This is a genomic window from Streptomyces flaveolus, from assembly GCF_014648815.1.
GTDB classification, from domain to species: domain Bacteria; phylum Actinomycetota; class Actinomycetes; order Streptomycetales; family Streptomycetaceae; genus Streptomyces; species Streptomyces flaveolus.
In genome coordinates this window covers 218,111-273,309 of record NZ_BMRV01000012.1, presented here as the reverse complement: position 1 = coordinate 273,309, position 55,199 = coordinate 218,111, and the positions used below count along the sequence as shown (strand labels likewise).

The 55,199-nt window shown below is 73.6% G+C and carries 57 protein-coding genes (2 of these 57 running past the window's edge); 40 read left to right on the top strand and 17 right to left on the bottom strand.

The features are described 5' to 3' along the window. A protein-coding gene (locus tag IEZ05_RS26465; protein ID WP_189232761.1) for an NADPH-dependent F420 reductase crosses the window boundary here: on the top strand, window positions 1-385 show its 3' portion. 308 nt of this gene lie to the left of the window's left edge; 385 of the gene's 693 nt are visible here — the last part of the coding sequence; the start codon falls outside the window, past its left edge; its stop codon occupies window positions 383-385. A gap of 19 nt (window positions 386-404) precedes the next feature. On the opposite strand, the gene IEZ05_RS26460 is transcribed toward IEZ05_RS26465, so the two are convergent. Together IEZ05_RS26460 and IEZ05_RS26455 are read right to left on the bottom strand one after the other, a co-directional pair. Beyond that, on the bottom strand, window positions 405-689 hold the full coding sequence (locus IEZ05_RS26460; protein ID WP_189232760.1) for a hypothetical protein: 285 nt from the start codon (window positions 687-689) through the stop codon (window positions 405-407). 109 nt (window positions 690-798) lie between these two features. Continuing rightward, on the bottom strand, window positions 799-1,689 hold the full coding sequence (locus tag IEZ05_RS26455; protein WP_189232759.1) for an MBL fold metallo-hydrolase: 891 nt from the start codon (window positions 1,687-1,689) through the stop codon (window positions 799-801). A gap of 109 nt (window positions 1,690-1,798) precedes the next feature. Between IEZ05_RS26455 and IEZ05_RS26450 the strand changes: the two genes are divergently transcribed. From IEZ05_RS26450 to IEZ05_RS26435, 4 genes are all read left to right on the top strand, one after another. Next, entirely contained in the window at window positions 1,799-1,975 is a 177-nt protein-coding gene (locus IEZ05_RS26450; protein WP_189232758.1) for a hypothetical protein, read from the top strand. Continuing rightward, on the top strand, window positions 1,962-3,332 hold the full coding sequence (locus tag IEZ05_RS26445) for an amidase (RefSeq protein WP_189232757.1): 1,371 nt from the start codon (window positions 1,962-1,964) through the stop codon (window positions 3,330-3,332). Before IEZ05_RS26450 ends, IEZ05_RS26445 begins: the two co-directional genes overlap by 14 nt. Window positions 3,333-3,375: 43 nt before the next feature. Continuing rightward, entirely contained in the window at window positions 3,376-3,924 is a 549-nt protein-coding gene (locus IEZ05_RS26440) for a TetR/AcrR family transcriptional regulator (RefSeq protein WP_189232790.1), read from the top strand. A 120-nt stretch (window positions 3,925-4,044) separates the two neighbouring features. Beyond that, window positions 4,045-4,500, top strand: a complete 456-nt coding sequence (locus IEZ05_RS26435) for a hypothetical protein (RefSeq protein ID WP_189232756.1) — start codon at window positions 4,045-4,047, stop codon at window positions 4,498-4,500. Between the two features lie 9 nt (window positions 4,501-4,509). Here IEZ05_RS26435 and IEZ05_RS26430 read toward each other — a convergent pair whose 3' ends face one another. The 3 genes from IEZ05_RS26430 to IEZ05_RS26420 all read right to left on the bottom strand — a co-directional run bounded on the left by IEZ05_RS26430 (window position 4,510) and on the right by IEZ05_RS26420 (window position 10,158). After that, window positions 4,510-6,885, bottom strand: coding sequence for a glycoside hydrolase family 65 protein (locus tag IEZ05_RS26430; RefSeq protein WP_189232755.1), 2,376 nt, complete (start codon window positions 6,883-6,885; stop codon window positions 4,510-4,512). Window positions 6,886-6,918: 33 nt separating this feature from the next. Then, window positions 6,919-9,303, bottom strand: coding sequence for a phosphoketolase family protein (locus tag IEZ05_RS26425; protein WP_189232754.1), 2,385 nt, complete (start codon window positions 9,301-9,303; stop codon window positions 6,919-6,921). 576 nt (window positions 9,304-9,879) lie between these two features. Further along, window positions 9,880-10,158, bottom strand: a complete 279-nt coding sequence (locus tag IEZ05_RS26420) for a metal-sensitive transcriptional regulator (RefSeq protein ID WP_189232753.1) — start codon at window positions 10,156-10,158, stop codon at window positions 9,880-9,882. A gap of 75 nt (window positions 10,159-10,233) precedes the next feature. Here IEZ05_RS26420 and IEZ05_RS26415 point away from each other — a divergent pair, with 75 nt between their 5' ends. From IEZ05_RS26415 to IEZ05_RS26400, 4 genes are all read left to right on the top strand, one after another. Beyond that, on the top strand, window positions 10,234-10,881 hold the full coding sequence (locus IEZ05_RS26415; RefSeq protein WP_189232752.1) for a TetR/AcrR family transcriptional regulator: 648 nt from the start codon (window positions 10,234-10,236) through the stop codon (window positions 10,879-10,881). A gap of 54 nt (window positions 10,882-10,935) precedes the next feature. Next, window positions 10,936-12,552 (top strand): MDR family MFS transporter, encoded by a 1,617-nt coding sequence (locus tag IEZ05_RS26410; protein WP_189232751.1) that lies wholly within the window; start codon window positions 10,936-10,938, stop codon window positions 12,550-12,552. Window positions 12,553-13,033: 481 nt separating this feature from the next. Then, window positions 13,034-14,668 (top strand): ribosomal protection-like ABC-F family protein, encoded by a 1,635-nt coding sequence (gene abc-f, locus IEZ05_RS26405; protein WP_189232750.1) that lies wholly within the window; start codon window positions 13,034-13,036, stop codon window positions 14,666-14,668. A gap of 55 nt (window positions 14,669-14,723) precedes the next feature. After that, on the top strand, window positions 14,724-15,176 hold the full coding sequence (locus tag IEZ05_RS26400; RefSeq protein WP_189232749.1) for a flavodoxin family protein: 453 nt from the start codon (window positions 14,724-14,726) through the stop codon (window positions 15,174-15,176). Window positions 15,177-15,392: 216 nt separating this feature from the next. Here the strand turns inward: IEZ05_RS26400 and IEZ05_RS26395 are convergent, their stop codons facing one another. Both IEZ05_RS26395 and IEZ05_RS26390 read right to left on the bottom strand, forming a co-directional pair. Further along, window positions 15,393-15,590, bottom strand: a complete 198-nt coding sequence (locus IEZ05_RS26395; RefSeq protein WP_189232791.1) for a hypothetical protein — start codon at window positions 15,588-15,590, stop codon at window positions 15,393-15,395. A gap of 6 nt (window positions 15,591-15,596) precedes the next feature. Further along, a complete protein-coding gene (locus IEZ05_RS26390; protein WP_189232748.1) occupies window positions 15,597-15,983 on the bottom strand; it encodes a BlaI/MecI/CopY family transcriptional regulator in 387 nt (128 codons plus the stop codon). 227 nt (window positions 15,984-16,210) lie between these two features. Here IEZ05_RS26390 and IEZ05_RS26385 point away from each other — a divergent pair, with 227 nt between their 5' ends. Further along, window positions 16,211-17,509 carry a phytase gene (locus tag IEZ05_RS26385; RefSeq protein WP_189232747.1) on the top strand — a complete coding sequence of 433 codons (1,299 nt, stop codon included), beginning with the start codon at window positions 16,211-16,213 and terminating at the stop codon, window positions 17,507-17,509. 53 nt (window positions 17,510-17,562) lie between these two features. Here IEZ05_RS26385 and IEZ05_RS26380 read toward each other — a convergent pair whose 3' ends face one another. Together IEZ05_RS26380 and IEZ05_RS26375 are read right to left on the bottom strand one after the other, a co-directional pair. Then, complete coding sequence (locus IEZ05_RS26380; protein WP_189232746.1) at window positions 17,563-19,650, bottom strand: DUF1996 domain-containing protein; 2,088 nt, start codon at window positions 19,648-19,650, stop codon at window positions 17,563-17,565. 116 nt (window positions 19,651-19,766) lie between these two features. Next, complete coding sequence (locus IEZ05_RS26375) at window positions 19,767-20,780, bottom strand: zinc-binding dehydrogenase (RefSeq protein WP_189232745.1); 1,014 nt, start codon at window positions 20,778-20,780, stop codon at window positions 19,767-19,769. A gap of 113 nt (window positions 20,781-20,893) precedes the next feature. Here IEZ05_RS26375 and IEZ05_RS26370 point away from each other — a divergent pair, with 113 nt between their 5' ends. The 21 genes from IEZ05_RS26370 to IEZ05_RS26270 all read left to right on the top strand — a co-directional run bounded on the left by IEZ05_RS26370 (window position 20,894) and on the right by IEZ05_RS26270 (window position 39,080). After that, entirely contained in the window at window positions 20,894-21,484 is a 591-nt protein-coding gene (locus IEZ05_RS26370) for a TetR/AcrR family transcriptional regulator (RefSeq protein ID WP_189232744.1), read from the top strand. Window positions 21,485-21,596: 112 nt separating this feature from the next. Then, complete coding sequence (locus tag IEZ05_RS26365) at window positions 21,597-22,049, top strand: hypothetical protein (RefSeq protein ID WP_189232743.1); 453 nt, start codon at window positions 21,597-21,599, stop codon at window positions 22,047-22,049. Between the two features lie 11 nt (window positions 22,050-22,060). Then, complete coding sequence (locus IEZ05_RS26360) at window positions 22,061-22,882, top strand: SDR family NAD(P)-dependent oxidoreductase (RefSeq protein WP_229869862.1); 822 nt, start codon at window positions 22,061-22,063, stop codon at window positions 22,880-22,882. A 37-nt stretch (window positions 22,883-22,919) separates the two neighbouring features. After that, complete coding sequence (locus IEZ05_RS26355; protein ID WP_189232742.1) at window positions 22,920-23,618, top strand: class I SAM-dependent methyltransferase; 699 nt, start codon at window positions 22,920-22,922, stop codon at window positions 23,616-23,618. A gap of 128 nt (window positions 23,619-23,746) precedes the next feature. After that, window positions 23,747-24,064, top strand: a complete 318-nt coding sequence (gene gvpO, locus IEZ05_RS26350) for a gas vesicle protein GvpO (RefSeq protein ID WP_189232741.1) — start codon at window positions 23,747-23,749, stop codon at window positions 24,062-24,064. A 34-nt stretch (window positions 24,065-24,098) separates the two neighbouring features. Further along, window positions 24,099-24,632, top strand: a complete 534-nt coding sequence (gene gvpJ / locus IEZ05_RS26345; protein WP_189232740.1) for a gas vesicle protein GvpJ — start codon at window positions 24,099-24,101, stop codon at window positions 24,630-24,632. A 2-nt stretch (window positions 24,633-24,634) separates the two neighbouring features. Further along, a complete protein-coding gene (locus tag IEZ05_RS26340) occupies window positions 24,635-25,411 on the top strand; it encodes a GvpL/GvpF family gas vesicle protein (protein WP_229869860.1) in 777 nt (258 codons plus the stop codon). 4 nt (window positions 25,412-25,415) lie between these two features. Continuing rightward, window positions 25,416-25,694, top strand: coding sequence for a gas vesicle protein GvpG (locus IEZ05_RS26335; protein ID WP_189232738.1), 279 nt, complete (start codon window positions 25,416-25,418; stop codon window positions 25,692-25,694). Then, window positions 25,691-26,281 (top strand): hypothetical protein, encoded by a 591-nt coding sequence (locus IEZ05_RS26330; protein WP_189232737.1) that lies wholly within the window; start codon window positions 25,691-25,693, stop codon window positions 26,279-26,281. The genes IEZ05_RS26335 and IEZ05_RS26330 overlap by 4 nt, the downstream gene beginning before the upstream one ends. Then, window positions 26,278-27,180, top strand: a complete 903-nt coding sequence (locus tag IEZ05_RS26325; protein WP_189232736.1) for an SRPBCC family protein — start codon at window positions 26,278-26,280, stop codon at window positions 27,178-27,180. The genes IEZ05_RS26330 and IEZ05_RS26325 overlap by 4 nt, the downstream gene beginning before the upstream one ends. Window positions 27,181-27,198: 18 nt before the next feature. After that, window positions 27,199-27,543, top strand: a complete 345-nt coding sequence (locus IEZ05_RS26320) for a gas vesicle protein (protein WP_189232735.1) — start codon at window positions 27,199-27,201, stop codon at window positions 27,541-27,543. After that, complete coding sequence (locus IEZ05_RS26315; protein WP_189232734.1) at window positions 27,540-28,388, top strand: GvpL/GvpF family gas vesicle protein; 849 nt, start codon at window positions 27,540-27,542, stop codon at window positions 28,386-28,388. Before IEZ05_RS26320 ends, IEZ05_RS26315 begins: the two co-directional genes overlap by 4 nt. Window positions 28,389-28,423: 35 nt before the next feature. Further along, complete coding sequence (locus IEZ05_RS26310; RefSeq protein WP_055421623.1) at window positions 28,424-28,633, top strand: gas vesicle protein; 210 nt, start codon at window positions 28,424-28,426, stop codon at window positions 28,631-28,633. Then, the gene (locus IEZ05_RS26305) at window positions 28,630-28,923 is read left to right on the top strand and encodes a gas vesicle protein K (protein ID WP_189232733.1); all 294 of its coding nucleotides are present in this window, start codon (window positions 28,630-28,632) and stop codon (window positions 28,921-28,923) included. The genes IEZ05_RS26310 and IEZ05_RS26305 overlap by 4 nt, the downstream gene beginning before the upstream one ends. Window positions 28,924-29,014: 91 nt before the next feature. Beyond that, window positions 29,015-30,118, top strand: a complete 1,104-nt coding sequence (locus IEZ05_RS26300) for a substrate-binding domain-containing protein (protein ID WP_189232732.1) — start codon at window positions 29,015-29,017, stop codon at window positions 30,116-30,118. Window positions 30,119-30,243: 125 nt separating this feature from the next. Next, window positions 30,244-31,575, top strand: a complete 1,332-nt coding sequence (locus IEZ05_RS26295) for an ABC transporter substrate-binding protein (RefSeq protein WP_189232731.1) — start codon at window positions 30,244-30,246, stop codon at window positions 31,573-31,575. Between the two features lie 26 nt (window positions 31,576-31,601). Beyond that, window positions 31,602-32,591 (top strand): carbohydrate ABC transporter permease, encoded by a 990-nt coding sequence (locus IEZ05_RS26290; RefSeq protein ID WP_189232730.1) that lies wholly within the window; start codon window positions 31,602-31,604, stop codon window positions 32,589-32,591. Continuing rightward, window positions 32,588-33,451, top strand: coding sequence for a carbohydrate ABC transporter permease (locus IEZ05_RS26285; protein WP_189232729.1), 864 nt, complete (start codon window positions 32,588-32,590; stop codon window positions 33,449-33,451). The genes IEZ05_RS26290 and IEZ05_RS26285 overlap by 4 nt, the downstream gene beginning before the upstream one ends. 56 nt (window positions 33,452-33,507) lie before the next feature. Further along, window positions 33,508-34,488: a hydroxyacid dehydrogenase gene (locus IEZ05_RS26280; RefSeq protein ID WP_189232788.1), complete on the top strand. Its 981-nt coding sequence runs from the start codon at window positions 33,508-33,510 to the stop codon at window positions 34,486-34,488. Continuing rightward, a complete protein-coding gene (locus IEZ05_RS26275; RefSeq protein WP_189232728.1) occupies window positions 34,485-36,374 on the top strand; it encodes a DUF2264 domain-containing protein in 1,890 nt (629 codons plus the stop codon). The genes IEZ05_RS26280 and IEZ05_RS26275 overlap by 4 nt, the downstream gene beginning before the upstream one ends. 426 nt (window positions 36,375-36,800) lie before the next feature. After that, a complete protein-coding gene (locus IEZ05_RS26270) occupies window positions 36,801-39,080 on the top strand; it encodes a catalase (RefSeq protein WP_189232727.1) in 2,280 nt (759 codons plus the stop codon). Between the two features lie 54 nt (window positions 39,081-39,134). Here IEZ05_RS26270 and IEZ05_RS26265 read toward each other — a convergent pair whose 3' ends face one another. Together IEZ05_RS26265 and IEZ05_RS26260 are read right to left on the bottom strand one after the other, a co-directional pair. Beyond that, the gene (locus tag IEZ05_RS26265; RefSeq protein ID WP_189232726.1) at window positions 39,135-40,016 is read right to left on the bottom strand and encodes a YegS/Rv2252/BmrU family lipid kinase; all 882 of its coding nucleotides are present in this window, start codon (window positions 40,014-40,016) and stop codon (window positions 39,135-39,137) included. A gap of 112 nt (window positions 40,017-40,128) precedes the next feature. Further along, complete coding sequence (locus IEZ05_RS26260; RefSeq protein WP_189232725.1) at window positions 40,129-41,724, bottom strand: FAD-binding oxidoreductase; 1,596 nt, start codon at window positions 41,722-41,724, stop codon at window positions 40,129-40,131. A 71-nt stretch (window positions 41,725-41,795) separates the two neighbouring features. Between IEZ05_RS26260 and IEZ05_RS26255 the strand changes: the two genes are divergently transcribed. Next, on the top strand, window positions 41,796-42,413 hold the full coding sequence (locus IEZ05_RS26255) for a TetR/AcrR family transcriptional regulator (protein WP_189232724.1): 618 nt from the start codon (window positions 41,796-41,798) through the stop codon (window positions 42,411-42,413). Further along, complete coding sequence (locus tag IEZ05_RS26250; RefSeq protein ID WP_189232723.1) at window positions 42,410-43,993, top strand: glycerol-3-phosphate dehydrogenase/oxidase; 1,584 nt, start codon at window positions 42,410-42,412, stop codon at window positions 43,991-43,993. Before IEZ05_RS26255 ends, IEZ05_RS26250 begins: the two co-directional genes overlap by 4 nt. Before the next feature lie 259 nt (window positions 43,994-44,252). Here the strand turns inward: IEZ05_RS26250 and IEZ05_RS26245 are convergent, their stop codons facing one another. Further along, window positions 44,253-44,531, bottom strand: a complete 279-nt coding sequence (locus IEZ05_RS26245) for a hypothetical protein (RefSeq protein ID WP_189232787.1) — start codon at window positions 44,529-44,531, stop codon at window positions 44,253-44,255. A gap of 162 nt (window positions 44,532-44,693) precedes the next feature. Between IEZ05_RS26245 and IEZ05_RS26240 the strand changes: the two genes are divergently transcribed. Then, window positions 44,694-45,059 (top strand): STAS domain-containing protein, encoded by a 366-nt coding sequence (locus IEZ05_RS26240; protein WP_189232722.1) that lies wholly within the window; start codon window positions 44,694-44,696, stop codon window positions 45,057-45,059. Between the two features lie 33 nt (window positions 45,060-45,092). Here the strand turns inward: IEZ05_RS26240 and IEZ05_RS26235 are convergent, their stop codons facing one another. Further along, entirely contained in the window at window positions 45,093-45,479 is a 387-nt protein-coding gene (locus IEZ05_RS26235; RefSeq protein WP_229869859.1) for an ATP-binding protein, read from the bottom strand. Between the two features lie 403 nt (window positions 45,480-45,882). Here IEZ05_RS26235 and IEZ05_RS26230 point away from each other — a divergent pair, with 403 nt between their 5' ends. From IEZ05_RS26230 to IEZ05_RS26215, 4 genes are read left to right on the top strand one after another with little or no spacing between them, the layout of a single operon-like run. Next, window positions 45,883-46,311, top strand: a complete 429-nt coding sequence (locus IEZ05_RS26230; RefSeq protein ID WP_189232720.1) for a VOC family protein — start codon at window positions 45,883-45,885, stop codon at window positions 46,309-46,311. 32 nt (window positions 46,312-46,343) lie between these two features. Beyond that, the gene (locus IEZ05_RS26225) at window positions 46,344-46,958 is read left to right on the top strand and encodes a SpoIIE family protein phosphatase (protein WP_373298854.1); all 615 of its coding nucleotides are present in this window, start codon (window positions 46,344-46,346) and stop codon (window positions 46,956-46,958) included. Between the two features lie 10 nt (window positions 46,959-46,968). Beyond that, complete coding sequence (locus IEZ05_RS26220; protein WP_189232719.1) at window positions 46,969-49,719, top strand: SpoIIE family protein phosphatase; 2,751 nt, start codon at window positions 46,969-46,971, stop codon at window positions 49,717-49,719. A gap of 43 nt (window positions 49,720-49,762) precedes the next feature. After that, window positions 49,763-50,602, top strand: a complete 840-nt coding sequence (locus IEZ05_RS26215) for a chitosanase (protein ID WP_189232718.1) — start codon at window positions 49,763-49,765, stop codon at window positions 50,600-50,602. Window positions 50,603-50,687: 85 nt separating this feature from the next. Here the strand turns inward: IEZ05_RS26215 and IEZ05_RS26210 are convergent, their stop codons facing one another. Next, window positions 50,688-50,861, bottom strand: coding sequence for a CsbD family protein (locus tag IEZ05_RS26210; RefSeq protein ID WP_189232717.1), 174 nt, complete (start codon window positions 50,859-50,861; stop codon window positions 50,688-50,690). A gap of 155 nt (window positions 50,862-51,016) precedes the next feature. On the opposite strand from IEZ05_RS26210, the gene IEZ05_RS26205 reads away from it, so the two are divergent. Further along, window positions 51,017-51,163: a hypothetical protein gene (locus IEZ05_RS26205; RefSeq protein ID WP_189232716.1), complete on the top strand. Its 147-nt coding sequence runs from the start codon at window positions 51,017-51,019 to the stop codon at window positions 51,161-51,163. Between the two features lie 33 nt (window positions 51,164-51,196). On the opposite strand, the gene IEZ05_RS26200 is transcribed toward IEZ05_RS26205, so the two are convergent. Then, a complete protein-coding gene (locus IEZ05_RS26200; protein WP_189232715.1) occupies window positions 51,197-52,663 on the bottom strand; it encodes an MFS transporter in 1,467 nt (488 codons plus the stop codon). Window positions 52,664-52,882: 219 nt separating this feature from the next. On the opposite strand from IEZ05_RS26200, the gene IEZ05_RS26195 reads away from it, so the two are divergent. Beyond that, complete coding sequence (locus IEZ05_RS26195; protein WP_189232714.1) at window positions 52,883-54,247, top strand: FAD-dependent oxidoreductase; 1,365 nt, start codon at window positions 52,883-52,885, stop codon at window positions 54,245-54,247. A gap of 86 nt (window positions 54,248-54,333) precedes the next feature. On the opposite strand, the gene IEZ05_RS26190 is transcribed toward IEZ05_RS26195, so the two are convergent. Further along, the gene (locus tag IEZ05_RS26190; protein WP_189232713.1) at window positions 54,334-54,708 is read right to left on the bottom strand and encodes a roadblock/LC7 domain-containing protein; all 375 of its coding nucleotides are present in this window, start codon (window positions 54,706-54,708) and stop codon (window positions 54,334-54,336) included. 46 nt (window positions 54,709-54,754) lie between these two features. Further along, on the bottom strand, window positions 54,755-55,199 hold the 3' portion of the coding sequence (locus tag IEZ05_RS26185) for a roadblock/LC7 domain-containing protein (RefSeq protein ID WP_189232712.1). 92 nt of this gene lie beyond the right edge of the window; only the last 445 of its 537 coding nucleotides appear in the window; its start codon lies off the right edge, out of view — the gene reads right to left on this strand; its stop codon occupies window positions 54,755-54,757.

Here is a 55,199-nt window from a genome sequence, read left to right as displayed (position 1 = left end):
AGGAGGCCCCTCGGCCGCGCAGCGGCTTGCCGCGGCGGCACCGGGAGCCCACGTGGTCAAGGCTTTCAACCTCTGCCACGAGGACGTGTGGCGCATGCGGCCGCCCGTGTTCGACGGACGGCCGCTGGCCGTGCCGGTCTGCGGGGACGACGAGGCCGCCCTCGCACGTGTACGCGAGCTGGTGCAGGACGTGGGCTGCCGGCCCGTGGCCGGCGGCGGTCTCGAACGTGCCGGACTCCTGGAAGCGACCGCCGCGCTGTTCATCGCCCTGTGGGTCGGCGAGGAAGCGGACGCACAGGCGATCGCGCCTCCGCTGGCGTACGCGACCGGACCGAGCCGGCGGGAGACACAGGACGGCACGGCGGCTTCCCGTCAGGCGTGCTGAGAGGGAGTCCGTCCGCGGCTCACCGGCAGAACCCGTACGCCTGTTCCAGCCAGCGGTGCAGTGCGATGTGCACGCTGCCGGGGAGTTCGCTGAGCTGTTCGATGGCCGCACGGTCCCCGGCGGAAGGCGCGATGCCCGCCGCGGTCAGGAGGGCGAGCAGGTCCAGTCGGCGCAGGTCGACGGGGTCGATGCGGCAGGGGACGCGTTCGGCGGGGTTGGGCGGCTGGAGCAGGAAGTCGCCCTCGGTCTCGCGGGTGCGCGAGCTCGTCGGGTCGGCGGCAGTCGGGGCAGTCATCGTGTGCATACCGCGGTCCTCCACTTGGTGGTCGCCGTTCTCGATGGCATGAGACACCCGGGCGGCGGCGTCGGTTGCGGACCGCCGCGACGACCACACGGTGGATGCAATCGGCGCCTTATCGCACGAACCGGCCCGGCACGGGCGCCAGCCGGTACGCGTCTCCGTGGGGGACGACACGGCCCGCGGTGGGCGGCGGGAAGTGGGTGCCCAGGACCAGCGTGTCCGTGCCGGCCAGCGAGGCGAGCAGGGCACGCCGGGTCGACTCGGCCCCCGCCGGGTCGATGTCGACGCAACTGCCCATCGCGGGGTGGGCGAACTGCACGGGATGGTGGACGCAGTCCCCGGTGATCAGCGCGCCCGCCTCCGCCCCGCCCACCTGTACGGCCACGTGGCCCGGGGTGTGTCCCGGCGTCGGCAGGAGGCGCAGGCCGGGCGCGATGCCGGCGCCGTCGGCGGGGACGTGGACGGCGTCGAGCAGTCCGGCGTCCTCGACCGGGCAGACCGAGTCGCGGAACATCTGGCGCCTCGGCCCGTCCATGGCGTACCCGGCCCAGAAGTCGCGCTCGGCGCGGGAGACGACGTAGCGGGCGTGAGGGAAGGTGGGGACCCAGGCGCCGTCGACGGGCCTCGTGTTCCAGCCGACATGGTCGGTGTGCAGGTGGGTGAGGATCACCAGGTCCACCTCGTCCGGGGGGAAGCCCGCCGCGGTCAACCGCTCCAGGTAGTCGGTGCGCAGGTCGTGCCAGGCCGGGTTCGCCCGCGTCTTGCCGTTGCCGATGCCGGTGTCGACGAGGACGCGCAGCCCTCCCGCGGTCAGGGCGAAGCTGTGGCTGCCCAGGCGCAGCACCCCGTCGCGGTCCGCGAAATCGGGGTACAGCCAGTCCTCGCGCGTCACCACGTCGGGAGTGGCCCGGGGCAGCAGCCAGGGTCCGGTAGCGGGCGGCAGGAGGGTCTCGTCGATGCGGTGGACGGTGGTGTCGCCCACGGTCCAGAAGGGGGTGCTCATGTCGGTGCCGTCTTTCCCTGGGACGCTAAAAGCTATGGGTTTGCGTTTAGCCACCGTAGAACCTAGAGTCCCTTAACGCAAACGGTTAGCTTTTATCGAGGAGAGACCCATGCCGACCTCTGAAGAGGAACGCCGAGCCGAGGTGGCGGCCACCGCGGACCACATCCGCACCGTGGTCTCGGTGCTGCGGGAGCTGGACTTCGGTGACACCCCGCCCGCCGCCGCCTTCCACCCGGGCCACGGGAGCGGCCGTCCGGGAGAGGAGGCGCGGGATGCCGCCGTATGAGCTGACCCTCACCGCCGCCGCGGAGGCGATCCGCACCCGACGGCTCTCCCCGGTCGAGCTGGTGGACTCGGTACTGGACCGTGCCCGGGAGGTGCAGCCGCTGTTCGGCGCCTATGTGACGCTGACGGCGGACCGGGCGCGCCGGTCGGCCCGCGAGGCGGAGAGGGAGGCGGCGGCCGGCCGCCTCCGCGGTCCGCTGCACGGCGTTCCGATGGGCCTCAAGGACCTGATCGACGTCGCCGGTACGGCGACCACGGCGAGTTCCCGGGTCCGTGCCGGGCACCGCGCCCGGCAGGACAGCACGGTCGCCGCGCGCCTGGCGGCGGCGGGCGCGGTCCTGGCCGGCAAGACCCACACCCACGAGTTCGCCTACGGACTGACCACGCCGCAGACGCGCAACGCACGGAACCGGGGCCGGGTCGCGGGCGGTTCCAGCGGCGGCTCCGCCGTCGCCGTCGCGGCGGGGGCGGCGACCTTCGCCCTCGGCACCGACACCGGCGGTTCGATCCGGGTGCCCGCCGCGCTCAACGGCGTCGTCGGTCTCAAGCCGACGTACGGCCTGGTGCCCCGGCACGGGGTGACGTCGCTGTCCTGGTCGCTGGACCACGTGGGCCCGCTCACGCGCACCGTGGAGGACGCGGCACTGGTCCTGGCCGTCCTGGCCGGTCACGACCCGCGCGACCCCGCCTCCCTGCCCGTTCCGGTGGCGGACCACCGGCCCGGCACCGGGGCGACCGACCTGACCGGGCTGCGCGTCGGTGTGCCGCGCACCTACTACTTCGACCGTGTCGACCCGGAGGTCGAGGCAGCGGTCCGGCAGGCGGTGCGGCGGCTGGCGGACCTCGGCGCACGGCTCGTCGACGTGGACATCCCGATGGCCCGCTACGTCCAGGCGACGCAGTGGGGCCTGATGGTGCCCGAGGCCACCGCCTACCACGAGCAGACCCTGCGCTCCTCGCCCGACCTGTACGAGGACGACGTCCGCGTCCTGCTGGAGGCGGGGGAGCTGATGCCGGCCGGGGACCACCTGCGGGCACAGCGGGCACGGACCCTGATGCGGCAGGAGTGGGCCGGGCTGCTCCGGCAGGTCGACGTGGTCGCCGCCCCGACCGTTCCGGTCACGGCCGTACCCGCCGGGCAGGAGCACGTGACCTGGCCCGACGGCACGGTGGAGAGCGTCTCCGACGCCTACGTCCGGCTCTCCGCGCCGGCCAACATCACCGGCGTCCCCGCGCTGACCGTCCCGGTGGGCCTCGACCGGGACGGGCTGCCGATCGGCATGCAGCTGCTCGGGCGCCCGCTCGACGAGGCCACCGTGCTGCGGGTCGGCCACGCGTACGAACGGAGCCATGCTTGACGCAAGAACGTTGCTTTAAGGTGTGGGCATGAGTCCCAGACCGATGGCCCGCCCGGGCGGGCGCAGCGCCCGGGTCCAGGAGTCGGTGCACGCCGCCGTGCGCGAACTCACCGCCGAAGTGGGCCGCGACGCCCTGACGGTGCCGATGATCGCCGCGCGCGCCGGAGTCACCCCGTCGACGGTCTACCGGCGCTGGGGTGACCTTCACGAGCTGCTGTCGGACGTGGCCGTCGAGCGCCTGCGCCCGGACACCGCGCCCGGGGACCACGGCGGGCTGCGTGCCGACCTGACGGCCTGGGCCGAGCAGTTCCTCGACGAGATGGCCTCTCCCCCGGGCCGTGCCTACATCCGCGACGCCCTGCTGGGCGATCCGGACGGCACCAACGCGGGCCAGTGCTCCGCCTACGCCGCCGAGCAGATCGACGTCGTCCTCGCCCGCGCGGCCGACCGCGGCGAGACGGCGCCCGACACCGAGACGGTCGTCGACCGCGTCGTCGCACCCATCATGTACCGCATCCTGTTCCGCCCCGGCCGGCTCGACGCCGCCTACGCGCGCCACCTCGTGGCCGGGCTGCTCGACACGCCCGCGTAGCGGCCGCCCGGGCCCGGCCCCGGGGCGTTGCTCCGTACGAGTGGTGCGTTCGTGGACACGGTCGTACGGTCGGTACGGGGAAAAGCGGAGACAGCGACCCCGAGACGGCCGGGAGCAGACATGGGCAGGAACCCGATGAGGGCAGCGGTCACGCTCTGTGCCGCCGCCGCGCTCGCAGTACCCCTGGGCGCCGCTTCGGCCGCCCCGCAGGCGCAGCAGGCCGTGAAGCAGCAGGTCCAGGACCCGGTGCTGGTCGACTGCTCGATGCGGGGCGAGGTACGGCCGGCGGCGTTCGTGCTGGCCTGCGGGGACGGCAACAGCCGCCTGACCTCGATGCACTGGGTGCGCTGGGACGCGACCGCGGCGGTCGGGCGGGGGTACAACGCGGTCAACGACTGCAAGCCCTACTGCGCGGCCGGCACGTTCCGCTCGTACCCCGTGACCGTGCGGCTCGACCAGCCGCAGGCACGGGAACAGGATCCGGGAGAGCAGCACTACACCCGGATGACGCTGACCTACACCGACGGCCGGCCGGACGGGTTCCCGCGCGTGGTGACCTACCCCCTGGCGGGCTGACGGAAGGAATCAGTCCGGGAGTACGAGCCGACAGGTGTCGCCCGGCTGGAGCCGAACGGCGCGCTCCGGCAGCCGGACGTCGATCGGCAGCAGGTCGGAGGCCGGCACGGCGATCTCCAGGCGGCCGTGCTCCAGCCGGAACCGTACGCCCCAGTGCCCCTGGTAGCGGATGGAGAACCCGTACGACGACAGCTCCGGCAGGGGCACCGGGTCCAGCCAGAGTGCGCCGGCGCGGGTCTCCAGTCCGGTCAGGCAGCGCTGGACCAGGTCGAGGGTGCCCGCCATGGCGCCGAGGTGGATGCCCTCGCCGGTGGTGCCGCCCTGCAGGTCGGCGACATCGCCCTTGAGCGCCTCCTGGCAGAAGGTCCACGCCTCGGCGCGGCGGGCCCTGGCCAGGATCCAGCCGTGGACGAGTCCGCTGAGGGTGGAGCCGTGACTGGTGCGGGCCAGGTAGTGGTCGACGGTGCGCCGCCAGGTGTCGTCGTCGAGGCCGTAGCCCAGCCGGGCGAAGAACCCGCTCAGTTCGGCCGGGGAGAACAGGTAGCCGAGCATCAGGACGTCGGCCTGTTTGGACGCCCGGTAGTTGTTGACGCTGTCGTCCTCGGCCTCCAGGATGCGGTCCAGCCGCCGGATGTCGTCGTAGCGCTCGCGGTAGCCCGCCCAGTCGAGTTCGGCGAGGTCGCCGTATCCCTCGAACTGGCTGACGACTCCGTCGTGGAAGGGCACGTGAAGGGTGCGGGAGATGTCCTCCCACTGTTCGAGTTCGCTCCCGTCCAGGCCGGTGCGCTCCACGAGTTCACGTCGGCGGGGTTCGGGCAGAGAACGCACCACCTCCAGGGTGCGGGCGAGCACCCAGGAGGCGGTGACGTTGGTGTAGGCGTTGTCGTCGAGGCCCGGTTCCACGGCGCCGGGATAGGCGTCGTGGTATTCGTCGGGGCCGACGACGCCTCGGATGCGGTGCCGCCCCAGGTGGTCGTCCCAGGTGGCGGAGTCCGCCCAGAAGCGCGCGATCTGCAGCAGTGTCTCGGCACCCTTGGTGTGCAGGAACTCGGCGTCGCCGGTGGCCTCGCAGTACTGCCACACGTTGTACGCGATCGCAGAGCCCACATGGTGCTGGAGGTGCGAGTGGTCCGGCAGCCAGCGGCCCGAGTGGGGGTTGAGGTGCAGTTGCTGGGTCTCCTCGCGGCCGTCGCTGCCGCTCTGCCACGGGTAGAGGGCGCCCCGCCTGCCGATCGCTCGGGCCGCGGCGCGGGCCCGTTCCAGGCGGCGGTGACGGTAGTGCAGCAGGGCCCGGGAGACCTCGGGGAAGTGCAGGTTGAGGTAGGGCAGGACGAACAGCTCGTCCCAGAAGACGTGTCCCCGGTAGGCCTCCCCGTGCAGCCCGCGGGCCGGTACGCCCACGTCGAGGTCGGCGGTGTGCGGGGAGAGGGTCTGCAGTACGTGGAAGAGGTGCAGGCGCAGGATGGCGCCCGCCTCGCCGGGGACCTCGAGCTGGGCGCGGCGCCACAGCTGGCCCCAGGCCGTGCGGTGGCCGGCCAGCAGGTCGTCGAAGCCGGGGGCGTCGGCCACCCGGTCCACGGCGGCCTGCACGGGGTCGCTGATCGCGGGGTCGCGTGAGGTGTGCAGGGCGACGACCTTGTCGACGGTGGCGGTGCGGCCCGGCTCCAGGCGCAGGGTGGTGCGCTGGGTGACCCGCAGGTGCCCCCGGCCCGGGGTGACCGGCGCGCCGGCCGTGGTCCGGGCGGCCATGCCGATCCGGATGTCCGAGGTCCGGGTACGGCAGCGCAGCCACACGGTGCCGTCGTCGGCGCCCCCGGTGTGCACGTGGGTCAGGTGGCGGCCGTCGAGGTCCCGGTAGCGCGGGACGCCCGCGTTGGCGACGTCGCCGTCGAGAGCCGCCTCCACGTCGAGGTCCGTGGCGGCGCCCTCCACCGTGAACTCCGTGCGCAGCGCGGCGAGATGGGGGTCGGCCATGTGGACCAGGCGCAGCTGGCGCACGGTCAGCGCGCGTCCCTCCCCGAGCGCGAAGCGGGTGCGGCGCTCCAGCACCCCGGAGTCCAGGTGCACGGTCTGCCGGTGGTCCTGCACGGGCGCGGTGTCCGGCGTGAGCCAGTCCCCTCCCGCGGCCCGGAAGGACAGGGGGAGCCAGTTGGGGAGGTTGACCATGTCCTCGTTCTCCACCTCGCGTCCGGCAATGGTGGAGGTGAGCCGGTTGTAGCAGCCGGCGACGTAGGTGCCCGGGTAGTGCACGTCGTCCGCGGTGCACTCGGGCAGGGCGCCGCGGGTGGCGAAGTAGCCGTTGCCCAGCGTGCACAGGGACTCCCGCAGCCGCTCCTCGGCGGGCTCGTAGTGGACGTAGTCCCAGGTGGAGGCGGTCGCGGTCACGGGATTCCCTTCGCTGGGCGCAGGCGGGCCGGGTCAGCCGTCCCAGGACCAGTCGGCGACCTCGGGCAGGTCGACGCCGTGTTCCCGGATCCAGTCGTGGTGGCGCAGCCGGGTGTCCTCCATGCACTGCCGCACGGCCGCCGCGCGCACGGCGAGGCCCGGCACCCGGTCGATGACGTCCATGACCAGGCGGTAGCGGTCCATGTCGTTGCCGAGGACCATGTCGAACGGCGTGGTGGTGGTGCCGATCTCCTTGTAGCCGCGCACGTGCAGGTGCCCGTGGCCCGAGCGGCGGTAGGCGAGGCGGTGGATGAGCCAGGGGTAGCCGTGGTACGCGAAGATGACGGGCTTGTCGGCGGTGAACAGGCCGTCGTACTCGAAGTCGCTCATCCCGTGCGGGTGTTCCTCGCTCGGCAGCAGCCGGGCGATGTCGACGACGTTGACCACGCGCACCGCCAGGTCGGGCAGGTGGCGGCGGATGAGCTGGGCGGCGGCCAGCACCTCCTGGGTGGGCACGTCGCCCGCGCAGGCGAGCACCACGTCGGGTTCACGGGTGCCGTCCTCGGTGCCGGCCCAGTCCCAGATGCCGGCTCCGCGGGCGCAGTGGACGCGGGCCTGTTCCATGGTCAGCCAGTCGAAGCAGGGCTGTTTGCCGGCGACGATCACATTGACGTAGTCGCGGCTGCGCAGGGCGTGGTCGGCGACGGAGAGCAGGGTGTTGGCGTCCGGCGGCAGGTAGACCCGTACGGCCTCGGGGCTCTTGTTGAGGATGTGGTCGACGAAGCCGGGGTCCTGGTGGGAGAAGCCGTTGTGGTCCTGGCGCCACACGTGGGAGGTGAGCAGGTAGTTGAGGGAGGCGATGGGGGCGCGCCAGGGCAGGCGGCGGGTGACGCGCAGCCATTTGACGTGCTGGTTGACCATCGAGTCGACGATGTGGACGAAGGCCTCGTAGCAGGAGAACAGTCCGTGCCGGCCGGTGAGGAGGTAGCCCTCCAGCCAGCCCTGGCAGGTGTGTTCGGACAGGATCTCCATCACCCGGCCGTGCCGGTCGAGGTCCTCGTCGACGGGCAGGGTCCGTTCCTGCCAGGCCTTTCCGCTGGCGGTGTAGACGGCCTGGAGCCGGTTGGATGCGGTCTCGTCGGGGCCGACGAGGCGGAAGTCGCGGCGGTCGGCGGTGGCGGCCATGACGTCCGCCAGCAGGTCGCCGAGGACCCGGGTCGGCTCGTGCATGCTCGCGCCGGGTTTGTCGACGGCGACGGCGTACGTCTCCAGGGGTGGCAGGGGCAGGTCGCGCAGCAGCAGGCCGCCGTTGGCGAAGGGGGTGGCGCCCAGCCTGCGCGGGCCGTCGGGCACGGCGGCCAGGACGGCGGGGCGCGGGGCTCCGGCGTCGTCGAACAGCTCCTCGGGCCGGTAGGAGCGCAGCCACTGCTCCAACTGGTGCAGGTGCTCCGGGTTCGTGCGCACGGCGGCCAGCGGGACCTGGTGGGCGCGCCAGGTGTTCTCCACGGGCAGGCCGTCGACCTCGGCGGGGCCGGTCCAGCCCTTCGGGGTGCGCAGGACGATCATCGGCCAGCGGGGGCGGTCGCCGCCGCCGTTCTCGCGGGCGGCGCGCTGGATGGCGGCGATGCGGTCGAGGCAGGTGTCCATGGCGTGGGCCATCGCCCGGTGGACGGCGGCGGGGTCGTCGCCGGTGACGTGGACGGGATCATGGCCGTAGCCGCGCAGGAGGTCGTCGAGTTCGGCCTCGGGGAGGCGGGCCAGTACCGTCGGGTTGGCGATCTTGTAGCCGTTGAGGTGGAGGATCGGCAGGACGGCGCCGTCGTTCACCGGGTCGAGGAATTTGTTGGAGTGCCAGGACGTCGCCAGCGGGCCCGTCTCGGCCTCGCCGTCGCCGATCACGCAGGCGACCACCAGGCCGGGGTGGTCGAAGGCGGCGCCGTAGGCGTGCGAGAGCGAGTAGCCGAGCTCGCCGCCCTCGTGGATGGAGCCCGGGGTCTCGGGGGCGACGTGGCTCGGCACGCCGCCGGGGAACGAGAACTGCCTGAAGAGCCGGGCCATGCCCTCCGCGTCCCGGGTGACGTCCGGATAGGTCTCGGTGTACGAGCCCTCCAGCCAGGAGTTGGCGAGGACGGCGGGTCCGCCGTGGCCGGGCCCCCAGATGCACAGCGCGTCCAGGTCGCGGGCCTTGATCACCCGGTTGAGATGGGTGTGGACGAGGTTGAGGCCCGGCGAGGTGCCCCAGTGCCCGAGGAGGCGCGGCTTGACGTGTTCCGGGCGCAGCGGCTCGGTCAGCAACGGGTTCGCCATCAGGTAGATCTGGCCGACGGAGAGGTAGTTCGCGGCGCGCCAGTGGGCGTCCAGGGTGGCGAGCTCCTCGTCCGGGAGCCCGGGGGGCGCCTGCTGCGTGTCGACGGACATCGGGGGTCCTTTCCGTGTCGGGACAGCGGTCGGGCCGGGGCGGGTGCGCTTCCTGGGGCGCGGGTGATGCCCTGCACATCCCAACCCCGTGCGGAGCGGGCGGGTACCCGACAGGGCCGTTCGGGTCACGTCTGTTCCCGAACGGGGTCGCTCGGCATCAGGCGGCGGGGCGCGGTGGCGGCGCGGGCCCTGCCGGCGGAGGGCGCCGTTCGCGCGGTTCCCGGCGCCTTCAGGGGCGCGTCGACTGCCCGTGCTTCCGGGGGCACGGGGAACTGTCTCCAGGGGCGCGGGGAACCGCGCGACCAGCCGACGACGGTCCGCAGCCGCCGGCGACACGGACCTGGGCCTCGGGGGACGCCTCGGCGACCCGCCGGGGCACGCCACGGGGGGCGGCCGACGGCGGCGGGAGCCGCGGGTCCTGGTTCTCCGGTGCGCGAAGGACGCGGCGCGTGGCACGCGGCACGGCCGTCACCGGCGCCGGCCCCGGTGCCGACCGTACGTCCGCGGCATGTACCCCAACTTCACTGCCGTACGCCGAAGTCGGCCGACGCAACCGGGGGCCGACGGCGGGAGGGGTCAGGCCAGGGACAGGAAGAGCTTCTCCAGGCGGGCCCGCATCTGCGCGGAGTTCCGCACCTCGGGGTCGTCACTGGTCATGCACTGCTGCAGTCCCGTCGCGATGATCGAGAACCCGGCCCGGTCCAGGGCCCGGGAGACGGCGGCGAGCTGGGTGACCACGTCCTCGCAGTCGCGGCCCTCCTCGATCATCCTGATGACTCCGGCCAGCTGCCCCTGGGCACGCCGCAGCCGGTTGAGCGCCGACTTCAGCTCCTCGGCCGACATGTCGAGTTCCACGCGTCCTCCTCCGCATACCCCTGCGGGTATGGTACCGCGCGGCGGAATTTTGCAGGGCGTGCATCTTTGCATACCATGCAACTTATGTCGGAGAAGGGTGCCGCCGGTGGCGGTCTGCGGGAGCGGAAGAAGCGGGCCACGCGTGCCGCCCTCGCCGAGGCCGCGGTACGGCTCGCCGCCGAGCACGGGGCGGACAAGGTCACCGTCGAGGCGATCAGCGCCGCGGCCGGAGTGTCCGTGCGGACCTTCTTCAACTACTTCGACACACGCGAGGACGCCTTCGTCGTCATCGACGCGGACGCCGGCGCGCGGATGCGGCGCGCCGTGCTCGACGCACCGGCGGGGCTCTCGCCGCTGGAGGCCCTGCGCGAGGCCATGGCCGCGGAGCTCGCCGAGGCGGAGCAGCAGCACGAGCTGTGGCGGCTGCACGCCGAGGTACTGCACGCCTCGCCGCACCTCCTGGCGCGCGGCGTCGGGGCGCACATGGCGGCGGAGGCCGACCTGGCCGATGCCATCGCCACGCGTCTGCGCGGCGCCCCCAGCGACGGGGAACGGCCCGCGGACCCCGGCCTCTACCCGCGGCTGCTGGCCGCGGTGGCGACCGCCGCGGTGCGGACCAGTGTGGACCACTGGTCGGCCCACCAGCAGGAGGCCGCCTTCCTGGACGTGTTCCACGAGGTGTTCACCCTCCTCGCCGCCGGACTTCCGGCTCCTGGCGCGTAACCGCAGCGCAGCACGATCGCGACACCCACCCCACCATCACCCGAAAGAGATGCCGTGACCGCACCTCAGGCGCCCGACGACGCGCCTCCCACCTCCATGACCCACCGGCAGATACTCCAGGCCATGTCCGGGCTGATGGCCGGCATGTTCGTCGCGATCCTGGCCGGCACCGTGGTCTCGAACGCGCTGCCCACGATCATCGCCGACCTGGGGGCCAGCCAGTCGTCCTACACCTGGGTCGTCACGGCGGAACTGCTGGCCATGACGGCGACGGTGCCCCTGTGGGGCAAGCTGTCCGACCTCTTCAACAAGAAGCTGCTGCTCCAGCTCTCGCTGTGCATGTTCGTCGTCGGCTCGCTGCTGGCCGGCTTCTCCCACGGCGTCGGCCTGCTGATCTTCAGCCGGGTCGTGCAGGGCATCGGCGCCGGCGGTCTGACGGCCCTCGCGCAGGTCGTGATGGCCTCCGTCATCCCGCCGCGCCAGCTGGGCAAGTACGCCGGCATCTTCGGTGCCGTCTTCGCCGTGGGCACCGTGGCGGGGCCGCTGGTCGGCGGTGTGCTGGTCGACACCTCGTGGCTGGGCTGGCGCTGGTGCTTCTTCATCGGCGTGCCGTTCGCGCTGCTCGCCATCGCGCTGCTGCAGCGCACGCTGCGGCTGCCGACCACGCGCCGCGAGGTGCGGATCGACTGGCTCGGCGCCTTCCTGATCGTCGCCGGTGTCTGCGCGCTGCTCATCTGGGTGTCGCTGGCCGGCAACGAGTTCGACTGGGCCTCCTGGCAGACCGGCGCCCTCGCGGGCGGTGGCGTGCTGCTGCTGGCCGCCGCGGTCTTCGTCGAGGCCCGCACCGCCGAGCCGGTCATCCCGCTCGGCATCTTCCGCAACCGCACGGTGACGCTGACGACCGTCGCCAGCCTCCTGGTCGGTGTCGCCATGTTCGGCGGGACCGTCTTCCTCTCCCAGTACTTCCAGGTCTCCCTGGGCAAGTCGCCGACCGTCGCCGGTCTGATGAGCCTGCCCATGATCCTCGGCCTGCTGGTGTCGTCCACCGTCGCCGGCCAGGTGATCAGCCGGACCGGCAAGTGGAAGCGGTACCTGGTGGCGGGCGCGGTCATCATGGCCGTCGGCCTCGCGCTGCTGTCCACGATCGACGCCAAGACGCACTTCGGTCTGCTGAGCCTCTACATGGCGGTGCTGGGCATCGGCGTCGGCATGCTGATGCAGAACCTGGTGCTGGCCGCGCAGAACGACGTGCCCGCCGCCGATCTGGGTGCCGCGACGTCCGTGCTGTCCTTCTTCCGCAGCATGGGCGGCACCATCGGCGTCAGCGTCCTCGGCGCGATCCTCGCCAACCGGGTCACCAGCGAGATGACCAAGGGGCTCAGGGAGGCCGGCATCACCGCGTCGACCAGTGAGGGCTCGGGCGAGAGCAGTGTGCCGGACATGTCCACGCTGCCCGCCCCGATGCGGTCGATCGTCGAGCACGCCTACGCGGTCGCCACGGCGGACCTGTTCCTCATCGCCACGCCGTTCGCCCTGCTCGCGCTGGTCGCCGTCGTGTTCCTGAAGGAGAAGCCGCTGAAGACCACCAGCGGCATGGAACGTCTCGCCGAGGAGTCCGGCGAGGCCTCCGCGGCACCGGCCGGCAAGGGACCGGCGGCGCCGGTCGGCTGAGCCGCCGGCAGCCCCACGTGACGGAGCCGCTCGCCCTTGGGGCGGGCGGCTTCGCCGTGCGGCGTGACGGGCCGCGTGGCTACGGTCCGCACGGGCGGGCGGGAACCGGAGGCACCCCGCCGGAGGGGTCGCCGGTCGTCTCGCGGCGCCGGGACCGGTGTTCCTGGCCGGGGGACGGCCGAACCGCCGCAGGGCACGGTGTACTCACGCGGTGCGCCACGTCGGCCGCTGAACCCCGTGTCCTGCGCCGAGCCACGTCTCGCGGGAGGCGGCTGTTAGTCTGGTGGAGACGTTGATCGCGTATCGAGAGGTCCCGGACATGGTGGGTGACGACGACATCTGCGGGTGATACCCCGCACTGACGGTCACGGGCAGGCGCACAGGAGCGCCGCCGCAGTGGCCGATTTCGTCGTTCCCTTTTCCCTGTCTGTCCCGGGCGGGCGTGTCTCTTCCCCCGCCCCTCTCCTCAGCGAGGTCACCCATGTCCGACGCCGCCGTCATCTGCTCGAACCTCTCCTTCTCGTGGCCCGACGACACCCCTGTCTTCGAGGACCTGTCGTTCACCGTGGGCCCGGGCCGCACCGGTCTGGTGGCTCCCAACGGCTCCGGCAAGAGCACCCTGCTCAGGCTGATCGCCGGGGAACTGCGACCCGGCGCCGGTTCCGTGTCCACCACCGGCACCGTCGGCTACCTGCCGCAGACCCTCCCCCTGACCGGCGATCTCACGGTGGCGGAGGTGCTGGGGGTCGCCGCCGTCATCCGCGCCATCGACGCCGTCGAGTCCGGCGACGTGGGCGAGGAGCACTTCACGACCATCGGCGACGACTGGGACATCGAGGAACGCACCCGTGCCCAGCTCGACCGCCTCGGCCTCGGCGACGTCGCCCTGGACCGGAGCCTCGACACGCTCAGCGGCGGCCAGGTCGTCTCCCTCGGGCTCGCCGCACAACTGCTGAAGCGGCCCGAGGTGCTGCTGCTCGACGAGCCCACCAACAACCTCGACCTGGACGCCCGGCACAAGCTCTACGACGTGCTGTCGGACTACAAGGGCTGTCTGCTGCTGGTCAGTCACGACCGTGCCCTGCTCGACCGCATGGAGCGCATCGCCGAACTCGACCGCGGTGAACTGCGCTTCTACGGAGGTGACTTCACCGCGTACGAGGAAGCGGTACGGGCGGAGCAGGAGGTCGCCGAGAAGAACGTCCGCAACGCCGAGCAGGAACTGAAGCGGGAGAAGCGGGAGATGCAGCAGGCCCGGGAACGGGCCGAGCGCCGGGCGAGCAACGCCGCCCGCAACCTCAAGAACGCCGGTCTGCCGCGGATCTTCGCCGGCACCATGAAGCGGGGCGCGCAGGAGTCCGCGGGCCGGGCGGGCCAGACGCATGCGAGCCGGGTCGGCGAGGCGAAGGCCCGGCTGGACGAGGCGGGGCGTTCGCTCCGCGACGACCAGCGCATCGTCCTCGACCTGCCGGACACCGACGTGCCCGCCGGACGCACCCTCTTCCTGGGGGAGGGGCTGCGGATCCGGCTCGGCGACCGGGACGTGTTTCCCGGCCAGGGCGTCGACCTGACCGTCCGGGGACCCGAGCGCATCGCGCTGACCGGCCCCAACGGCGCCGGCAAGAGCACGCTGCTGCGCCTGCTGAACGGCGACCTGGAGCCCGGGGAGGGCACGGTCAAGCGGGCCGACGGGCGGGTCGCGTACCTCTCGCAGCGGCTCGACCTGCTCGACGGGGACCGCACGGTCGCCGAGAACTTCGCCGCGTACGCTCCCGGGCGGCCCGAGGCCGAGCGGATGAACCTGCTCGCCCGCTTCCTCTTCCGCGGCGCCCGCGCCCATCTGCCCGTCGGTGTGCTGTCCGGCGGCGAGCGGCTGCGGGCCACCCTCGCCTGCGTCCTGTGCGCGGAACCCGCCCCGCACCTGCTGCTCCTGGACGAGCCGACCAACAACCTCGACCTGGTCAGCGCGGAGCAGTTGCAGGGCGCCCTGAACTCCTACCGGGGAGCCTTCGTGGTGGTCAGCCACGACGAGCGGTTCCTGAGCGAGATCGGGGTCGACCGGTGGCTGCGGCTGGCCGACGGCACCCTGACCGAGACGGCGGCTCCGGACGTGTGAGCCGCCACGCGGCGCCTGTTGCGGCCGGAGGGTGCCGGACGGCAGGCTTCGGGGTGTGACCACTTTGCTGATCGTGCATCACACCCCGTCGCCGAACTGCCAGGCGATGCTCGAAGCCGTCGTGTCCGGAGCGACCGCACCGGAGATCGAGGGTGTCCGGGTCGTCCGGCGGGCTGCACTGGCGGCCACGGCCGTCGACGTCCTGGAGGCGGACGGGTACCTGCTGGGCACCCCGGCCAACCTGGGCTACATGTCCGGCGCCCTGAAGCACTTCTTCGACCAGGTCTACTACCCCTGCCTGGACGAGACGCGGGGCCGGCCCTTCGGCTACTACGTGCACGGCGGCAGCGACACCACCGGTGCGGTGCGCGGCATCGAGTCGGTGACGACCGGCCTCGGCTGGCAGCGCGCCGCCCCGGCCGTGACGGTGGCGGGTGAGCCCGCCAAGGCCGACCTGGAGGCCTGCTGGGAACTGGGCGCCACGCTCGCCGCCGGGCTGACGGGCTGACGGCCCCCGGCGGCACGGGATCCCGCCGAGCAGCGACGGGCCGCGGCCCGTACGCGTTCGTGCGGGTCCCGGACACCGCCCCACCGGCTCCGGCATCCCTAGCGTGGGAGCTGCGTACTCGGCGCGGCAGCACCCTGCGCGGGGCACTGCCGCGCCGAACCGTCGCGACGCGGGCCGTTGCTCCGACGCCGGTCGGTGGCGGGACGGGCGAGTCCGTCAGAGGGGCGTCGCGGAGCGCAGGACGAGGAACATCGTGACGGCGGCGCTCGCGGACGACATCGCCGACACGGCCGCCGCGGCCCAGGCCGCCAGGCCCACCGAGGTGAACACCGGGTGCAGGTGCTGTTCGGCCAGGCGCGCGATCGGCCACGCGGTCAGCGGCAGGACGAGCGGAAGGAAGACGAAGACCCCCATGAGGCGTCAGTCTTCCCCCTCGGCCCGGGCCGCGTCGCCGAGCAGGTCGCGCAGCAGCCGTTCGTCGGCCGGGTCGAGGCCGGTCACGAAACTCGCCAGCACCGCCCCGCGGTCGCTCTCCGCGTCCAGGACCCCGCGCATCCGTCGCGCGGCCAGACCCGCGGGGTCCGCGGGCGTCCAGACGAAGGAGCGGCCCGCACGCTCCCGGCTCACCGCGCCCTTGTCGAGCAGCCGGGTCAGGATGGTCACCACCGTCGTATAGGCCAGGTCCCCGCCCAGGCTCTCCTGCACCCGCCCGGCCGTCGCCGGACCCTCCGCCTCGCGCAGCACCGAGAGCACCAGCGCCTCCAGCTCGCCCTGCCCCCGCCGCCGGGGACGCCGGTGATCCGTCACGCCCGCACACCCTTCCGCCGCCACCCGTCTCCTGCGCGGACATCGTATAGACGCGACGGTCACGTCGACGCCACCGGACCGGACTCCTCACGCACACGAGGGCTGCGCGCGCCGTTCCCCCGCCGGACGCCTTCCCGTCACCGGCAGGGCCCCCGGGCGACCCAAACGACGATCAAGATCACCGAATGAAACGTGGTTGTCATGTCTTCGACTTGAGGAGTACCGGGATGACCAGGCATCACCTCGGCCGACCGGCCGTCTGCGCCCTCGCCGCGGCCGTCACCTTCCTGTCGGCGGTACCGGCCGCGGCGCACGGTGACGACGCGCTGCCGACCGTACGGCCGCGGGCCGAGACGGCTCCGCTGTACGACGACGAGGCCGGTGGGAACGCCGACGCGGACGACCCGGCCATCTGGCGCAACCCCGCCGACCCCGACCGCAGCCTCGTCGTCGCGACGGCGAAGGAGGGCGGGCTGCGTGTCTACGACCTGGACGCCCGGCTGGTGCAGTCGGTGGCCGCTCCCCCGGCCCCGGGCCCCGACGACGCGCCCGGCCGTTTCAACAACGTCGACCTGGTGGAGGGCATGCGGCTGACCACCGGCCGGGCGGACCTCGCGGTCACCACCGACCGCGGCAGCGACCGCCTGCGCGTCTACCGCATCGACGCGGCCGATCCCGGCCGTCCCTTGACGGACGTCACCGACCCGGCCGCCGCGCCGGTGTTCTCCGCCGGCCAGGCCGAGATCAACGACCAGCGCACCGTGTACGGCCTGGCCACTTGGACCGACAAGGCCACCCAGCGTTCCTACGCACTGGTCAGCCGGCGGGAGCGCACCCGGCTCGCCCTGCTGGAGCTCACCCCGACGGCGTCCGGACACGTCGGCTACCGCACGGTCCGCACCCTGGACCTGCCCGCGTCCTTCCGTCTGCCCAACGGCACCGACTGGTCGCCGTGCGCCGAGCCCGGCGAACTGCCCCAGGTGGAGGGGATGGTCGTCGACCCGGCCGACGGCACCCTGTACGCCGGGCAGGAGGACGTCGGCATCTGGCGTCTGCGCGCCGACCTCACCGGCACGCCCCGGCTGGTGGACAAGGTGAGGGAGTACGGGGTCCCGGCCACGTACGACGAGGCCGCCGACGAGTGCGTGGCCGGCTCCGACCCCGGGTACGGCGGCAGCCGGCTGGCCGCGGACGTGGAGGGGCTGACGCTCCTCCAGGAGTCCGACGGCGACGGTTATCTGCTGGCCTCCAGCCAGGGCGACGACACCTTCGCCGCGTACGACCGCGAGCAGGAGGAGCACAACGAGTACGAGGGCGGGTTCCGGGTCGGTGCCGCCTCGGCCCGGCTGGACGGCTCCGAGGAGTGCGACGGAGCGGCGGTGCTGAACCGGCCGCTGGGCAGCCGCTATCCCGACGGCCTGCTCGTCGTGCAGGACGGCCACGACGCTCCGGGCGACGGCGAACGTGCCGCCACCGGCTTCAAGTTCGTCGACCTGGGCGACGTCAAGGACGCGCTCGACGACTGACGTCCGTTCGGTCCCGGCCGGCGTCGGGACCGAACGGCGCCGTCACGGGCGTGTCACCGGGCGCGGCGCCTGGTGCGGAGCAGCAGCAGGCATCCGGCGGCGAAGAGGACGCCTCCGGCCGCCGCGGGCCACAGGCCCAGGCTCGAGCCCGTCTCGGCGAGTCCGCCCCGGGTGCCCTGCGGCTCGCTCGCGGAGCCTGCGGCCGCCGCGGCGCCGCCCCCGTCCGGCCCCCGCGTCCTGTCGGGCGCGGCCACGGGGCTGCTCACGTCGCCCGGAGTCCCGGCGGCCGTGGTGGCGGCCCTGGGCTCTGCGGTGCGGGTGGCCTCGGGCCGGTCCGGGTTCGCGGGCGGGTCCGCGGGCTCGGGCCTTTTCCCGTCCTGGCCGGCGTCCGTGGGTGCCGGCGCGGTGCCGGTCTGCCCGGCCGGGGGTGCGGCGGTCTGCCCGCCGTCGTCGCCGCCCGGCTGTTCCGGGGCCTCCTGGCCGTTCCCGTCGTCCGGCGTTGCGGAGGTCTCGGGGATTTCCGGGGTCTCCGGGGTCTCCGGGGCCGGGGTCCCGGTCGGCTGCTGCGGGGCCTCGCTCTCGCCGGGGTCCGGGGCGGGGGGCGCGCCCGGGCCGCAGGTCCGGCCGCTGTTGATGCAGTCGACCATCTCCCGCATCAGGTCCTCGTCGAAGACGTTGATGAAGTCGCTGTGGTCCGTGACCGGCTTGTGCAGTTGCTCGGGGAAGGAGTCCACGGCGAACAGGGGCGTCGTCCTGCCGCCGTCGTCGAGGCTCGGCGCGTCCACGTCGTACACGATGCGCTGCACCAGTCGCGGGACGGGCCGGAAGCCGGCCGGGCAGCTGCCGTCGGCGGCGGCGAACGCCACGTGGGTGCGGTGGTTGGCGCTGTCGGTGTTGCGGCCGTCCCAGCAGCTCTGGAAGGTGAAGGTGCGCACCACGTCGCTGCCGGCCGGGCAGAGCGGGTACTTGTCCTTCAGCTGCCGGTCCTCGTGACCGGTGCAGCTCCAGGAGGCGTTGGCGTTGGTGTTGCCGTTGACGAACGCCTTCGCGTCACCGGTGATGATGCGCAGCAGCCGCGGCATCTCCGTGACCTTGCCGCGCTCGTTGCCGCCGAACGTCAGCGTCACCTCGGCCGGCGTGACGATCTCGCCGGCGTTGCCCTCGATGCCGCCGCCGGGTGACTGTGCGTCCTGTTCCGCTGTGCCGTTCTGCAGGCGCAGCACCGGCCAGTAGTAGGAGGACCTGTCGCCCTGGTCCGCGCAGCTGGTGCCGGCGTTCGCCAGGTCGTCGTCGGAGGCGAAGGCGTTGTTGCCCTGGTTTCCGACGTAGTCGTGGAAGTGGTGCGCGCCGTTGCCCACGCCGGGAGCGGCGATCACGTTGTCGGAGTTGAACAGGCCCTCGGCGTTGACGCCGCAGCTGGTGGCGAAGGTGCCGCGGGAGGCGTCCTTGTCCTGGCGCGGCTTCACGGCGTTGGGCCGGACGGTCGTGATGTCGACGTAGTCCGCCGCGACGGGGCCGTTGCCGGCCTGGCCGCCGTTGCCCTGCTCCTGCCCCTGACCGGGCTGTTCCCCGCTGCCGGCGTCGTCGCCCGCTCCGGTGCCTTCGCCGTCGCCCGCCGCGTCGCCCGCGCCCGTCTGCTGCCCGTCCGGGCTGCCGCTCGGCGTCTCCTGTGTCGCGACCGCGGTGCGTCGCAGGGTGCACGCCGCGAGCGCCTCCAGTCCTTCGGGCCGGTCCCCCGCGCCGTCGACGGCGGTGACGATGCGTGCGATCGTCTCCGTCCGCTGCCTCTCCAACGGGTCGAGGATCGCGCCCTCGTCGACCTCGCCGTCGTCGGCGGTGCGTGCGGCGTCCTGGAGTTGACGGTAGGCGGTGGCGATCTGCTCGTCCAGGCGGGCGAGTTCGCCGTCGACGTCCGGCCTGGCCGGTTCGGGGACCGTCGTCAGCCGCTCGCTCAGGTCGGGGCAGTCGACCGTGGCGGCGACGCCGGAACTGCCCAGGGGAACAGCGGGGTTGGCCCCCGTCTCGGTCGCGGAGGCGAACACGTTGGCGGCGACCAGACCACCGCCGCCCAGTATCAGCGCGACCGCGGAGAAGGTCGCGCGCCGCGCCCCGGTGGGGCGTCTGCGCCTGTTGTGTCCCAAGGCGTGCTCCTACGTCGTGCGTCGTGGCGGTCCCGGGCATGAAATGCCCCCGGCTCCATACGGAGTCGGGGGCGCCGACGTTCAACCGCCTCGTGGATTCTCAGGAATCCCTCACCTCACGGGCGCAGGATCAGCCGGATCGGATTGCCCTCCTTCTCCTCCAGCCGGGCGACCGCCTCGGCGGCCTCGGCCAGCGGCAGCACCCCGCTGATGGACCCGGAGAAGTCCAGCCGTCCGCCCTGGATCAGCCGGAGCAGCTGGGGCAGGGCCACCGGCATGTCGGAGCCGTAGTGGCCGAGGATCCGCTGCTGGAGGTAGCTGAAGCGGGTGCCGTCCGTGACGCTGAGCGGCTTGTCGGTCAGGCCCACCAGCACCAGACGGCCCTTCGGCGCCAGGACGGAGAGCGCCTGCTCGCGCACGGCGGGCACGCCCGCGAAGTCGAAGGCGGCGGCGAGCCCCGCCCCGCCGGTCACCGCCCCGACGGCCTCGCGCAGGTCCATGTCGGCGGAGTCCAGGGCGAGGTCGGCCCCGGCGGCCAGGGCACGCTCGCGCGCCACCGGGTTGGGGTCGACGGCGACGACCGGGCAGGCTCCCACGGCGCGCAGCAGCTGCACGGCGTGCACGCCGAGCCCGCCGACGCCCCACACGCCGACCGCCTCGGCGGGGCGGACGCCGCCGGTCTCGGTGATGGCGCCCCACGGGGTGGACACGGCGTCGGGGATGATCGCGCCCTGGTCGAAGGGGATGACGTCGGGCAGCGGGGTCAGGGCGGTCGCGGCGGACAGCGCGTACTCGGCCCAGCCGCCGTCGTAGTCGACGCCCCGGGTGTAGGTGACGCCGTCGCGGACCTCACCGGCGTACAGCACGACGCGCTGTCCGGGTGCCCAGGCGGTGACGCCGTCGCCGACCTCGGCGATCGTGCCGGAGACCTCGTGGCCGAGGGTGACGGTGTCGCCCCGCAGGAGCAGCGGGGTGAGCGTGCCGTCGATGAGGTGGACGTCGGACAGGCACACCCCGGCCGCCTCGACCTTGACGAGTACCTCGCCCGGCCCGGGCTGGGGGCGGGGCACCTCCTCCAGCCGCAGGGTGCGGCTCGGGACGTGCAGGCGGGCGGCGAGCATCTGCGCCATGACAGGACCTCCTCGGTGCGAAGGCGACCCCGCACGGGCCCCACCGGTCCATCGCAGGTCGACTTGCGTTAACCGTACACCCAACGCAAGTCGACCTGCTTTAGGCTGGTGCGATGACGTCTCCGGAATCCGCCGCCCCGCCCCTGCGCCGCCGTGGGGAGCGGATGCGGCAGGCCGTGCTCGCCGCCGCGGTGGAACTGCTGTCCAGCCAGGGCCTGGCAGGGGCGACCGTGGGGGCCGTCGCCCGCGCGGCCGGAGTGCACGAGACGTCGGTCTACCGCCGCTGGGGCACCCGCGAGAACCTGATCCTGGACGCCCTGAACACGGAACTCGACTCCGCGCTGCCGGTTCCGGACACCGGGCGCGTACGGGACGACCTGCTCGCCTTCTTCTCCTCGCTGGCCGGGCTGCTCGGCACCGCCCAGGGGCACGCCCTGCTCCGGATCGGCGTCGAGCACGACGACACCCTCGACGACCGGCGCGGCCCCTACTGGAGCGACCGCCTCGACCGCGCCGTCGTGATGGTCCGGCGCGGCATCGAGCGTGGCGAGCTGGCGGCGGACACCGACCCGGGTCTGCTGATCGAGGCCGTGAGCGGTCCGCTGTTCGTCCGGGTCCTGCTCAGCGGGGCACCCCTGGACGAGGCGCTCGTGCGGGGGCTGGTGGACCTGGCGCTGGACGGGGCCCGGCCCCGTTCCGCATGAGGGCGGGCCGTGAGGTGCCCGGACCCGGGTTCTGTTAGGCGGCCACGAGAGGGGAACCCGGGGCCCGTCGTGACCGTCGTGCGCCACCGCGCCCGTCCGAGGGAGTTCCGGGATGCAGTCACTGATCAAGGGCCTGGTCGCCGGCGCGGCGGGGACCGTCGCGCTGAACCTCACCACGTACGGCGACATGCTGCTGCGCGGCCGGGGGTCCAGCGACATGCCGGCCGAGGTCGCGGACCGGGTCGCCGACCGGGTCGGGCTGGTGCTCGGCGACGAGGAGACGAAGCCCCACCGCGAACAGGCCGTCGGCGCCCTGCTCGGCTACGCCACCGGCCTCGGGGTCGGCGCGGCCTACGGCGTGCTGCGCCGCCGGCGCGGACCGCTGCCGGACTGGGTGGCCGGGCCGGTGCTCGGTGCCGCCGCCATGGTGAGCAGCGACGTGCCGGCCGCCGCGCTCGGGGTGACCGACCCGAAGCAGTGGGACCGGACGTCCTGGGTGTCGGACATCGTGCCGCACGTCGTGTACGGGTTCACCACGGCGTCGGTGTACCAGGCGCTGCACTGAAGGGACGACCAGTGGACCCGGCGGAAGCGGTGGGTGACGGCGGCAGGCCGCTCGCCCTCGTCACCGGGGCGTCCGGCGGCATCGGCTACGAGCTCGCCCGGCTGTTCGCGGAGCACGGCCACGACCTGGTGGTCAACGCCGAGGACGACCGGCTCGAACACGCCGCTGAGCGGCTGCGGGAGACCGGCGTGGAGGTACGGGCCGTCCGCGCGGACCTGCGGGACCCCGGCGGCGTCGACCGGCTGGTCGCGGCCACCGCCGGTCTCGTGGTGGACGTGGCGGCCCTCAACGCGGGCGTGGGGCGGGGCGGCGCGTTCGTGGACACCGACCCGGCCGACGACCAGTCCGTGATCGACCTCGACGTGACCTCGACGGTGCGGCTGGCCAAACCCCTGCTGCGCGGCATGGTGGCGCGCGGCGTGGGCCGGCTGATGTTCACGTCGTCCGTCGCCTCGACGATGCCGGGGGCCTTCCAGTCCGTCTACGACGCGTCCACGTCCTTCGTGCAGTCCTTCGCCCAAGCACTGCAGGAGGAGGTCAGGGACACCGGCGTCACGGTCACCTCCTTCATGCCGGGACCGACGGACACCGACTTCTTCCGGCGGGCCGGCATGGAGGACACCAAGGTCGGCACCATGGGCAAGGACGATCCCGCGCAGGTCGCCGAGCAGGCGTTCGACGCCGTCATGAAGGGCCGCGGGAAGGTGGTCACCGGCTCGGCGAGGACCAGGGCGCAGGGCGTGGCCGACAAGGTCCTGCCGGACCGCGTCAAGGCCGCCGTGCACCGCAGGACGGCGGAGCCGGGGACGGCGCCGGACGACGCCGCCCGGTAGGGCGGCCGGCGGAGCCCTTGTCTGCGGCTCTCCCGCGATGGACGATGATCCCGGCACCGGCTCACCCACCGAAGGGACCCCCGTGACCGACGGACAGCAACGGCCGCCCGCCGCCGTGTTCGACGCGCTGGGCGCCGACTACGAGAAGGCGTTCGCCGGTTCGCCGGCGCACCGTCGCTCGCTGGAGTGGCTGCTCGGGCGGCTCGCGCCGGGCAGCCGGGTGCTGGACGTGGGCAGCGGCACCGGACGGCCCACGGCCGAGACCCTCGCGGGCGCCGGTCACCGGGTCGTGGGCGTCGACGTCTCCCCCGTCATGGTGGAGCTGGCCGCCCGGCAGGTGCCGGACGCCTCGTTCCGGTGTGCCGACATCCGTGACGTGCCGCTCGCGGACGGCTCGTTCGACGCGGTCTGCGTGTACTTCGCGCTGCTCCAGCTGGACCGGCGGGAGCAGGCGGACGTCGTCCGGCGCCTCGCACGGGCGCTGACCCCGTCGGGGTACCTGGTCCTCGCCACCGTTCCGCTGGACGTGGAGGGCGTCGACGCCATCTTCATGGGGCAGCCCGTGCGCGTGACCAGCTTCACCGCGCCGGGCCTGGCCGCCGTGGCCGAGGGCGCCGGCCTGGAGGTCCTGGAGCGGGAGGAGCTGCTGTTCACCCCGGCCCACCCGGACGCCGGGCCCGAACCGCACGTCTTCCTGCACTGCCGGCGCCGGCCCACCGGGACGCCCGGCGCCTGAACCCCTGTCGCCCGAACCCCCGCCACCGGCACCCCCGCGTGTCACCTCGCGGTGACCGGGGGCCCACTTGTGCCCGGATGGGGTAACTGCGGACGCGCGGACCGGGAGGCGCGGCCAGAGTGGGCTGCATGACAGAACCTGGCGAGCGACGACGCGGCACGACGTCCACGACCACGCGCGAGCGTGCCGTGCGGGGCGCCCGGGACGCCGCCCAGCGCGCCGCGGACGCCCTGTCCGAGCTGATCCGGCACCGCCTGGAGGGAGTCTCCGCGGTGTGCCGGAGCGAGGACGACGGCTGGATCGTCAACGTGGACGTGCTGGAGGTGGCGCGCATCCCGGACACCACCAGCCTGCTCGCCACCTACGAGGTCGAGCTGGACGCGGCGGGCGACCTGCTGCGGTACCGCCGGGTCGCCCGCTACCGGCGCGGTGCCCAGGACCAGTGACCGGGCCCCCGGCCCGACCCCGGAAGGACCACCGATGATCACCTATGACGACGAGGTCGTCTGCGCGCCCCGCGCCGGAACGCTCTACGACGTCCTGGAACTCATCCTCGACCGCGGCATGGTGATCGACGTCTTCGTGCGCGTCTCCCTGGTCGGCATCGAGATCCTCAAGGTGGACGCCCGCATCGTGGTCGCGAGCGTCGACACCTACCTGCGCTTCGCGGAGGCCTGCAACCGCCTGGACCTGGAGCACGACGTGCGCTCCAAGACCGTCCCCGAGCTGTTCGGCGGGCCGGTCGCCAAGACCGTGGGCCGGGCGGCCGCCAAGCGGGGGACGCGCTCCCTGACCGACCGGGTGCGGGGCATCCTCACGCCCGAGGAACCGGAGCCGGCGACGGACGAGGAGGAGCTGGAGGAGCCCCTGCCCCGCCGCCGTACCGGCCCGCCCGTCCGCGAACGCGAGGAGCGGGCCCAGCGCCCCCGGAGCCGTCCGGCCGGGCGCCCCCGCGGTGACGACGACCGCCCGCGCAGCCGCCCGCGCCGGCGCACGGGAACGGAGGAGGAATGACCGTGCATGCCACAGCCCCCATCGCCACCACCACCGCCGCCGTCCCGGAGACCGGGGCCGCCCTGTACGTCTACGGCATCGCCCCCGACGGGGTCCGCACACCCCGCTCCCCCGGCGTCGGCGGTGCCCCCGTGCGGCTGCTCACCGAGTCCGGCCTGTGCGCGGCCGTCTCGGCCACGCCCCCGCGAGTCCGGCCCCGGCGCCGCGACCTGATGGCCCATCAGGCGGTGCTGGACGAACTGGCCGCGCAGGGGCCACTGCTGCCCATGCGGTTCGCGGTCCTCAGTCCCCGTCCGGACGTCCTGCTCGCCCAGCTGCGCTGCGACGCCGCCCACCTGGCACGGCAGCTCGACGGCGTCCGGGGGTGCGTCGAGCTCAACGTCAAGGGAGCGGTCGTGCCCGGCAGCTTCGCCGATCTGGTGCGCCGGGACGAGAAGCTGCGGGCCCTGGCCCTGCGCACACGGCGCCGGCCGGACTACGAGGCCAACGTCCGGCTCGGCGAGGCGCTCGCCCGGGCCGTCCGCCGCGAGGCACGGCGCGCGGCCCAGGAGGTCCTCGACCACCTGACCCCGCTCGCCGTGCGCACCGTGGGGGGACCGACCGACGACGAGCAGGTGCTGAGCGCGTCGTTCCTGCTGCGCTCCGCCGACGAACCGCGGTTCCGGCAGGCGGTCGACGCGTGCGCCCGTGACCGCGGGGACCGTCTGGCCCTCAGTGTGACCGGGCCCCTGCCCTGCTACAGCTTCGTCGACCCGTCCCCCGCCCCGGCCGGGCGGTGACGCGGTGGGCATCGTGAGCGGTCTCCTCCTGCTGCCCCTGGCCCCGGTGCGGGGCACCGCGTGGATCGCCGACCACCTGCTCCAGGAAGCCCGGCGCCAGGTCCACGACCCGCGCGCCGTCCAGGCCCGTCTGGCCGCGCTCAACCGGGCCCTGGACGCGGGGGCCATCGACGAGGCGGCCTTCGAACGGGAGGAGGAGCGCCTGCTCGCCCTCCTCGACCGCCCGGTCCGGCCCACCGGCCGCACCACCAGCACGGATCCAGCGCACGGAAGGCCCGTATGAACGACAGCAAGGCGGCCCTGGCGGCGGCCATGGCGGGCGGATATCTCCTCGGCCGCACGAAGAAGGCGAAACTGGCCTTCGCGGTCGGTTCCTACCTGGCGGGGCGGCGCCTGGGGCTCTCCCCTGGCCAGGTCCTCTCCCAGGGGTTGAGCAGGCTTCAACTGGCGCCGCAGTTCCAGGAGCTGTCGGACCAGGTGCGCGGTGAGCTGCTGACCGCCGGACGCACGGCCGTCACCGCCGCGGCGAACCGCCGGCTCACCGGCCTCGCGGAAACCCTCCGCGACCGCACCGACGCACTCAACGGCGGCGGCGGAGGCCGACGGGACGACGGGGCCCAGGAGCCGGAGGACGAGTACGACGAGTACGACGAGTACGACGACCACGACGAGTACGACGAGTACGACGCCACGGACGAGGCCGAGTACTTCGACGACGAGGAAGAGGAAGAGGACCGCGAGCCCGCCCCCGCGCCGCCGCGGAAGGCTCCCCCGCGCAAGGCCGCGCCCGGCGGGAAGCCACCGGCGAAGAAGGCCGCCGCCAAGAAGGCCGTACCGTCGGGGAACCGCCGGGGAGGTGGCAGCGGATGAGCCCCACCGGACAGGGGAGCGGCACGTCGTCCCCCCTGGGCGACGTGAAGGACGCTCTCGGCGGCTACCTCTCCGCCGCCGGGCACAGCCTCGCGGGCAAGGCGGGTGAGCGGGTCGGCGGTCTGACCGACCGGCTGACCGAATCGGCCGGGGGTGGCGGGGGTTCCGGTCGGCGGGGCAAGGGCCGGCGCGGAGCCCAGGGCGGCAGCATCAAGGCGACGCACATCATGGAGACCGTCGACATCGGCGTTCCCCTGCGCACCGTCTACGACCAGTGGACCCAGCTCCAGGACTTCAGCTCGTTCACCAAGGGCGTCCGCAGCGTCACCCCCGCCGACGAGGTCACCTCCGACTGGAACGTCAAGGTGGGCCCGTCGAGCCGCAGTTGGAAGGCGACCGTGCAGGAGCAGGTCCCCGACGAACGGATCGTCTGGACCTCCGAGGGCGCCAAGGGCAGCACACGCGGCGCGGTCAGCTTCCACGAGCTGGGGCCCCGGCTGACCCGGGTCGTCGTGGTCGTCGAGTACTACCCGGCGGGCTTCTTCGAGAAGACCGGCAACCTGTGGCGCGCCCAGGGACGCCGGCTGCGGCTGGACCTGAAGCACTTCGCGCGGCACGTCACCCTCATGGACGACGAGGAGGTGGAGGGCTGGCGCGGCGAGATCCGCGACGGAGAGGTCGTCAAGAGCCACGAGGAGGCGATGGAGGAGGAGAACGCCGACGACTACCAGGAGGGGGACGAGGACGCCGAGGAGGCGGAGGACGAGGACGGTGCCGAGTACGAGGACGAAGGTGAGAACGCCGCCGAGGACGAGGGTGAAGAAGGTGAGTACGACGACGAGGACGAGGCGGACGAGGACGAGTATGACGACGACGAACGTGCCCGCCCGTATCGCTGACGCCATGGGGAGTACGCAGTGACCGACGTCGACCACCGGTACAGGGGGCCGGACACCGAGCTCTGCGACCTCGCCTCGGGCAGCCTCGCGGACCTGCTGGAACGGGTCCTCGACAAGGGCATCGTGATCGCCGGCGACATCAAGATCGACCTGCTCGACATCGAGCTGCTCACCATCCGGCTGCGGCTGTTCATCGCCTCGGTGGACACCGCGAAGAAGGCGGGCATCGACTGGTGGGAGACCGACCCGGCGCTGTCGTCGCGGGCCGCGCGGGACGAGCTCGCCGAGGAGAACGCCCGGTTGCGGGCCCAGCTCGACGCATTGGCGGAGGCGGCCGAGGAGCCGACGGGAGCCGTCCGGTGAACGGGCGCCCGGCCGGCCCCGCGGCCTGGGGTCTCGTCTGCGCGTTCGCCGTCACCCGCACCCCGCCGGACCCCGCCGTCCTGGCCGCGACGACCGGTCACGAGGAGGGCGGCCCGCTGCGCGTGCTGCACGCGGAGGGCCTGTGCCTGCTCGTCCAGGACGTCCCCACGGCCCTGTTCGACGACGAGGCACTGGCGGAGCGCCTGGGCCGGCCCGACGACCTGGAACGGTGCGCCCGCGCCCACCACCGGGGCGTCGAGGCCGCGGTCGGTCAGGGCCGCTCCGTCGTCCCGCTGCCGCTGGCGACCCTCTACCGCGGCGACCGGAGTGCGCGGCAGGCGGTCGCCTCCCGTGCGGCGGAGCTGAGCGCACTGCTCGACCGTCTGCACGGCCGCACGGAATGGGCGGTGAAGGTGCACGCCGCCGGACCCGCCTCCAAGGCGGCGCTCACTCCTGCCGGCGCCGGCACGGGCGGTCGTGCCTACCTGAGCCGGGCCAGCGCGCGGAGCCGCGACCGGCAGGGCGCGCACGCGAAGGCCCTGGCCGAGGCGGAGGCCGTGGACGCGGAACTGCGGAGGTACGCCGTCGCGGCGACCCGGCACCGTCCGCAGAGCGAGCGGCTGACGGGCCGGCGCTCCCCTCAACTGCTGAACTGCGCCTACCTCGTGGAAGACGCGGAGGGCGCCGCCTTCGCCCGCGCGCTGGCCGGGCTCACCACGGACCGTCCGTACCCCACCGTCGAGATCAGCGCCTCGGGCCCGTGGATCCCGTACTCCTTCGCCCGCTGGGACGAGGAACCGGACCGGGCCCGGCGGGAGCACACCCGGCAGGAGGCCCGCTCGTGACCGCCGCGGACACCCGTACGCCGGGCCCGGCGCCCGTGCCCTGGGGCGGGCCCGAGCCCTACGCGCCGGTCGGGGTGCCCCTGGTCGACCTCCTGGACCGCGTGCTGGCGACCGGCGTCGTCGTCAGCGGGGACCTGGTCCTGGCCATCGCCGACGTCCCCCTGGTGCGGATCTCCCTGCACGCCCTGCTGTCGTCGGTGAACGAACGTGTGCCCGCGCCGTGGCCGGACAGCGGGCCGCTGTGACCGCGCCCCGTGCACACGCCCTCGACCTGGACCCCGAGCGCGTCACGAACGACCTGGCCGCGCTGGTGCTCACCGTCGTCGAGCTGCTGCGACAGCTCATGGAACGCCAGGCCGTGCGCCGTTTCGACGAGGGCACGCTCAGCGCCGAGCAGGAGGACCGGCTGGGCACGGCGCTGATGCTGCTCGACCGGCGCATGGACGACCTGTGCGCGCAGCACGGCCTGAGCCGCGGCGACCTCAACCTCGACCTGGGCCCGCTGGGTCCGCTGCTCGCGGACCCCGAGCCGTAGTCCGGTACTCCGAGGCGCACACACCCGGCACGAGCGATCGTTATGATGACGCCGAATCGCTCAAACGAACATCTGCGGGTGGGGAGTCCTGATGCGGGAGCCGGTCGATGTCAGGCGGCAGCGGATCCTGGCGGCGGTCCAGGCGCGCGGTACCGCGCGGGTGCGCGACCTCGCCGACGAGTTGCAGGTCTCGGTGGTGACGGTCCGCCGGGACGTGGAGGAGCTGACGCGGGAGGGCAGGCTGCGGCGCGGACACGGTGTCGTCCGCTCCACGCTGCCCGCCGCCGAGGTGTTGACCCGCGACCTCGCCGACGGCGACCGGGTGGCCGTGGTGGTGCCGGAGCGGCACTCGTACCTGAACGAGACGCTGCACGGCGCCCGCACGGTGCTGGAGGAGGCGGGTGTGCGCCTCGCGCTGCACATCGCGCCCCAGGCGGCCGGCGCCGAACGCCCGCTGGTCGAGCGGGCCCTGGAGGACGGCGCCCGGGGGCTGCTGCTCGCGCCCCGGTGGAGCAGCCTGGCCGCCGAGGAGGCCGACTACGGGTGGCTGGCGGGGCTGGACGTGCCGACGGTGCTGATGGAACGCCGGCCGCGACGCGGCAGCGCACCGCACGTGCTGGACTCGGTGTGCTCGGACCACTGGTACGGGGCGCACCTGGCCGTGGAGCACCTGGTGGGACTCGGTCACCGGCGCATCGTGTTCGCGACCCGGGACGACAGTCCGACGGCGCGCACCCTGCGGGCCGCGTTCGCCGAGATCGCCGGGGCCCATCCGCTGGTGGAGCACTGGGCGTGGGCGCTGAGCGCACCGGAGTCGGGGCCCGAGGGTCCGTACTCCGCCCAGGAGACGGCCGAGCTGCCGGTGCTGCTGCGCTCGACGGGGGCGACGGCGGTCGTGCTGCACGGCGACGTGGACGCGTTGATGATCGTGCAACGGCTGGCGGACGAGGCGGTACGGGTGCCCGAGGACTGCTCGGTCGTGGCGTACGACGACGTGGTGGCCGGGCTCGCCACGCCGCCGCTGACGGCCGTGTCCCCGCCCCGCGCGGAGGTCGGCCGGGTGGCCGCCGAGCTGCTGCTCGCGCGGCTGCGGGAGGCCGGGGGGCGGCCCGCGCGGCGCGTCGAGCTGTTGCCGCGGCTGATGGTGCGGGGGTCGACCCGGCGGGTGGCCGACGGTGGACGGCCGACAGGATGAGCGTTTGAACGCTTTATTTTCCTCTGATCGATCTATTGACCGTTTGTGTCGGGCCGGTCCAGGATTCCCGTGTCCCCAACAGCCGTGCCCGCAGCCGCGGGCACGCAGGAGCCGTGGGAGCCGCCATGCCCGGACGACCCAGCCGTCGCTCCGTGCTCGCCGCGATGGCCGCCGTACCCCTGACAGGAGCCACAAGCGCCTGCCACGGAGGGAACGGCGCCTCGTCGGCCCGCACGGGCACCACCACCCGCATCACCTTCTGGTCCGCCCTGCGCGGCAGCCAGGAGGTGGTCGACGCCTTCAACCGCACGCACCGGAACATCCAGGTGGAGTTCCAGCAGATCCCCTCCGGCGGGCAGGGCGGATACGCCAAGCTCAGCAACGCCGCCCGGGCCGGCAACGCGCCCGACGTCGCCACCATCGAGTATCCGCAGGTGCCGGGATACGCCATCGACGGCGTCGCCCGCGACATCACCGACCTGGTCGGCGACGGCCTGCGCCGCAAGCTGCTGCCGCAGGCGCTCGGCCAGACCACCTTCGAGGGCCGGGTGTTCAGCGTGCCGCTGGACGTCGAGCCCATGGTGATGCACTACCGCGCCGATCTGTTCGACCACTACGGCCTCCGGCCGGCGCGCACCTGGGACGAGTTCGCCGAGCAGGCCGCCACCGTGCGCCGCACGGCACCCGGGCGGCGGCTGGTGCTGTTCCCCACCGACGGGATGACCCAGTTCGCGGCGTACGCCTGGCAGGCGGGTGCCCAGTGGTTCGACACCTCGCGCGGTGCCTGGAACGTCTCCCTCGCCGACGCGCCCTCCCGGCGGGTCGCGGACTACTGGCAGCGGCTCATCGACCGGGACGACGTCTTCATGAACGCCGTGGAGAGCAGGCAGTCCGACGCGCAGCTCGGCAACGGACTGGTCCTCACCCGGCTCAGCGGCGCCTGGGACGCGGGCGCCCAGATGAACGCGCGGCCCGGACAGAAGGGGCAGTGGCGGATCGCCCCGCTGCCGCAGTGGGACACCGCCGGCCCTTCCGTCGGCATGCACGGCGGCTCCACCTTCGCCGTCACCAAGGACAGCCGCCACCCCGAGGCCGCCATGGAGTTCATCGAGTGGCAGGTCTCCCACCCCGACGCCCTGCGCGCCCGTCTGTCCAGCGGCACCAGCAGCCAGTACCCGGCCGCCCCCGGTCTGGTGTCGGTGGGGCGCGAGGCCTTCGACCGGTCCTACTACGGCGGACAGGACATCTACGGCCTCTTCGAGCAGGAGGCCCCGAAGATCGGCGAGGGCTGGCTGTGGGGCCCGCGGATGAGCGCCACCCAGAAGGTCATGCAGGACTCCTTCGCCCGGGTCGGCGCCGGCCAGGGCTCCCTGGTCCAGTCCCTGCGCACGGCGCAGGAAGGCACCATGCCCGACCTCAAGGCCCTCGGCCTGTCCACCACCCAGCGCAGCACCTGAGCCGACGAAAGGCAGGTGACACCCCCATGACCACGACCACTCAGCCCCGGGTGCCGGCCGGCACCGCGCGCACCACCGGCCCGGAGTCCGCCGCCGCGGGCCTGCGCGCCCGCAGGGCGGCCGGACGCCGCCGACTGACCGCGTGCGGCGTCCTGATGACGCCCTTCTTCGCCCTGCTGGTCACCGTCTTCCTGATCCCCGTCGGCACGGCCGTCTACCTCAGCTTCTTCAGCGACGACCAGCCCGGCCTCGGCTTCGGCCCCGAACGCACCGTCTTCGTCGGCCTGCGCAGCTACGCGGCCGTCCTCACCGACCCCACCTTCCTCGGCGGGCTCGGCACGGTCGCGCTGTACTGCCTGATCTACATCCCCCTCATGGTCGCCGGCGCGCTCGCCCTCGCCCTGCTGCTCGACTCGGGCGTGGTGCGGCTGCGCGCCTTCGCCCAGCTGGGCCTGTTCCTGCCGCACGCCGTACCGGGCATCATCGCGGCCCTGATCTGGCTGTACCTGTACACGCCGGGCATCAGCCCGGTGATCGACCTGTTCGCCCGCGCCGACGTCACGATCGACTTCCTCGGCATCCACACGGTGATCCCGTCCATCGTCAACATCGCCCTGTGGAGCAACCTCGGCTACAACATGGTGGTCTTCTACGCCGCCCTGCAGGCCGTGCCCCGCGAGGTGATCGAGGCGTCGGTGGTCGACGGCGCCGGGCCGGTACGCACCGCGCTCCAGGTGAAGACTCCGCTGGTGCGCGCCTCGATCGTCATGGTCGCCATCTTCACCCTGATCTGGGCGCTCCAGCTCTTCACCGAGCCCATGCTGCTCAGCCAGTCCTCCCCCATGATCAACTCCCGGTTCTCGCCGAGCATGTACATCTACGACGCGGCGTTCACCCGCACCAACTACAGCCTGGCGGCGGCCGCCTCGGTCGTCCTGCTCGTCTGCACCATCGCCCTGTCCTACGGCGTCACCCGCTTCACCAGCCGCGCCGACTCCGCCGAGGAGGCCCGATGAGCGCCACCGACAGCTCCCTGCTCCGCCCGGGACTGCTGGGCCGTACGACGGTCAACGTGGTCGTCGCGGTCTCCGTCCTCTACACGCTGCTGCCCGTGCTGTGGCTGGTGCTCGCCGCCTCCAAGAGCCGGGACGCGCTGTTCAGCAGCGACCTGCTGTCCCTGAGCGACTTCTCCTTCGTGCGCAACTTCCAGGACCTGTTCGCCATGGACGGCGGGCTGTACGGCCGCTGGTACCTCAACAGCCTGCTGTACGCGGTCCTCGGCGCCGCGGTGGGCTCGCTGCTGAGCGTCGCCTGCGGCTACGCCTTCGACAAGTACCGCTTCCGGCACAAGGAGAAGCTGTTCGGCCTGGTGCTGGCGGCGGTCATGGTGCCGCAGACCGTCCTCGCGCTGCCGCTGTACCTGATGGCGTCCGCGGCCGGACTGGTCAACACCTTCTGGGCGGTGTTCATCCCGGTGCTGTTCAACCCGTTCGGCGTCTACCTCGGCCGCATGTTCAGCCGGGGCTACGTACCCGACGAGGTGCTGGAGGCGGCGCGGGTGGACGGGGCGGGCGAGCTGACCACGTATGTGCGCGTGGCGCTGCGGATGCTCGGCCCCGGGCTGATCACCGTCTTCCTCTTCCAGCTCACCGCGATCTGGAACAACTTCTTCCTGCCCATGGTGATGCTGTCCGACCAGGACCTGTATCCCGTCAGCCTCGGCCTGTACCAGTGGAACAGTTCGGCGTCCGTCTCGCCGGAGTACTACCCGGTGGTCATCATGGGGTCGCTGCTGGCCGTACTGCCGCTCATCCTCGCCTTCGTCCTGCTCCAGCGCTTCTGGCGGAGCGGGCTGACCGCCGGAGCCGTCAAGTGACCGTGCACGCCCCCGACACCCCCGGCCGCGGATCCCGCCCCCGGGCCGTCGTGGCCATGTCCCGGGACGCCGCCGAGGCCGTCCTCGATCCCGAGTCGCTCGGCGCCTTCCGCCGGGTCTGCGACCTCGCCCCGCTGCCCGCGCTGGACGACCTGTCGACCCCGCGCGCCAGGTCGCTCCTGGCCGGCGCCGACCTGCTGATCACCGGCTGGGGCTGTCCGCCGCTGGACGCGTCGGTGCTGCGGACGGCGCCGCGGCTGCGGGCCGTGGTGCACACGGCGGGCAGCGTCCGCGGCCATGTCACCGACGCGTGCTGGGAACGCGGGATCGAGGTCTCCTCGGCCGCCGCGGCCAACGCCGTACCGGTGGCCGAGTACACCCTCGGCATGATCCTGCTGACCGGCAAGCGGGTGCTGGAACGAGCCCGCGACTTCCGGCTGTCCCGCACCCGCGGCAACTGGCTGCGCACCCCGCGCGGCGTCGGCAACTACCGCCGCACGGTCGGCATCCTGTCGGCGTCGCTGATCGGCCGCCGGGTCATCGAGCTGCTGCGCCCGCACGACGTCGAGGTCCTGCTGCACGACCCGTACGTCAGCGACGCGGACGCCGCCGCGCTCGGCGTCGAACGCGTCGGGCTGCCGGAACTGTTCGCGCGCTGCGACACCGTCAGCGTGCACACGCCGCTGCTGCCCGAGACGCGTGGCCTGGTCGGCCGTGCGCTCATCGACGCGATGCCGGCCGGGGGCGTGCTGATCAACACCTCGCGCGGCGCGGTCCTCGACCAGGAGGCGCTCACCGACGCCGTCCTCGCGGGCCGGATCCGGGCCGTGCTGGACGTCACCGACCCCGAGGTGCTGCCGCCGGAGCATCCGCTGTGGGACTGCGACAACGCGCTGATCACCCCGCACCTCGCCGGTTCCGAGGGCAACGAGTGGCGCCGCCTGGCCGACCTCGCCCTCGCCGAGACCGCCCGCTGGGCGTCCGGTGCCGGCTTCCTCCATCCCGTACGACGCGAAAGGCTGGCGTTCCTGGCATGAGCATCCCGTTCGAACTGCCCACCGAGGACCGTGCGCTGAGCCCCTTCACGGGGTACACCCGTGCCCACTGGGAGGCCGTCGCGGACGGTCTGCTGTGGGCGGCGTGGCGCTGGAGCACGCCGGGCTGTGCCCTGCTCGACCTGCCGGGACGCCCCTCGCGCTCGGGCGTGCGCTCCGACGGGCTGGAGGGGTTCGCACGGACGTTCCTCGCGGCGGCCTTCCGGGTCGCGGGCGCCGGCGGCGACGATCCGCACGGCTGGCTGGACCGTTACGCACGCGGCCTGGCCTCGGGCACCCGCACGCCCGGCCGCGACGACACCGAGTCCTGGCCGCTGATCCTCGACCACGAGGTGCAGGGCCAGCCGATGGTCGAGTCGGCGTCGGTCGCGCTCGGCCTGAGGCTGACCGCGCCGTGGCTGTGGAAGAACCTCGACGCCGGGGTGCAGGACCGGGTGGAGGAGTGGCTGCGCGGGGCGCTGCGTCACGTTCCCGCGCCGAACAACTGGTACCTCTTCCCGTATACGGTCGCCGGGTTCCTGGAGTCGGTCGGCCGTGGCGACGCCGAGACGGCCGCGGCCCGGCGGCGGGCGCTGGAGCTGATGGAGGGCTGGTACCGGGGCGAGGGCTGGTACGCCGACGGCGACGGACGCGCCTTCGACCACTACAACGGCTGGGCGCTGCACCTGTACCCGGTGCTCGACGCCCACCTGGGCGGCGACAGCGGCCTCGCCGCGCACTACGGCGACCGGTTGCGCGCGCACCTCGACGGGTTCGCGTCGATGTTCGGCGCGGACGGGGCGCCGCTGCACTTCGGCCGGTCGCTGTCGTACCGCTTCGCCGCCTCCTCGGCGGTGGGCCTCGGCACGCTGACCGGGCACACGCCGCTGACGCCGGGCGCCTCGCGGCGGCTGGCCAGCGGCAGTCTGCGGTACTTCCTGGAGCGCGGGGCGCTCACCGACGACGGGCTGCTCAGCCTGGGCTGGCACGGGCCGCACGAGGCGACGCTCCAGACGTACTCCGGTCCGGCGTCCCCCTATTGGGCGTCCAAGGCGTTCGTGTCGCTGCTCGCGCCCGCCGGTCACCCGCTGTGGACGGCCGTCGAGGAGCCCGCGCCGGTCGAGGAGGCCGACCGGGTGCTGGCCCTGCCCGCGCCCGGGCTGCTGGTGCAGTCGACCCGCGGCGACGGGATCGTACGGCTGCACAACCACGGCAGCGACCATGTCCGGCCGCACGAGGGCGAGTCGGCCGCCGAGGACGACCCGCACTACGGCCGGCAGGCGTACTCGACCCGCACCGGCCCGACGGCCCTCGGCAACGTCGCGGACAACCACCTGTCGGTGGAGGTGAACGGCCGGCGCAGTGTGCGCCGCCGGATCCATCCCCTCGGCGCGGGGCACGGCGACGGCTGGGGTTGGGCGGCGTCCTGGCACCGGCCCGTCTTCGCGGGCGGGCCGCCGATGGTGCCGGGGCTGCGGGTGGAGAGCGTGACCGTGGCGCGGGGGCCGTACGAGCTGCGGGTGCACCGGGTGACCGGCGCCCCGGCCGGGGCCCGCCTCACCCACACCGGGTGGGCCACCGGACCCGACGAGCCGCTGGTCTCGGCGCTGCACGGGCTGCACGGCTGGAGTCCCGAGCCGGAGACCGTCCGCGCCCCGCAGGGCACCGCGTACGCCCCGTGGGCGGAGCTGCCCCGGCTGTCCGGCGACGCGGGCGGCACCTCGCTGCACGTCTGTCTGGCCGCCCTCACCGGTGAACCGGGCCCCGGGCCACTGGCGGACGCCGTCACGGAGGTCATGGCCGACGGCACCGGTGCCGAGGTGGTCTGGGCGGACGGCGGTGAGCGCACGCGGGTCTCGTTCGAGCCGGTGCGGGTCGCCCACGGGTGAACCGGACGACATCGAGGCCCCCGACCGGCATCGCGCCGGCCGGGGGCCTCCCTCGTGCGCCCGTCTCCGGTGGCGCGCCGACCTGGGGCCGGTGACGCTGGTACGGCCACCGGCGAGAAGGAGTCCCCATGCACAAGGCGTCGCGCGTCGTGCCCGGACCCGCCGGCCGGGTCCGTGCCGTGCGCCGCCCCGGTGGAGTCCGCCGGAGTTCGCGCCGCGCACCGTCCGGGCGGGGTGACGGCGACCGAGCGTATCGAAGGCGGTGGAGCGGTCGTCGTCCGTGCGCACGCGGATCCCGCGTTCCGCCGCGATCTCGCATGCCTTGAGTCCCGGTGGCTGGGTACGCGGTCACGGCCCACCACGGCAGTCGGTACTCGAAGACGACCGGCCGCGTGAAGCGGCCCGCCCAGAACGGAGAAAAGGCTGATGAGCGAGGCCAACCCCCTCAAGCGGGTAGCCCACAAGGTCACCGAGAGCCTGCAGGGAGGCAGCGGCGGGCCGGCGGACGGGGTGCCCGGCAAGCCCGGCCCCGAGTCGCCGCCGGTCGCCGAACCCACCACGCCCCGCGAGCCGCTGCCCCCGAAGCCGGACCAGAGCGGTCCGGACACGGTGTCGCCGACCGGGCAGCCCACCGGTGCCGACCAGGCCCGGGTCGCCCAGTCCGGGAGCTATCTGACGAACGCGCAGGGCACGCGGCTGTACGACACGGACCACTCGCTGAAGGCCGGGCCACGCGGACCGGTACTGCTGCAGGACCATCACCTGCGCGAGAAGGTCATGCACTTCGATCACGAGCGCATCCCGGAGCGCGTGGTCCACGCCCGGGGCGCGGGCGCGCACGGGGTGTTCCAGAGCTACGGCACGGCGGCCTCGGTGACCAAGGCGGGCTTCCTCGCCGCGGACGTGGAGACGCCGGTGTTCACCCGCTTCTCCACGGTGGTCGGCTCCCGCGGATCGGCGGACACCGTGCGGGACACCCGGGGTTTCGCGACGAAGTTCTACACCAGTGAGGGCGTCTTCGACCTGGTCGGCAACAACATCCCGGTCTTCTTCATCCAGGACGGCATCAAGTTCCCGGACGTCGTGCACGCGGCGAAGCCGCACCCCGACCGGGAGATCCCGCAGGCGCAGAGCGCGCACGACACCTTCTGGGACTTCGTCTCGCTGCACACCGAGGCGACGCACCACACCATCTTCTTCATGGGCGACCGCGGCATCCCGCGGTCCTACCGGATGATGGAGGGCTTCGGCGTCCACACCTTCCGTCTGGTCAACGCCGAGGGCGCCACGACGCTGGTGAAGTTCCACTGGAAGCCCAAGCTGGGTGTGCACTCCCTGGTGTGGGACGAGGCGCAGATCATCAACGGCGTCGACCCGGACTTCCACCGCCGCGACCTCGCCGACGCCATCGAGGCGGGCGCGTACCCGCAGTGGGAGCTGGGCATCCAGACCTTCCCCGACACCCCGGAGCAGACCTTCGAGGGCATCGACCTGCTGGACCCGACGAACCTCGTGCCCGAGGAGCTCGCTCCGGTGCAGCCGGTCGGGCTGCTGACCCTCAACCGCAATCCGTCCAACTTCTTCGCCGAGACGGAGCAGGTCGCCTTCCACGTCGGACACCTGGTGCCGGGCATCGACATCACCGATGACCCGCTGCTGGCCGGACGGCTGTTCTCCTACCTGGACACGCAGATCACGCGGCTGGGCGGCCCCAACTTCCCGCAGCTGCCGATCAACCGGCCGCAGGCGCCGGTCAACGACATGCTGCGCGACGGCATGCACCAGACGGCGGTGCACCGGGGTGTTGCGCCGTACCGCCCCAACTCCCTCGACGGCGGCTGCCCGTTCACCGCCGGCGCGGACATGGGCGCGTACGTCGAGGCACCGGTCCGGATCCCGGAGGCGTCGAAGGTGCGGGAGGCTCCGGAGTCGTTCGCGGACCACTTCAGCCAGCCGCGCCGGTTCTGGCTGAGCATGAGCCCCGTGGAGCGCGAGCACATCATCGGCGCCTACACCTTCGAGCTCGGCAAGTGCTACGAGCAGTCCATCAGGGAGCGCACGCTCCAGGTCCTGGCCAACATCGACCCCGAGCTGTGCGCGGGGGTCGCCGAGGGCCTCGGCCTGCCCGCCCCGAAGCCGACCGTGCCCCTGGCCGACGTCGAGCCCAGCCCGGCGCTGTCCCAGGTCGGCGGGACCTGGCCGACCGAGGGACGCGTCATCGGCATCGTGACCAGCGGGGCCGACCTGGAGGGTGTGACGGCCGTGCGGGAGGCGGTGCTGAGTGCCGGGATGGTGCCGCTCGTCGTGGCGCCGACGGGCGGCGCCCTCGGCTCGGGCGACGCGGCGGTGACCGTCCAGCGCAGCTATGTCACCGCCCGGTCGGTGGAGTTCGACGCCGTCCTGGTGGCGGGGACGCCCGCGATGGGCGGCGACGCGTACACGCCGCGGGACTACAAGGCGGCGCCGGCGCCCACGGGGCCGGGGTCGATCGACCCGCGGGTGAGCCTGCTGCTGTCGGAGGCGTTCCGGCACGGCAAGGCGATCGGTGTCTGGGCCGGCGGCGAGACCGCGCTCGCCGCGTCGGGCGTGCCCGCCGACGCTGCGGGCGTGGTCGTCGCCGAGTCCGGCACCGCCGCGCTGGAGCAGGTCACGCGGCTGCTGGGCTCCCACCGGGTGTGGGAACGCTTCACCACTCCCCGGGGCTGATCCGCACGTCCACAGGGCCGGTCGCCGATGTCGGCGGCCGGCCCTCCGGCGTGATCAGCGCAGGACGCGCAGCGCTGCGGGAAGCACCCTGGCCGTGACGGGGACGACGGCCTCCACCTCGCCGTCGGCGCCGTAGGGCACGGCCCGGTCGGCCTCGATGCGGACCTCCTTGCCGCGCAGGACGTGCACCTGGGGGCGGTGGACGTGGGCGCCGGAGGCGAGTTCGTTCATCAGGGCGAAGAACAGCCGTCGCGGCGCGTGGTGGATCATCACGATCTCCAGCAGGCCGTCGTCCACCTCGGCGGCGGGGGCGATGAGGCGGTTGGAGCCGTAGTAGCCGGAGTTGGCGGCCACCACGGTGTAGCCGGTGAAGGCGTGCTCCTGTCCGTCGACGGTGACCCGGTAGCGCGTCGGGCGCCAGGTGGTGATCGCGCGCAGGGCGCCCGCGTAGTAGGAGGCGGTGCCGCGCAGCAGGCGCGCGTGGTTGGCGTGGCGGTTGGCGAGCGCGTCGACGCCCGCGTAGACGCTGCCGAGCACGACGGAGCGGTCGTGGACGGCGGAGGTGACCTCGATGGTGTCGACGGGGCGCGGCTCTGCGTGCAGCAGCAGCTCGGCGAGGGCTTCGGGCTCGGTGGGCAGGCGCAGCGCGCGGGCGAAGTCGTTGCCGCGGCCCGCCGGGACGAGGCCCAGCACGGCGCCGGTGCCGCTGAGGGCGCCGCCGATCCCGCCGGCCATCCCGTCCCCGCCGACGGCGAGCACCACCCGGCCCCGCTCCCCGGCCTGCCGGGCGACGTCCCGGGCGTGCGCGAGGCTGCGGCTGTACTCGGTCTCCAGTTCGGCGCCCGCCTCCCGCAGCAGCCGGGCCACCCCGAGCAGCGCGGCGGCCGAGGTGGCGCCGCCCGCGGTGGGGTTGACGACGGCGGTGAACTGTCGCATCGATGTGCCTCCGGGCTGACGGGTGGTGCCGGACTGTTGTCTCACGGGGCGGCCGGGGGCCGGCCGGCGGGGCCGGGTGTCCGGGCCGGGGGAACGTGGCCCTCGGCGGGTCCTAGTCGCCCGGCAGGAGCACGCCCGGGTTGAGCAGCCCCGCCGGGTCCAGGCGCCGCTTGACGGCGCGCAGGGCCTCGATGCCGAGGGGGCCCGCCTCCCGGAGGTACCAGTCGCGGTGGTCGGTGCCGACCGCGTGGTGGTGGGTGATGGTGCCGCCGGCGTCGAGGATCGCCTCGTTGGCGGCGTGCTTGGCCCGCGTCCAGTGCGCCACCGCGTCGTCGCCCTGGGCGCAGACGACGGTGAAGTACAGCGAGGCGCCGTTCTCGTAGACGTGCGAGATGTGGCACATGACCAGCGGCGGGGTGCCGGCCTCGGTGAGCGTCGTCGTGAGCGCGTCGCGGACGGCGGTGTACAGCCCGGGGATCCGGGACCAGTAGGCCGCGGTCTCCAGGGTCTCGGCGAGCGCCCCGGCGTCCAGCAGGGAGTCGCGCAGATAGGGCGCGGAGTACCGGCCGTGCGCCCACCGCTCCCCCGGTTCCCCGCCGGCGAACGTGCCGCCGCACTCGGCGAGTACGGCCGCTGCCGTCTCGCGGCGGTGGACGGTGTCCTGTTCGGTGCCCTCGAAGCCGACGATCGCGAGGCATCCGGCGTCCTGTTCGGCGAGGGAGGCGCCGATGGCGTCGGGCTGGGCCAGGCCGATCAGGGTCTCGGTCTCGTCGGACAGCCGCAGCACCGTCGGGCGCGGGCCGTCCTGGGCGAGCCGGCGCAGCGCGGCGGCGCCCTCGTCGAAGGAGGCGAAGCGCCAGCCCTCGTAGCGGCGGACGTCCGGCACCGGCCGGATCCGCACGGTCACGGAGGTGATGACGCCGAACGCGCCTTCCGAGCCCAGCACGAGCTGGCGCAGGTCGGGGCCGGCCGCGGAGCGGGGGGCGCGGCCCGTGTCGAGGGTGCCCTCGGGGGTGGCGAGGGTCAGACCCAGCACCATCTCGTCGAAGCGTCCGTACCCGGCGGAGGCCTGTCCGCTGGAACGGGTCGCGGCGAAGCCGCCGATGGTGGCCCACTCGTAGGACTGGGGGAAGTGGCCGAGGGTGTAGCCGTGTTCGGCGAGCAGGGCCTCGGCCTCGGGGGCGCGCAGACCGGGTTGCAGCGTGGCGGTGCGGGAGACCGGGTCGAGGTCGAGCAGGCGGTTCATGTGCCGCAGGTCGAGGGCGACGAAGGGGCCCGGCCGGCCGGGGGCGAGGCCGCCGACGACGGAGGTGCCGCCGCCGAACGGGACGAGCGCCAGGCCGTGGCCGGCGCAGGCCCGCATGACCGCCAGCACCTCCTCGTGGCTGCCGGGCAGGACGACGGCGGCCGGGGTGTCGCGGACGTCGCCCCCGCGCATGCGCAGCAGGTCGGGAGTGGACTTGCCGCGGGTGTGCCGGACGCGGGTCTCGGCGTCCGTGCGCACCCGGTCGGTGCGGTCGCCGACGGCGGCGAGCAGCGCCCGGCGGGCCGGGTCGTCCAGGGCGGCGGGAACGTCGATCTCCTCCAGGCGGACGGGGGCGGCGCCGTTCTCCTTGACGCCGAGCAGATCGCGCAGCAGCCCGGTCACGGTGTCGGGCAGCGGCGTCGCGCGGGCCGGGTCGCCCCAGCCGTTCCACAGCATGTCCATTGCCTGTCGTCCTCACCGGTCGATGCGGGGGATGCCGCCCGTGCGGCCTCACTGGCGTTACACTGTTACACATGGCGCCTAATCGTCACAACCACTCGAGCCGGCCGAACTCCTCGGACAACGACGCGGTCCTCGACGCCGTACGCGACTGCGTCCTGGCCGTCGGCGTCCGCCGTACGACCATGACCGACGTGGCCCGCCGCGCCGGCGTCTCCCGGATGACGCTCTACCGGCGCTGGCCCGACGTGCGGTCCCTGGTCGGCGACCTGATGACCCGGGAGTGGATCGCCGTCGCCACGGGGGCCATCCCCGCGCCCCGGCCCGGGCTGGACACCCGCCCGCGCATCGTCGAGGGGCTGGTGACGGGGGTGGAGGCGTTCCGCGCCCACCCCCTCTTCCGCAAGATCGTCGACGTCGACCCCGAGCTGCTGCTGCCCTACGTGCTGGACCGGCGCGGGGCGAGCCAGGAGGCCCTGCTGGAGCTGCTGGCCGCCGCGCTGCGGGAGGGGCACGCCGACGGGTCGGTGCGGACGGCGCCCCCCGAGCGGCAGGCGCGGTCCGTGCTGCTGGTCGTGCAGTCCTTCGCCCTGTCCCTGCGGACGATGACCGACGAGGACGACCCCGACCTGACCTCCGCCGCCTTCCTCGCGGAGCTGCGGACCATCCTCGAGAGGACCCTCACGCCATGAGCCCCACCAGCAGTCCCGCCGCCGGCGCCGCCCTGTCCGGCGCGCGGCGCTCGCGGGAACTGACCGACACCGTGGGCGGCCCGGTCGTCGACGTCCTGGTCGTCGGCCTCGGCGCGACCGGCGCCGGCGCCGCCCTGGACGCCGCCGCCCGGGGCCTGAGCGTCGTCGCCGTGGACGCCCACGACCTGGCCTTCGGCACCTCCCGGTGGAGCTCCAAGCTCATCCACGGCGGCCTGCGCTACCTCGCCTCCGCCCAGCTCGACGTCGCCCACGAGAGCGCGGTGGAGCGCGGCGTGCTGATGGAGCGCACCGCCCCGCACCTGGTGCGCGCCCAGCCGTTCGTGCTGCCGCTGACACCGCTGGTCTCCCGCGCCCGGGCCACGCTGGCCTGGGCCGGGTTCCGGGCCGGCGACACGCTCCGGCTGACCGCGCGTACGGCCCGGGCGACGCTGCCCGCACCCCGCCGGCTGTCCGCCGTCGAGACCCGCCACCTGGCCCCGGCGCTGCGCTCCGCCGGGCTGCGCGGCGGCCTGCTGTCCTGGGACGGCCGGCTCACCGACGACGCCCGGCTGGTGACCGCCCTGGCCCGCACCGCCGCCGCGCACGGCGCCCGGATCCTGACCCGGGTACGGGCGCTGGAGCTCACCTCGTCCGGCGCCCGGATCCGGGACGAAGTCACCGGCGAGGAGGGCGAGATCCGCGCCCGGGCGGTGATCAACGCCTCCGGGGTGTGGGCCGGCGGCCTCGTGGACGGCATCCGGATCCGGCCCTCCCGCGGCACCCACCTGGTGCTGCGCTCGGACCACCTCGGCCCGCTGCCCGCGGGACTGCACGTCCCGATCCCCGGGGAGACCAACCGCTTCGTCCTCGTCCTGCCCCAGGGGGACGGCCGGGTCTACGTGGGGCTGACCGACGAGCCCGTGGACGGCCCGGTCCCGGACGTTCCGGAGGTGCCGGAGACCGACATCGGCTTCCTGCTCGACGTGCTCGGCTCCGTCCTGGACGTGCCCGTCCACCGCGAGGACGTGGTCGGCGCCTTCGCGGGCCTGCGTCCGCTGCTGGACACCACGTCGCAGGACCGGCCCGGCGCCGGGGCGCGGACCGCGGACATCTCCCGCCGGCACGCCGTGCTCACCTCGGCGGAGGGTGTGACCACCGTGGTCGGCGGCAAGCTCACCACGTACCGGCGCATGGCCGAGGACGCCGTGGACGCCGCCGTCGCCGCCCGGGGCCTCGCCGCCGGGCCCTCCACCACCGCCGCCCTGCCGCTGGTCGGCGCCGCCGCGCCGCACGTCCTCGCCGCGCTGCGGGCACCGCGCCGCCTGGTACGGCGCTACGGCACGGAGGCACCGGCCGTGCAGGCCCTGGCCGACCTGGACCCCCGGCTCGGGGAGCGTCTGCTGCCCGGCCACCCCGTGACCGGGGCGGAGCTGGTGTGGGCCCTGCGTCACGAGGGAGCCCTCGACGAGGCCGACCTGCTCGACCGGCGCACCCGTATCGGGCTGGTGCCCGCGGACCGGGCCGCGGCGCTGGGCGCGGTGCGCGACCTCATCGGCGAGGCCGCGGCCCGGCAGGGCTGAGCCGTGCCCCATGGGCGCCTGGCCTCACCACGGCCCGATCCGCGAGCCCGAGGGGAGACCGAAGCGACGGACCCGGGTCCTGGCCGAGGCTCGGGGCAAGGGTCCAGAACAAGGGCCCGGGTTCAGCCCCAGGCCCAGAACCGGGCCCCAGCCGCAGGACGGGCCCTGACCCACAGGCGTGGGCCCCGGCCGCAGAGCACAGGCGGGCACGAAACGACGTGTCCGCCCGGCCCGCGGCCGGGGCGGGCGATGAGCCGCGTCAGGTCCCCGTGCGCCCTTCCTGGACGGCCTTGCGGACCTTCGCCTCGAGCTTGTGCCGGGACTGGCCCTCCTCCTTGCCGTACTCCGTCATCGCGGTCTGCGCGTCCCGGTCCAGGTCGCGCCATGCCCGTACGGCGGTCTCGTACGTCTGCGACTGCCGTCGGGTCCACTCTTGCTGCGTAGGAGGCCCGTACGAGTCGCGCAGCTCCTCGACCCGGTGGTGTGCCTGGTCCGCCGCGCGGCGCTTGTGCACGAGCTCTTCGAATGTGTGAGCCACCACACCTCGACCGTAGTCAGAGGACGGCCATCGCGCGCGTCGAGCCGCCGCGGCCCGCCCAGGGCCCCTTTCCGGTCCGCACAAGTGGCACACACGACCCCCGAAGAGCCTTAACATCATCCCACCAACGACGGCCGGGCATATGCGAGAAGTGAGGGAAGCGTGGCGGACATCGAGGGAGCGGCAGTACCCGAGCGGCTGCTGATCACCCGTACCACCACGGGCGGGGACGTCAGCGTCGTCACCCTCGCCGGAGAAGTCGATCTCGACGGCAGCAGTCAGCTGCGCGACGTCCTGCTGTCCTGCGTGGAGACGGCACCGGTCACGGTGGTCGACTTCTCGGAGGTGGCCTTCCTGGACTCCAGCGGCATCAACGTGCTGATCTCCGCGCACCAGGCCGCCGGCTCCCGCGGCGTCTCCTTCCGGCTGGCCGCGCCGCAGCAGGCCGTCCTGCGGGTCCTGCAGCTCGTCGGGGTGGACACGCTCATCCCCTGCTATCCCACGGTCGACCGGGCCCTGGCCGGCTGAGAGCGGCGTGCCCGGGCCGCCGCTGCGGGCGGGTCACCGCAGCGGCAGACGCGCGGAGACGGTCTTGCCGGTCGCGTGCGGCTTGGTGATGACCTCGTCGCACAGGCGCGTCACGATCTCCAGGCCGTGCCGGCCGACGCGCAGCGGATCGCTCGGCAGGAAGGTGGGGAAGCCCTCCCCCGTGTCGGACACCGCTATCTCCACGGCGTCCTCCACCAGCGTCAGCACCAGCCGGCAGGGGCCGGGCGCGTGCCGGAGCGCGTTCGTCACCAGTTCGCTGGCGACCAGGCGGGCGGCGTCCAGAAAGGTGTCGGCCGTTTTCACACCGGCCTCGGCAAGTCGCGCGACGAAGCCCTGGACGACGTCCCGCGAGGCCGGGATCATCGCCGATCCGCCCCTGAACTCCACCGCGGTGGACACGGCAGGGGCATCCGCGGCATCGGGTCTGTGCGCCGGAGTCATACAGAGCCTCACCGTCCGGTCCGGGGCCGAGGAGTGGAAGCGAAGGCCCGCGCTGATTCACGATACGCACCGAACCGGCTCTGCCCCTGGCTTTGCCCCAACTTCCGCCGGACACACCCCGTTCCGGTCAGGTGACGACCACCGCGGGGCGAGGGAAACGGCGTTGCCCCGGTCCACGGCGGTCGGTAACGTCGGCCGGGTGACTGCCGGGTCGGCCATGGGCCATACACGAGTGAGGGTCCCGGCCACGGCATGACCTCGCGGCGGGCCCGAGGCCCGCCCCCGTCTCCGCGACCTCGTTCCGGACGCCCGTACCGCGGGCGCCGCGCCACCGAACCCGAGACCCGGAGACCTCCGAGACATGCCTGACGATCAGCAGTACCCGTACGCCCCCGCGCCGTCGGTCACGACCGTGCAGCTGAACCACACCGCCGTCCTCGCCCGGGACCGGCGGCTGTCCGCCGAGTTCCTCGCCGCGATCCTCGGGCTGGAGGTCGGCGCTCCGTTCGGCCCGTTCCTGCCCGTCGACCTCGGCAGCGGCGTGACCCTCGACTACTACGAGAAGCGGGACGAGCCGATCCAGTCGCAGCACTACGCGTTCCTCGTGCCCGAGGAGCGGTTCGACGGCATGATCGCCCGCCTGGACGCGGTCGGCGTCACCTACTACGCCGACCCCCGGCACACCGAACCCGGCCGGATCAACCGGCTGTTCGGCGGCCGGGGCGCCTACTTCGACGATCCGGACGGCCACAACCTGGAGATCATGACCAGGCCCTACGTCCGGCCCTGACGGCCCCGGGGGCGATTCAGGAGGCGGTGCGGGTGCCGACGGCAGGTGCGGTGGTGATGCCGTTCTTCGCCACGGTGAATCCGAAGCTGGTCGACGCCCCGGCCGCGAGGGAGCCGTTCCGATCCCCGTCGCCGACGGCTACCGGCTCGGCGTGCGGGTCGTCCTGCCCGACGCGGACGTACGGCGTCCTGACCGCCCTGCGTCCGCAGTTCCCGTTTCGCGGACTGCTGCTGCATCCGGCTCCGGTCCCGGCCACGGGACGGGGCTGTGCCGCCCGTGGCCGGCATCCGCCGCCGATCGTGCGCCACCCGGACGGGCGCACCCGGGTCCCGGACCTTTCGGGCCGGGTGGTGCTGGGCGGGGCCCCGCAGGCCCTCCACCCACTGACCGACTTCCGGCTGGGTCCCGGTGCCGTCCTCGCGCTCCGCACCCACGGACGGGTGGAACGGCCCGGCGGCCGCGCGCTCGCGAGCCGGGCCGACCGGCTCACCGCGGCGGCCCGGCACGTCACCGACCGCCCCGACGACAGCGCCCCGCTGCTCGCCACCCGCCGGCCCGGCCCGGGAGCCCCGGGTGAGGCGGGCCCCGGGTCCGGGACGCCGCCGTCCCTGTGGGTGCCCCTCGCCTCGGGCGGCCCGGCAGTGTAGACATGGGCACATGGTCCGACTGATGGGTCGATCGGGAGAGCGGTCGCCCCGTCGTCCCATCGGTTCGCTCGCTCGCCAGCGCGACGCGGACCGGTCACGACGGGCAGCGGCCGCGGGGCGGCGGGGTCGAGTCGCGGCTCTGCGGTCGGCGCTGTCCGGACGCAGTGTCGCCGGACAGGTCTTCGTGCTGAACGTGGTCATCGTGCTGCTGCTCGTGGTGGTGGCGGCGGTCTCGCTCGTGCTCCAGGTGCAGCACGACAGCACGGTGGAGGCCCGCAACCGGTCGGTCGCCGTGGCCTCGACGTTCGCGAACTCCCCCGGCATCGTCGAAGCGCTGCGCAGCCCCGACCCCACGGCGGTGCTCCAGCCGCGGGCCGAGGCGGCGCGCGAGGCGACGGGCGTGGACTTCATCGTCGTCCTGAACACCGACGGGATCCGCTACACCCATCCGATCCCCGACCGCATCGGCAAGAAGTTCGTGGGGAACATCGCCCCCGCGCTGGCCGGGCAGACCGTCACCGAGGAGATCGACGGCACCATAGGCCGGCTGGTCCAGGCCGTGGTGCCGGTCGAGGCACCGGACGGGAAGGTCGTCGGCCTGGTCTCGGCCGGCATCACGACGGAGAACGTGGGCGGCGCCGCCGACCGTCAGCTGCCGCTGGTACTGATCGCCGCGGGCGTCGGACTCGCCCTGGCGACCGCGGGCACCGCGCTGGTCAGCCGGCGGCTGCTGCGGCAGACGCACGGCCTGGGCCCGCACGAGATGACCCGGATGTACGAACACCACGACGCGGTCCTGCACTCCGTCCGGGAGGGCGTGCTCATCGTCGGCGGGGAGGGCAGGCTGCTGCTCGCCAACGACGAGGCGCACCGCCTGCTCGACCTGCCCGCCGACGCCGAGGGCCGGCACGTACTGGACCTCGGCCTGCCCGACGACACGGCCCGGCTGCTGGACTCCGGGCGGCTCGCCACGGACGAGGTGCACCTGGTCAAGGACCGGCTGCTCGCGATCAACCTGCGGCCCACGGACGAGCGGGGCGGCCCGCCCGGCAGCGTCGCCACCCTGCGCGACTCCACGGAGCTGCGGGCCCTGTCCGGCCGTGCCGAGACCGCCCGGGAGCGGCTGGACATGCTGTACGACGCCGGGGTGGGCATCGGCACCAGCCTGGACGTGACCCGGACCGCCGAGGAGCTGGCGGAGCTGGCCGCGCCCCGGTTCGCGGACTACGTCACCGTGGACCTGTTCGACGCGGTGCTGAGCGGCGGCCAGCCGGAGGCGGTGACCCCGCTGCGCCGCACCGCGCTCAGCGGCGTCGACGGGGACGCGCCGCTCTACCCGGTGGGCCGGCAGATCCGCTTCGTGGCGTCCTCCCCGCAGGGCCAGACCCTGGCCACCGGCCGCCCGGTCCTGGAGCCGGACCTCGGCCGGGCCCCGGGCTGGCAGGCGCAGGACCTCGAACGTTCCGCGCAGATCGTGGACTACGGCATCCACTCGCTGATCACCGTGCCGCTGCGCGCGGGCGCCCTGGTGCTCGGGGTGGTCGGCTTCTGGCGTTCGCGGCGGCCCGAGCCGTTCGACGAGGACGAGCTGGCGCTCGCCGAGGAGCTGGTCGCGCGTGCCGCGGTCTCCATCGACAACGCGCGCCGCTACACACGCGAGCACGGCATGGCGGTGACGCTCCAGCGCAGTCTGCTGCCCCGGAGGATGCCCGAGCAGAACGCCCTGGAGGTCGCCCACCGCTATCTGCCCGCGCAGGCGGGGGTGGGCGGCGACTGGTTCGACGTGCTGCCGCTCTCCGGGGCCAGAGTCGCGCTCGTGGTGGGCGACGTCGTCGGCCACGGGCTGCACGCCGCGGCCACCATGGGCCGGCTGCGGACCGCGGTGCACAACTTCTCCGCGCTGGATCTGCCGCCCGACGAGCTGCTCACCCTGCTGGACGAGCTGGTCGCCCGGATCGACCAGGACGAGGCCGCCGAGGACGGCAGCGCCCCGGTCACCGGCGCGACCTGCCTCTACGCGATCTACGACCCGGTCGCCGGCACCTGTGTGGTCGCCCGGGCCGGTCATCCGCCGCCCGCCCTGATCCGCCCGGACGGCAGCGTGGAGTTCCCCGAGGTGCCCGCCGGTCCCCCGCTGGGCCTGGGCGGTCTGCCGTTCGAGACGACCGAGCTGCACCTTCCCGAGGGCAGTCGGCTCGTGCTGTACACCGACGGGCTCGTCGAGGACCGGGAGCACGACATCGACGTCGGTCTCGAACAGCTGCGCAGGGCGCTGGAGGTCTCGGGCGAGTCGCCGGAGGACACCTGCCGGACCGTCCTCGACGCCCGGCTCCCGGACCGGCCGGGCGACGACATCGCCCTGCTCGTCGCCCGGACCCGCGTGCTGGGCCCGGACCGGGTCGCCGAGTGGCGGGTGCCGTCCGACCCGGCCGCCGTGGGCGAGGTGCGGGCGCAGGTCACCCGGCGGCTGGCGGAGTGGGGGCTGGACGAGCTGGCGTTCACGACGGAGCTGATCCTCAGCGAGCTGGTCACCAACGCGATCCGGTACGGCGGTGAGACCGTCCATGTGCGGGTGCTGCGGGACCGCAGCCTGATATGCGAGGTCTTCGACAGCAGCAGCACCTCACCGCACCTGCGCTACGCGGCCATGACCGACGAGGGCGGGCGCGGACTGTTCCTCGTGGCACAGCTCGCCGAGCGGTGGGGCACCCGCTACACGCCGGACGGCAAGGTCATCTGGGCGGAGCAGCCGGTGCCCTGAGGGGACCGGGCGTCGTCCGTCGGTCCGAACACCAGGAGAATCCGTGAACCACCCGTCCCCCCATCCGGCGCGCCCCCGGGGTGTCCTGCGCCGCGCCCTGCTCGCCCTGACCTCCGCGTCGCCGGCGGCGGCGCTCCCTCTCCTGCGCCCGTCACGTGCGGCGCCCGGGCGCCGGGCGGGGCTCGGCGACCCGGCGAAGAAGGAGATCGCCATGCGCCTGGTGTCGAGCGCCGAGAACTCCTCGCTCGACTGGAAGGCCCAGTACGCCTACATCGAGGACATCGGGGACGGCCGCGGTTACACCGCGGGCATCATCGGCTTCTGCTCGGGCACCGGCGACATGCTCGACCTGGTGGAGCTCTACACCGACCGCAGACCGGGCAACGTGCTCGCGCGCCACCTGCCGGCGCTGCGCGAGGTGAACGGCTCCGACTCGCACGGAGGTCTCGACCCGGACTTTCCCGGGGACTGGCACCGGGCCGCCCGTGACCCGGAGTTCTGCCGGGCACAGGACGACGAACGTGACCGCGTGTACTTCGGCCCGGCCGTCCGGCAGGCCACCGAGGACGGTCTGAGGACCCTCGGCCAGTTCGCCTACTACGACGCGATCGTGATGCACGGCGGCGGCGACGACCGCGCCGGCTTCCCCGCGATCCGCGAGCGGGCCCTGCGCCACGCCCGGCCCCCGGCCCTCGGCGGCGACGAGGTGACCTACCTGCACGCGTTCCTCGACGCGCGGGTGTGGGCGATGAGGCAGGAGGCGGCGCACAGCGACACCAGCCGGGTCGACACGGCCCAGCGCGTCTTCCTGCGCGCGGGCAACCTCGACCTCGATCCGCCGCTGCACTGGCGGGTGTACGGCGACAGCTACCACATCGGCTGATCCCGCCGGACACCGCGACGGGCCGCGGAAGGGGCCGTACGCCCTCTTCCGCGGCCCGCGTGGTGCCGCTTCGCCGCCGCCGGCGTCAGTGCCGGAACACGTCCTTGCCCTTCTCCTTGGCCTGGCGTGCGTCACCCTTCGACTGCTCGGCGCGGCCCTCGGCCGTCATCCTCTCGTTGCCGACGGCACGCCCCGCCGCCTCCTTCGCCTTCCCCTTGGCCTGTTCCATCTTGGCCTTGGACTTCTGGTTGCCGGCCACGTGTGCTCACCTCACGGCGTCGTTTGCGATGTCGTGTCCTGCGGGTCGCCCGTTCCGGCGGCGTCAAACCCGGGATCGGCCCGCGGGCTGATCCCGGGCCCTGCGGGTACAAGCACGACGTACGTGAGGACAGACTCGTCGACCCGGAGGACGTCATGGCCGGAATGCTGAACCGGATCAAGGAGTTCGCGCGCAGCCCGCAGGGCCGCCGGACGGCGGAGCAGGTGCGCCGCGCCGCCGCGGACCCCCGCCGCCGTGCGCAGGCGCAGGAGATGCTGCGGAAGTTCGGCAAGCGCCGCTGAGCGGACCGGGGCGGTTCGGCGGAGGCCGGTCTCTCAGCCGTGCCCCGCGTGGGTGTGGCTGTGGGACGTCTCCGGCGGGCAGCCGGCCTTGCCGTGGCGGTCCCGGCGCCAGTCGACGACGGCGACGGTCAGGGCGCACAGCATGGCGGCGACACCGGAGCCCACCGACAGGGCCATGGCCTCGTGGTAGTCGTCGTGGGTGGCATTCAGCGTCAGGTAGAACAGTCCCGGCAGTGCGGCGGTGCCCACGGCGCCGCCGAGACGCTGGCCCGTCTGGAGGGCGCCGCCGGCGGCGCCCGCCATCCGCACGGGAACGTCCCGCAGCGTCATGGTGATGTTCGGGGAGATCACGCAGCCGCTGCCGAGCCCGCCCACCAGCAGTGCCGGGGCCGCGAACCAGGCGGCGCGGTCGGAGGGGGCGAGCCACAGCACCAGCGTGGTCGTCCCGAGTCCCGCCATGACGGCGACGAGTCCCCAGACGGTCAGCAGCCGTCCGAACCGCTCCACCAGCCGGCCGGCGACGGCCGCCGCGGTGGCGGAGCCCACGGCGAACGGGGTCACCGCCAGTCCGGACATCAGGGGCGAGAAGCCCAGGCCGTTCTGGAAGAAGAGCGCGAAGACGAGCCACACACCGCTGAACCCGACGAAGTACAGGGCGGCCAGACCCGCGCCGGTGGCGTAGCCGCGGGTCTCGGTGAGCAGGGCCGGGTCCAGCAGCGGTTCCCCGCCGCGACGGGCGACCCGGCGCTCCCATCCCGCGAATCCGAGCAGGACCAGCAGCCCCGCCGGAAACAGCCACCACGAGCGACGCACCCCGCCCGCCTCGGCGAGCACCAGCGGCAGCATCACGGCGAGGATCCCGGCCCCCAGGAGCACGACCCCCACCGGGTCCAGGCGTCCCCGGCCGCCGGGCGCGACCCGCGGCAGCAGGCGGAGGCCGAGCAGGAACGCGAGCACGCCCACGGGCACGTTGACGTAGAAGATCCACCGCCAGCCCTCGGGCCCGGCCAGGGCCAGGATCACCCCGCCGACGACCGGACCCACGGCGCTGGAGACACCCACGGTGGCACCGAAGAGGCCGAAGGCGCGTCCGCGTTCGGCGCCCCGGAAGAGCTGCTGGATCAGAGCCGAGTTCTGCGGCGCGAGGCTGCCCGCGGCGATTCCCTGGGCCAGCCGGGCGGTCACCAGCAGCTCGATGCCGGGTGCGGCCCCCGCCGCGGCGCTGCACACCACGAAGGCGGCGAGGGCGACGAGGAACACGCGGCGCCTGCCGAAGGCGTCACCGATCCGGCCGGCCGTGACCAGGGTCAGGGCGAACGCGAGGGCGTAACCGGACACGACCCACTGCACGGACGCCGCGGAGGCGTGCAGTTCCCGCTGCATGGACGGCAGGGCGACGGCGACGATCGTCACGTCCAGCAGGGTCATGAAGCCGGCGACCAGCGTCACCCACAGGGCCCGCCACCGGTTCGGTTCCGGGCGCTCGTCCGGACGCTGCACGGGTGCTCCCCTCAGGAGGTGGACGTGGGACGCGTTCGCCGCGCCTCACGCCTGCGTCACCCGCGACCGGAGGCTCAAACCCGGACCACAAAGTCGAACCATGAGATCCCATAAGTCGTCCTTATGGCCTCATAGACCGGACCCGCGTACCGACTTAGGCTTGCCTTAGCTTAGGCTTCCCCGAGAGTCGATCTGTTGCCGCTCGAAGGGAACCTGAACATGCCCCGCCCCCTGCGGGTAGCCATCGTCGGATCCGGCCCGGCCGGGATCTACGCCGCCGACGCCCTGCTCAAGTCCGAGGTGGCCGCCGACCCCGGCGTGTCCATCGACATCTTCGAGCGCATGCCCGCCCCGTTCGGGCTCATCCGCTACGGCGTCGCCCCCGACCACCCGCGGATCAAGGGCATCATCACCGCCCTGCACCAGGTGCTCGACAAGCCGCAGATCCGTCTCTTCGGCAACGTGGACTACCCCACGGACATCAGCCTGGACGACCTGCGCACGTTCTACGACGGCGTGATCTTCGCCACGGGCGCCACGGCCGACCGGGCGCTGTCCATACCCGGCATCGACCTCGACGGCTCCTACGGCGCCGCCGACTTCGTGTCCTGGTACGACGGCCACCCGGACGTGCCGCGCACCTGGCCCCTCGAGGCGGAGAAGGTCGCCGTCCTCGGCGTCGGCAACGTCGCCCTCGACGTGGCCCGCGTCCTCGCCAAGACGGCCGACGAGCTGCTGCCGACCGAGATCCCGCCGAACGTCTACGAGGGCCTCAAGGCCAACAAGGCCCTGGAGATCCACGTCTTCGGCCGCCGTGGCCCGGCGCAGGCGAAGTTCAGCCCGATGGAGCTGCGGGAGCTGGACCACTCCCCCACCATCGAGGTCATCGTCGACCCCGAGGACATCGACTACGACGACGGCTCGATCGCGACCCGACGGGGCAACAAGCAGGCCGACATGGTCGCCAAGACCCTGGAGAACTGGGCGATCCGCGACGTCGGCGACCGTCCGCACAAGCTGTTCCTGCACTTCTTCGAGTCGCCCACCGAGATCCTCGGCGAGGACGGCAAGGTCGTCGGCCTGCGCACCGAGCGCACCGCGCTGGACGGCACCGGCAACGTCAAGGGCACCGGCGAGTTCAAGGACTGGGACGTCCAGGCGGTGTACCGGGCCGTCGGCTACCTGTCCGACCAGCTTCCCAAGCTGCCCTGGGACCTCGACTCCGGCACGGTCCCGGACGAGGGCGGACGCGTCGTCCAGGAGTCCGGCGAGCACCTGCAGTCGACGTACGTCACCGGCTGGATCCGGCGCGGCCCGGTCGGTCTGATCGGCCACACCAAGGGCGACGCCAACGAGACGGTGTCCAACCTGCTGGACGACTACGCCCACGGCCGCCTGCACACGCCCGCCTCTCCGAGCCCGGAGGCCGTGGACGCGTACCTGGCCGAGCGGAACGTCCGCTTCACCACGTGGGACGGCTGGTACCGCCTGGACGCCGCGGAGAAGGCGCTGGGCGAGCCGCAGGGACGCGAGCGCGTGAAGCTCGTCGAGCGCGAGGACATGCTCAGGGAGAGCGGCGCCTGAGCGTGGAGGCCCGGGCGCGGCCCGGCGGGGTGTCCCGCCGGGCCGCGCCCGTGTGCCGTGCCGTCGTGCGGTCGGGCCGAAGGGTGTCAGACCTCCAGCTCGCTCTCGATGCGGCGCAGCTGGTGCCGGGCCATCGCCAGGTTGGCACGGCTGCCGTCGAGCACGAGGTAGAGGAACAGCCCGTTGCCACCGCGGCCCTTGAGCAGGCGGATCAGGTGGTACTGAGTGTTCAGGGTGATCAGGATGTCCTCGATCTCCTCCTTCAGACCGAGCAGTTCCATCGTGCGCAGTTTGGCCCGCACGACGTCGGTGTTGCCGGCGGCGGCGACCTCCAGGTTGAAGTCCTTGGTGCCGCCCAGCGTGCCGAGGGCCATGCCGCTGGTGTAGTCGACCAGCGCCGCGGCGGTCGCTCCGTCGATCGAGCTCAGGCATTCCTTGAGCGAGGTCTCCAGGTTGGCCATGCGTGGGTTTCCTTCCGTACGTGATCGGTGGACACCTGACCGGGGGTCAGGTGGGCCGGCGGTGGCCGCCGGCCTGGGGACGTGGTTCGTGTGCGGGCCGTTGCGGGGTGCGCACCGGCAGGGTGCCGATCGGCCGCGCCGGGTCGGCGGGCGTCGTCGTGGCGTGCTCGCCCGGTACCGCCCGGTCGCCGGGGCGGGTGCGGTCGTGACCGATGTGGGCGGCGACGAGTTCGCCGATGCGGGCGCCGCTGCGCCGGCCCTCCAGGTGCAGCCGTCCCACGTTGACGCGGCCGTCGGCGAGCAGGGTGAGCACGGCGGCCGGTCCGGCCGCGTAGGTGGCGACGTAGCCGTCGGCCCCGCGCAGCAGCAGTTCGCGGAAGCCGCCGCGTGCGGTGGCCTCGGCCGTGCGGTGCGCGACGCCGAGCGCGGCGGCGGTGAGCGCGGCGAGGCCCTCGGGTTCGGTGCCCGGCGCGTCGTGGGCCAGCACGAGC

Coding starts and splice junctions, on each gene's coding strand:
- IEZ05_RS26460 (WP_189232760.1), bottom strand. CDS start 689: ATGCACACGATGACTGCCCCGACTGCCGCCGACCCGACGAGCTCGCGC.
- IEZ05_RS26455 (WP_189232759.1), bottom strand. CDS start 1,689: ATGAGCACCCCCTTCTGGACCGTGGGCGACACCACCGTCCACCGCATC.
- IEZ05_RS26450 (WP_189232758.1), top strand. CDS start 1,799: ATGCCGACCTCTGAAGAGGAACGCCGAGCCGAGGTGGCGGCCACCGCG.
- IEZ05_RS26445 (WP_189232757.1), top strand. CDS start 1,962: ATGCCGCCGTATGAGCTGACCCTCACCGCCGCCGCGGAGGCGATCCGC.
- IEZ05_RS26440 (WP_189232790.1), top strand. CDS start 3,376: ATGGCCCGCCCGGGCGGGCGCAGCGCCCGGGTCCAGGAGTCGGTGCAC.
- IEZ05_RS26435 (WP_189232756.1), top strand. CDS start 4,045: ATGGGCAGGAACCCGATGAGGGCAGCGGTCACGCTCTGTGCCGCCGCC.
- IEZ05_RS26425 (WP_189232754.1), bottom strand. CDS start 9,303: ATGTCCGTCGACACGCAGCAGGCGCCCCCCGGGCTCCCGGACGAGGAG.
- IEZ05_RS26415 (WP_189232752.1), top strand. CDS start 10,234: ATGCAACTTATGTCGGAGAAGGGTGCCGCCGGTGGCGGTCTGCGGGAG.
- abc-f (WP_189232750.1), top strand. CDS start 13,034: ATGTCCGACGCCGCCGTCATCTGCTCGAACCTCTCCTTCTCGTGGCCC.
- IEZ05_RS26395 (WP_189232791.1), bottom strand. CDS start 15,590: ATGGGGGTCTTCGTCTTCCTTCCGCTCGTCCTGCCGCTGACCGCGTGG.
- IEZ05_RS26385 (WP_189232747.1), top strand. CDS start 16,211: ATGACCAGGCATCACCTCGGCCGACCGGCCGTCTGCGCCCTCGCCGCG.
- IEZ05_RS26375 (WP_189232745.1), bottom strand. CDS start 20,780: ATGGCGCAGATGCTCGCCGCCCGCCTGCACGTCCCGAGCCGCACCCTG.
- IEZ05_RS26370 (WP_189232744.1), top strand. CDS start 20,894: ATGACGTCTCCGGAATCCGCCGCCCCGCCCCTGCGCCGCCGTGGGGAG.
- IEZ05_RS26365 (WP_189232743.1), top strand. CDS start 21,597: ATGCAGTCACTGATCAAGGGCCTGGTCGCCGGCGCGGCGGGGACCGTC.
- IEZ05_RS26355 (WP_189232742.1), top strand. CDS start 22,920: ATGGACGATGATCCCGGCACCGGCTCACCCACCGAAGGGACCCCCGTG.
- gvpO (WP_189232741.1), top strand. CDS start 23,747: ATGACAGAACCTGGCGAGCGACGACGCGGCACGACGTCCACGACCACG.
- gvpJ (WP_189232740.1), top strand. CDS start 24,099: ATGATCACCTATGACGACGAGGTCGTCTGCGCGCCCCGCGCCGGAACG.
- IEZ05_RS26330 (WP_189232737.1), top strand. CDS start 25,691: ATGAACGACAGCAAGGCGGCCCTGGCGGCGGCCATGGCGGGCGGATAT.
- IEZ05_RS26325 (WP_189232736.1), top strand. CDS start 26,278: ATGAGCCCCACCGGACAGGGGAGCGGCACGTCGTCCCCCCTGGGCGAC.
- IEZ05_RS26300 (WP_189232732.1), top strand. CDS start 29,015: ATGCGGGAGCCGGTCGATGTCAGGCGGCAGCGGATCCTGGCGGCGGTC.
- IEZ05_RS26295 (WP_189232731.1), top strand. CDS start 30,244: ATGCCCGGACGACCCAGCCGTCGCTCCGTGCTCGCCGCGATGGCCGCC.
- IEZ05_RS26290 (WP_189232730.1), top strand. CDS start 31,602: ATGACCACGACCACTCAGCCCCGGGTGCCGGCCGGCACCGCGCGCACC.
- IEZ05_RS26285 (WP_189232729.1), top strand. CDS start 32,588: ATGAGCGCCACCGACAGCTCCCTGCTCCGCCCGGGACTGCTGGGCCGT.
- IEZ05_RS26280 (WP_189232788.1), top strand. CDS start 33,508: ATGTCCCGGGACGCCGCCGAGGCCGTCCTCGATCCCGAGTCGCTCGGC.
- IEZ05_RS26275 (WP_189232728.1), top strand. CDS start 34,485: ATGAGCATCCCGTTCGAACTGCCCACCGAGGACCGTGCGCTGAGCCCC.
- IEZ05_RS26270 (WP_189232727.1), top strand. CDS start 36,801: ATGAGCGAGGCCAACCCCCTCAAGCGGGTAGCCCACAAGGTCACCGAG.
- IEZ05_RS26265 (WP_189232726.1), bottom strand. CDS start 40,016: ATGCGACAGTTCACCGCCGTCGTCAACCCCACCGCGGGCGGCGCCACC.
- IEZ05_RS26260 (WP_189232725.1), bottom strand. CDS start 41,724: ATGGACATGCTGTGGAACGGCTGGGGCGACCCGGCCCGCGCGACGCCG.
- IEZ05_RS26255 (WP_189232724.1), top strand. CDS start 41,796: ATGGCGCCTAATCGTCACAACCACTCGAGCCGGCCGAACTCCTCGGAC.
- IEZ05_RS26250 (WP_189232723.1), top strand. CDS start 42,410: ATGAGCCCCACCAGCAGTCCCGCCGCCGGCGCCGCCCTGTCCGGCGCG.
- IEZ05_RS26230 (WP_189232720.1), top strand. CDS start 45,883: ATGCCTGACGATCAGCAGTACCCGTACGCCCCCGCGCCGTCGGTCACG.
- IEZ05_RS26220 (WP_189232719.1), top strand. CDS start 46,969: ATGGTCCGACTGATGGGTCGATCGGGAGAGCGGTCGCCCCGTCGTCCC.
- IEZ05_RS26205 (WP_189232716.1), top strand. CDS start 51,017: ATGGCCGGAATGCTGAACCGGATCAAGGAGTTCGCGCGCAGCCCGCAG.
- IEZ05_RS26195 (WP_189232714.1), top strand. CDS start 52,883: ATGCCCCGCCCCCTGCGGGTAGCCATCGTCGGATCCGGCCCGGCCGGG.
- IEZ05_RS26190 (WP_189232713.1), bottom strand. CDS start 54,708: ATGGCCAACCTGGAGACCTCGCTCAAGGAATGCCTGAGCTCGATCGAC.